Consider the following 57,671-nt stretch of genomic DNA (forward strand, 5'->3'; position numbering starts at 1 on the left):
ATGCAACCCACACATGAAAAAGGCAAGCTGGTAACCGCATTAGCTTAGATCGCGGTATGTTGAAAGCTTATTTATTTCTTACTTTAAATAGATTTTAAGTGATTAACGCACAAAGAGGGTGAAGAGGCGCTGCGCTTTTAGAGAAGTGAACTACACCATAACTTTTTGTGGCTTCTCATTTACTCCTCATTCGCTTCTCTGTGTTCAAATAGGGTTTAGTGAATTATGCACAAAGAGGGCAAAGAGCCGCTGCGCTTTTAGAGGAGTGATCTAAACAACAACTTTTTATGGCTTCTCATTTAGTCCTCATTCGTTTCTCTGTGTTCAAATAGGGTTTATTGAATTATGCACAAAGAAGGCGAAGAGACGCTGCGCTTTTAGAGGAGTGATCTAAACCATAACTTTCATCTGTAACCAAAATACCAAGCTGGGGCTTATAAAAAGCAACAGCATCCCTACACTCAGTAAGTTACCTTTGAAGAGGTTAAAATCATCAAGAATTTTGTGCCACTTATATTTAAATACATATCTGCCCACAACAATATCTAAACTAAGCATTATTGTTAGCCAAACTAAGCCCACATTTAAACAATCTAAGTACGAAATAGGGTTAATCCATGGCAAAGTGATCCACGCAATGGCATAAATAATCGCAGTGCCGGAAAATAAGCTGAGCGTTTTAGCGCGCTTTAGAGCGTAAAATTTATGTAAGATCCTTACTCTAATATTGCCGTTAACGACCTCACCCAAAGCGAGCAAAAGGCCAACGGCGAGTGCCTTTAAAAACATGCAAACGTCCTCGTGATGATCACGTTAATTATTAACGATGACTTTACCTAATTTATAGCAATAACGCATTAAACTACTACTTACTTAGTTTTATTGATTAACTCTCGTTATCAGTTGTTATTATGTGGCTTTTTTTATAAGGTGAGCTTTGCTTATAAAAAATAACAACAGGAACATCGCCATGAAAACCCTTGAACAACAGCTCGGCCAGTATGGTTTGTACCATCGTTCTAAACGAAATGTATTAACCCATTTTTTTGGTATTCCACTTATTGTGTTTGCCGTTTTATGTTTACTTGCACGAATTGAAATTCCTATTGCCAGTGCTAACATTGATGGTGCGCAAATTTTTGTATTAGCCTCTGTGGTTTACTATTTTATGCTGAGCTTTTCGCTTGGTTTGATAATGGGCATTATTTTTACTTTATTACTGGTAGCTGCACAACCAATAGCCGCTATGGCTTTGGTGCCATGGTTAACAATTGGAGTTGGGGTGTTTGTATTTGGCTGGGTATTACAATTTATTGGTCATTATTTTGAAGGTAAAAAGCCCGCTTTTGTTGATGATTTAGTTGGCTTAATTATTGGCCCTTTGTATGTCACTGTTGAGCTGTTATTTTTAATGGGCTTTTACAAAAACTTAGAACAGCAAGTGAATGAAATAGCAGGTCCAACTAAAGCATAATTAATAATATAAGGTAAACCATGGATTATAATAATAAAACAGTGTGGATCACCGGCGCATCATCAGGTATTGGTGAAGAACTTGCCAAGCAATTTGCAGAGCAAGGTGCAAAGGTCATTTTATCAGCGCGAAATGTGGATAAACTCAACCAAGTAAAAGCCGAATTAAAAGGCGAGGGGCATCGTGTTATCCCCCTTGATTTATCAAAGCCCGAAACCGTACTGCAGGATGTGTCAGCACAAATAGACAGCTTAGGCCCCATTGATATTTTAATAAATAACGGCGGCGTATCACAGCGTAGCTTATTTTTAGAAAACGACTTTAAAGTGTATCGCCAACTTATGGAAGTAAACTATTTTGGCTTAATTGCACTCACTAAAGCGGTATTGCCTTCAATGGTAACGCGTAAAAGCGGTTCAATAGTGGCTATTAGTAGTGTGGCAGGTAAAGTAGGCTCTAAGTTTAGAACTGGTTATTCAGGCAGTAAATACGCTGTAGTGGGCTTTATGGACTGCTTACGCGCCGAAGTAGCAGAGCACAATATACATTGCTTAACTATTTGCCCAGGCTCAATTAAAACGGCGATTGCTCATAACTCATTGAACGAGCAAGGGGAGGCGCAAAACAAACCTGAACCTTCAATAGAAAATGGTATGAACGTAAATGTCGCCGCATCAAAAATGCTCACTGCAATCTATAATAAAAAAGACGAAGTTGTGATAGGCCAAGGGTTGAGTGGCTGGGCACCGTTTATAAAACGGTTTTTCCCAGGGCTATTTAATCGCTTAACCGCTAAGGTGGAATATAAATAACTAAGTACAGTACTTAAACGCCAGCATTGAGCGCTTAGTGCTTAGCTTTATGGCTGTTTTTGTACTTTCCAAGGAGGGTTTAAGCGGTTTTCTCCAGCTTTGTAGAGTTTAATTTTATTTCCTGAGGGGTCTTTTAAAATCGCTTCCTTCCATAGGTACCTTTGCTCTGTGGGTTGCTGTTCGAATACGATCCCTTTTTTGATTAACTGCTGGCACAATTGCTCAAGGTTATCGTTTTCAAAATAAATTACAGAATGATTTTCAAAAAATTCACTTTCTAAAGACAATGAAAATGTAGAGTCACCTTCAGGGCAACTAAAACGTGCATAATGAGGTGTATCAACAATTTGGGTAAAGCCAAGTGTGCGATAAAACTTCACCGCTTCAATCATATTGTTTACCGGCAAGGTGACTTGATTCAGTTGCATTAAAACTCCCACTACAGAAATAGATAAATTTATATGGATTTACTTACGCCCTGGCTCATGTCGCTCATAGCGAGGAAGCTGGGCATCTAAATCCTCCCAATTTGCCTTTGAGGTGATGAAATTATGCGATATGGGGCGCTCTGTTATATCGCAGGTCAAAGCGCCTAACCGAAGGCGATACCTTTGAGGTGATTGAGCGTTAGCACTATATATTGGTGCGCCGCAGGTTTTACAAAAGTACTTACGTTTACCTTCACTACTTTGGTAAAAAGTAAGTGTGCCATTTTTGTCAGTTAATGTCAGATCGCTCGCATTAATATATCCATTAGTAGCAAAAGTACTGCCACTGGCCTTACGACAAAGCGAGCAGTGACAATGGATAATATCAGTAACAGCACAATTAATTGAAAAGTTGATTGAGCCACATAAACAACTACCTGTGTACATCTGTATTCCTCGGTATAATCTTAAATTATTATAACTTTTGTATTATATTGCACGCTTGCCAGTACACTGAGACACGTTTTTAGCTTGAGCACATAGTTTATTAAAAATGCGCTCACCGGCACTTTCATAATCATTAGCACTTAAATATTCAGCAATTTCAAACAAGGCATCAAGCCCTTCGGGAGTTTGATTAATAGTAAAAGTAATATGCTTACGCAATTGCTCAATCGCGTTGTCATCTTTTGATATTGCATAATGTGCGGTGAGTCTTTGCAATGTTTCGTTGGGTACATTGACTGTAAAGCCATACTTTTTAGATAATTGAGTGTAGTGCTTTTTTAGGCTGTCCAATCCGGCAATTTTTACCTCATAGCTTGGCTGCCAATTGGTAAATGTAGACTGCAGCGCAAACTGCATTGAAGGGTGCTTTGTTGTTCTATGGGTTTGCTCGGGGAACTTTTTAAATACAAATTTCTCTTTAGCTAGACCACTCAGTTTTTGCGTTAAATTACTAAAAGGCTGTTGCATATGCTCACCTTCATTTGCAATTGTTATTGCTAGCGGTGCTTTACTTTTTAAAGACTCAATGTCTGATTGAGAGATCATATCGACAATATAGCCATCATCAACAGAGGGGCTAAAAGCAAAATAGCTTGAAAAAGCAGCGGGATTATTTAACCAATAATCCAAGACAAAACGTCCTGAGTTCGAATGTCCAGACAAAATGCTATACGGTGCTATTCGATAATTAGCATTGACGTAGGTGACGACTTCTTGCGAAATAAACTCAGCAAATGGTGTTACCTTACCCTTATTAGGGCTCAGCTCTTTTCCGCTACTTTGTACACCTATAACTATAAAATTTGGGATCTGATCTGCTAACAAATCAAGCGTTGCTAAGGTCGAAAGCATATCCCATTGAGCGTGCAATACGTATAACACAGGGTAGGTAGCGCTATTCTCATAATATTGATTTGGAAGCTTAATTAATAAGTTTCTGTCTTCTCCTAGTGAGTCTGACTTTAACGTAATTTGTTTCGCTAAGATTAAATCAGATGCAGATGAAAATAGTGAACATAGTAATAAAAAACTAAATAACAAAACCTTCATTGGTCACTCTCCTTGTTGATAATAATTTATTAATGGGTCTTTACGACCGACTTATTGATTTATTGAAGATCACGATAGAGAATATAACTTCTGTTATGCTGCCAACAAAAGCACCAATGACGAAGTTAGCATTTAATAAGATACAAACTACTCCCGCTAGCATAAGCACAGCACCTAAAAGCCAATAAACTTTTGCGCCATATAAAGTATTAAAAATTAAATAACGCACACCTACTGCCAACAGCATTATTGGATAAAACCATTGTAGATGCAGCTTAGAAACATAGAAGGCGATGAAAAAACCAACAAATAAAATAACGGTATTTTCTAAAGCAAGTTTGCCTAATGGGTTGGTTGAGTCATGTTGTCCAGGGCGCTTAAGTACTTTTGATAGCAACATAGCCAGTGGGTGTATAAACATACCTCCAATAAACAGGGTAAGCATACTTGCTTGAGTTGAATACAGTACTGCAATTAAACCTGCTAAACACCAAATTAATCCAGAAATAACAACACCTGTTGCGCCACCAAAATAGGCGAAATCCATATCTTTTTGCGCTTGCTTAAATTCCATAAACATCCCATGAGCTAAAAATGAATATCCCTCAAGCAGAGGAAAATAACTATTGGTTAATAATTCCACTAATTAACTTTGATGTAAACAACTGATTATGCGAGAAATAAAATGGCTTTTAACTATACATTAATAGGACTGTAATAACGTGATGGGAGAAATGCAAATTAAACCTTAAGAATTGTATTTAATTTTCCAAGTTGGGTAAATGTTTATAGAAGTTATTTAGTCGGGGAAATACAACCCCCGCACTGTTAATGCGGGGGTAGGTTCAAACTTATTTGGTGAAATGTTTACTTAGTTTTTTTGGCTTCGAGTGTTTCTATTTCACTCCAGATTTTTTCAGCCTCGTCAGTTAACATCGCATAGCTTTTAATATCGCCTTTTCTTTGAGCTTGCATGCCTTGCTCTAATTTTGCGTCGTATTCTTTACGTAATTTTTTGATTGGATCTGGCTTTAAAAATGAAAACATCAACACCCTCGTTGTTTATTAGCTAATTACAGTAACAGTACGCAGTTAAGCTGCAAAAAGTTTGCTGTTACTGTAATTAGGTGTGTTAAATGGCTACTTAGGATCTAGGCGAACAATGCCTTGGCCATCTAAGCCTAAATAAATAGTACCGTCAGGGCCTTGAGCTAAGCTGCGAATGCGGCCAACGCCTTCAAGTAGTTTATGTTGCTTAACCACCTTGCTGTCGGCTAATTCAAGCACGCTAACAAAGGCGTACTTCATTGAAGCAAGTAGCATTTTTCCTTTCAGCTCAGGGTATTTATTACCTTTAACCATGAGCATATCAGAGGGGGCAATAGAGGGAGTCCATTGCGAAACTGGCGCTTGCATGCCCGGTTTATCGGTTAAATCAGTAAATGAGGTACCGCTGTAGTTAATACCGTAACTCACCACTGGCCAGCCATAATTGGTGTTAGGCTTAATTATATTAAGCTCATCGCCACCGCGTGGACCGTGTTCGTGCGACCATAGGGTGGTTGTTTGTTGATCAAACCACATACCTTGTGGATTACGATGGCCATATGACCAAACGGCGGGTTTTGCATTTTTTTGCGCAACAAACGGGTTATCGGTAGGAATTTTACCGTCCTCGTGTAAGCGATAAATTTTACCACTATCACGGCTTAAGTCTTGTGGGTTAACATCGCGCGAGCCACGATCGCCAATCGAAAAATACACATAGTTTTGGTTATCAAATACAATCCGGCTGCCGTAGTGCTGGCCTTTTTTAGAATTATGTTCCCCTTTGTATAATTGTTGTGGCTCAAGCAGTTGGCTGTGATCGTTACTTAGCTTTGCACGCATAAGTGCGGTGTTGCTGCCTTCACCATCACCTTCACTACTTGAGTAGGTAAGGTATAACCACTGGTTGTTTGCAAAGTCAGGGTGCAATGCTAAATCGAGCAGGCCACCTTGGCCGTTGTCATCAATTTTGGGTAATCCTGTAACCTTTATTAGTGCTTCACTATCTTTACGCAGTAAATACAAGGTGCCACTGCGCTCAGTAATTAATAAGTCGCCATTAGGTAGTGGTTGAATTGCCCAAGGAACAGCGATCCCTTTAGCAATTGTCATGGGTTTTATATTCAGGTTTAAAGAGTCTAGTTCTTTAAAATCAACAGCATGAGCATTAAGGCTGCCCAGTGCACCAAGCAATAAACTTGTTGTTACCGTTGTGATTAGTGCGCGTTTTTTTAGTGTTTTAAGTTTGTTCATAATGGCTTCCAAAATTAACAATTCCAACCAGCCTAGCATGCTATTAATCATAATGTTAAATATTTAAGTTGAATGAAAAACAACCGTCACTCAAGGGGGTATTGCTTGCTTGTTAAATACCTGCCAGTAAAAAATTCGAATAATTACTCTATTAGGCTTGAAATTTAAAAATGTCAGCGTACACTTGTGCGCTGAAAGTTGAGCTTACACGTGTAGGCTCAAATAATTAACCTAATTGATGCGTGTTACTTAACGCGCTCATTGGGATATAGATTTAAATAGAGAAACAATCACTATGTTTATTAAGGCGTTAAACCAATTTACAAAATTGTTTTTACATCATCAAAGCTTTGCCGCTTACATAGAGCCAATTATGCAGGTGTTTAAACCAGCATGGCGCGCAGGATTTTTCAGCGCAAAAGTTATAGCGGTAAGCCCTTGTAGCCACGATTTTTTGAGTGTTACCTTAAAACCAAGTAAACAGTGGCGCTCGCATATTGCTGGCCAGCATATTAGTTTAACGGTTGAAGTTAATGGACGATTATTAACCCGAGTGTTTACCCTTGCCAGTAGTCCTGACTATTTTAAAGCGACAGGGTTAGTGCGCTTACTGATAAAAACCAGTTCACTAGGGCAGTTTACCGGCCAGTTACAACAGGCATTAAGTTTGCAGCCGTGGTGTAATATATCGCCAGCTCGTGGCGACTTTGTATTTAAAAGTTGGCACAAGCCTAGCGTTTTTGTAGCGGGTGGCTCTGGCATTACCCCAATGCTTGCCATGCTTGAGCAACAACTTGGCAATACAAATAGCCCGATGCAATTATTGTACTTTGCTAAGGCGGATGCACACCAGTGTACAAATGAACTTACGGCACTGGCAAAGCGCTTTGCGCATTTTAGTTTTTCATTACTCACACGCGATGCACTAACACCATTAACACAGCACATAAACCTTGATGCGCAGCCAGATATTTATTGCTGCGGCCCTAGTGGTTTTATGCAGCAAATTGCAGATTTTGCTAAGCAGCATAAGCTTGGCTACTTTCAAGAATCCTTTGGCCTAGCCTTGCCCAACTTGACTGACGATAGCCAGTTTTCAGTGAAAATAAACAAAGACACGCACGTAGTGACTAGTAATGACGTGTTACTAAGCCAATTTGAAGCAAAAAAACTCCCTGTGCAGCGAGGCTGCGGCATTGGTATTTGTCATCAATGTCAGTGCATTAAAAAGTCTGGAGTGGTGCGTAATTTAAAAACTAATCAATTATCAGATACTGGCGAGCAGTTAATTCAACTGTGTGTGAGCCAAGCCGTTAGCGATTTGGAGTTACAGCTATGACAACCATTAATTATCAACAGTTAGCCGATGATTTAGATGAAATTAAAATGTCTACATTAGCTACAGTTGGGCAAAAGGATGCAAACTATATTCGTTCTATTGTGCGTAAACAGCGGTTTTGCGAAATAGGCGGACGGATTTTATTGATGCTTGGTTTTGTGCAGCCATTATTGTGGGTAGCGGGTGTATTGTTACTTGGTTTGGCTAAAATTCTCGACAACATGGAAATTGGCCACAACGTAATGCATGGTCAATACGATTGGATGAACGACAAACAGCTTAACTCTAAAACTTACGAGTGGGATATAGCCTGCGACGGCCAAAGCTGGAACCGCGTTCATAACTTTGAACACCATACTTACACTAACATTATCGGAAAAGATCGTGACTTTGGTTATGGCTTATTAAGATTGAGCAATGACTTTAAATGGCGGCTAAAAAATACATGGCAGTTTATTACCTATTTAAATCTGAGCGTGCTGTTTCAGTGGGGCGTGTCGTATCACGAGCTCGCAGGCGAGCGAGTCTTTATAGGTAAAAAGAAACCAAACCGTGAAGGTGCTGTGGCGCATAGCACCTTAAAAAAGCGCTTTTTTAGTAAAGGTGCACGCCAACTAATTAAAGACTATGTGTTATTTCCAGTTTTGGCGGGGCCACTATTTTTGTGGGTATTAAGTGGTAATTTGCTGGCAAACTTAATTCGTAACCTATGGACCTCAACCATTATCTTTTGTGGCCATTTTACTGAGCAAACCCATACCTTTTATGAGCAAGACTGCAAAAACGAAAGCCAAGGGCAGTGGTATTATCGCCAAGCGCTGGGTTCGTCAAACATTAAAGGGGCGCGTTGGTTTCATATTTTAACTGGGCATTTAAGCTTTCAAATAGAGCATCATTTATTTCCTGATATGCCGTCGTCGCGTTATCAAGAAATTGCGCCTAAAGTGCAAGCTGCATTACAAAAGCAGGGGATTGCTTATAATACTGGCGGATTTTTTCAGCAATACACCTCAGTGTTAAAGCGTATATTGCGTTATTCATTTAAATAGAGGTTAATAAAATAGCTGCTACTATAATGTATGCATTAAATAATCAGCTAATCTTAAAATGTTAGCTGATTATTGCATTAAAGAGTTAGCAAGCGCTTTTTTGATTAAACAATCATCAGTACATGCAAAAAATTCTTCTAATTAATTTAAAAACAGCTCGTTTTGCTATGGTTAAATAGTAGCTGGTTGTCATACAATGGAGAAAAATAGACCACACAAGAGAGAATAAAAATGGCAGCATTTGGTACTGTGTTTATGCCGCAGATGATTCAAGCTAAGTTTTCTGACAACCAGTGGGGCGAAAGCTCAATTGTTCCTTGCGATAAGCTTGAGTTACATGCAGGTGCACACGTTCTTCATTATTCAAGTACATGTTTTGAAGGGTTAAAAGCCTTTCGCCACGAAGATGGCTCGGTTAATATTTTTAGAATGGACGCTAATATTGCGCGTATGCAGCAAAGTTCTGAATTGTTGAGTTTACCTGCTGTTGATGGCGAGATGCTAAAAACAATGATCATCGATATTGTACGTGAATACGCCGATGAAACGCCGCTTCCTCCAGGTTCTATGTATATTCGCCCAACCCACATTGGTACGGAAGCTGCCATTGGTAAAGCGGCTGCACCGTCAATGAGTTCATTGCTTTACACGCTATTATCGCCAGTGGGTGATTATTTTTCAGGTGGCGCAACTGCGTTACGAGTCTTACTTGAAGAAGATGGTATGCGCTGTGCACCGCACATGGGCATGATCAAAAGTGGTGGTAACTATGCCAGCGCGCTTGGCCCAATTTCAGCAGCACGCACTAAATATAAAGCCGACCAAATTTTATTTTGCCCAGGCGGTGATGTGCAAGAAACCGGCGCGGCAAACTTTATTTTAATTGATGGCAACGAAATCATTACTAAAGCACTTGATAGCACATTTTTACACGGTGTAACTCGTAATAGCATTTTAACTATTGCTAAAGATTTAGGTATGACGGTTAGCGAGCGCAACTTTACTGTCACTGAGCTTTTAGAGCGCGCAGCAAAACCAGGTACTGAGGCAGCACTTTCAGGCACTGCGGCAGTATTAACCCCAGTAGGGACGTTTATCCATAACGATAAAGAATACAAAGTGGGTAACGGTGAACCAGGGCCAACTACGGCACGTTTGCGCCAAGCATTGAACGATATTCAATGGGGTAAAAGCGAAGATAAACACGGTTGGTTAACTAAAATCTAATCGGGTTCTAGGGTCTGTTGACCTTTGCGGATTAAAATTTGTTCAAACTAGGGGCGGTTTAATCGCGGCGCGAGGTTTGTAACCTAGTGGGCTAAGTAAAAACCGAGCAAAGCTTCCGCGTCCTGCTCACGCCCCTTACCTACATCCATGTAGGCAACAAAGAGTAAATCGTCCCTAGGCAGAACCCTTCGGGCAGCGCCTGTTTGGCATTGATGCTGCGTTATCGCCTATTTATGGGGAATAACCACACCACATAGGCTCTGCCTTGCCTAAATACCAAACAGACTGCTGCAAATTTAACCTTGAAAGATCAACAGACCCTAATCTATTAAAAAGCCACACTATTTAGTGTGGCTTTTTGGTTTAAGCTACAGCTTAAAACTTCATTTCAATTTTGCCGTATACATAACGGCCATTAAAACCAAATGGTGAAAAGCCCGAGTACGAGAACAAGCGAGAGAAAGTGGTTACATCGCTCACCAGCTCACGAGTTGGATCTGGGTATACATCAAACACATTATTAGCGCCTAAGCTCAGAGTAAGATTATTATTGAGTGCATAGGCAACATCTAAATCGGTGATCCATTTAGGTTCTAACACTTCGTTACGCTCTGGGTTTTCAGATGGGTCTTGTGTTTCACCGTAGCGAGTACTACGTAGTGTGGTGCGCCATTCGTTAAGTGTCCATGTTGCGCTAAGGTTGTATTTATTGCGCGGCGTGCTTACTTCAAAACGACGTAGCTCGTTACCCGAGAACAAATTATCTTGCTCAACCCCAACACTTTGTAATTGTGCTGGTGGGTCAATAATATCGGTGACTTGGTTTTTACCGTAGTTGTAACCTAAGTTAAATGCTACATCACCGAAGTTGTCGGTGATTAAATTATAAGAAGCCACTACGTCAACGCCACGGGTTTTGCTATCAATCGCGTTTAAGAAAAATCGACCTTGGTTAGCGCCTGTGCCCTCAAGTAAGCTTGCAACGCCTGCGCCCGATAAGTTATTTGATAACACAATACGGTCATCAATTAATATTTGGTAGTAATCAACAGATAAGCTGAAGTTGAAGTCGGTTGACCACGTAAAGCCAACACCGTAGTTAGTAGCTTCTTCTGCATCTAAACCCGGTGAACCTAATGCAACGGCAACATCGCTGCTTGGCGCAAAGGTACCTGTTTGTGTTGGTTCGCCATCTACAAATACAGTCGCTACCGAGGTAAAGTATTGCTGTTGCAGAGAGGGCGCTCTAAAGCCGGTTGATACAGAGCCGCGTAGTGCTAAGTCTTCTGTAAGTGTATAGCGGGTGGCAATTTTACCATTAAGCGTGTCGCCAAAATCAGAGTAGTCTTCGTAACGCGCGGCGATGGCAACATTCCAGTTATCTGTAATAAAGGCTTCTAAGTCAACGTAAAGGCTAACATTGTGGCGGCTGTTGTCACCCGCAGATTCAGGTGTGAACCCCGGGAACACTTGTGAACCTGCAGAGCCGAATGGGCCATTAACCGGATCGGTCACGGCACCACCTGGGCCAAAATTACCACGCGCATAAGAGGCTTCTTCACCCGCTTGAATTTCGTAGCCTTCGCGGCGATACTCAGCGCCCACTGCCACGTTAATTCCGCTGGCTAAAAAGTCAGCATCAATCTCACGGCTAAAATCAAGATTAATAGTCAGCTGATCATAAGTAAGCGTGCCTGCATCAAAACTAGTTTGGCTACTTGGCCCATATGAAGTGTTTAAGCTATTAATAACACCAAAGTTAAAGGCATCTTGGCCGTATACCGCAGAGGCATCGTAGTTCCATTCATTAGCAAAGCCTTTCACACCTAAAGCCAGTGAAAAGTCATCAATGTCTGAGGTGATCACCGGCAAAAAGCCATCAGGGTATATTTGTGTAACGTTACGGCTGTCTTGGGCGCGACGATAAAAACCACCGCCTTCCCCTTCACGCTTGCTGTAAGAGCCAAACGAGTAGAGCTCAGCATCGTTATTTAGCTGATAACCTGCGTTGTAAAACAACGCAAAGTCTTCAACAGTGCCGTTACCAAAGTTGTGGTTGTAACGATCCCATGTGAATTCGCGTGGGTCGAGAGAGCCATCAGGTAAACGAGGATAGTTTTCGCGTTGGTCGTAATCAGAGCGGTTGGTTGAGCTGCGATCGCGATATTCACTAGAAATACTCAAAAAGCCGTTATCGCCTAATTCAAACCCCATATTACCTTGCAGAGTTAAAGTTTGGCCGTCGGTAAGCGAGCGGTCGCCGCCCTCAGTAAAAGCTAAGTCACCATTGGCGTCCTCAGAAACCGATTGTAACTGCGCGACACCGTCCATATCGGTAATATTTGCACCATAAACGGCACCCAAACTACCGCCACTGCTATTGCTTTTAAGGACGATATTAATCACCCCAGCAATAGCGTCTGAGCCATATTGAGCTGCGGCGCCGTCGCGTAATACTTCAATGCGTTCAATCGCGTTTGCAGGTATGGCGTTTAAATCAACCGATGACGAACCACGACCCGTTGAGCCGTTTAAATTAAGTAGCGCGTTACTGTGGCGACGTTTACCATTTACGAGCACTAAGGTGTGATCAGGAGCTAAGCCACGCAGTTGAGCTGGGCGCACATGGTCGCTGCCATCGGTAATTGATGGCTGTGGGAAATTAAAACTTGGTAATAACGTACTTAACAGCGCATTAGTTTCTGTTTGTCCTGAACTTTTTAAGGCGTCGCCACTAATAATATCTATGGGAACAGGGCTATCTTCGACCGTGCGACCTAGTCGGCGAGAGCCAATCACACTAATTTGTTCAATGTTTTCTTGCGCCTGAGTCTCTTGCTCAGCGGCGTTAACCGTCCATGAGCCAACAAGTGCAGCTGCTATTGTTAAAGAGATGGTTTTTTTGCTGTAAATAGTGGTGTAAGTTGCATGACTAATTTCCCTCATTCGATGCTCTACAGGTGGTTTCAATTTAATCTTTTTAAATTAATGAACTAATTGAAATTACTGTTGTCAAGGTAGACCATTTCTACAATCGAGGTCAATTGAATTACATTCAATCTACAATTTATTTACAGCGAGTAAGCAGAGGCGTTTATTATAGCGATAGCGTAAGTAGCCATTTACCATTTGATTTTGCCAATCAGCATATCTTTAAACATGACCCAATCGCCCCATAAACTGTAAAACGGGTGCTTAAATGTGGCAGGGCGGTTTTTTTCAAAAAAGAAATGCCCAACCCATGCAAAGCCATAACCAATCAGCGGTAATAACCATAACAATACGAATTGTGAGCTAATAAACGCATAACCGATCAAGAGCAACACTAAACTACTGCCAATAAAATGCAGCCTGCGACAAGTTTTATTACGATGCTCTTTTAGATAGTAAGGGTAAAAGCGTTTAAAGCTGGTAAAAGATTCAGTTTCTGTCATTACTCAACCTGTTAGTGTTTAAAAGTTGTTCATCTATTTAAGCGCAACTAGGTGCAGGTTAACAGCGATAAATGACGTTTAACGCAAGTTGATAGACAAAAGCGGTAAAAGTTAATAGTTTAGACTGACTATAAATAAAATAACGGTAAAGCAATGCTTAAAAAAACACTGACATGTGCGGTTGTAATCGCACTTGCGGGTTGTTCACAACCTGCAGAAAACATCACTCAAAATGAAGTAAAAACAGCAATGAAAGCAGTAAATTCTTTAGATTACCCTGAAACTAAAAAAGGCGCTGTGGTTGACACTTACTTTGGTGAAACCGTGGCTGATCCGTATCGCTGGTTAGAAGATGATATGAGTGAAGAAACGGCTCAGTGGGTTAAAACACAAAACAAGCTTACCTTTTCGTATTTAGAGCAAGTGCCTTACAGAGACACACTTAAACAGCGCCTTGAAAAACTAATGAACTACGAAAAAATCAGCGCGCCGTTTACTGAAGGTGATTACACTTATTTTTATAAAAATGATGGCCTGCAAAACCAGTACGTTTTATACCGCAGCAAAGACGGCGGTGAAGCTGAAGTGTTCTTAGATCCTAATACTTTTAGTGAAGATGGCACCACTTCAATGTCGGGTTTATCATTTTCAGAAGATGGTTCATTGTTAGCGTACCAAATTTCAGAAGGTGGTAGTGATTGGCGTAAAATCATTGTTATAGATACCGAAACCAAAGAGCAGGTAGAACAAGCACTAGTTGATGTTAAATTTAGTGGCGTTAGCTGGCTAGCAAATGACGGTTTTTACTATTCAAGCTACGATAAGCCAGAGGGCAGTGAGCTTTCTGCAAAAACTGACCAACATAAAGTGTATTACCATAAGTTAGGTCAAGATCAAGGCGAAGATACTTTAGTATTTGGCGATACAGCAGAACAAAAACACCGCTATGTGGGCGCTAAAGCAACCAAAGATGGTCGTTACTTGTTTATTAGTGCCAGCGTATCGACCTCAGGTAATAAGTTATTTATTAAAGATTTAACTAAGCCAGATAGCGAATTTGTTACTGTAGTGGGTAATACAGACTCTGATACCAGCGTGATTGACAACGAAGGCAGCAAGCTATTTTTAGTTACTAACTTAAATGCACCAAATAAAAAAGTAGTGACGGTTGATGCAAGCAATCCACAGCCAGAAAACTGGCAAGATTTTATCCCAGAAACTGAAAACGTACTTAATGTAACGCTTGGCGGAAATACGTTTTTTGCCAACTACATGGTTGATGCTATTTCTAAAGTGAAACAGTACAACAAACAAGGTGAGTTGATCCGCGATATTAGTTTACCAGGTGTTGGTACGGCGGGTGGTTTTGGCGGTAAAAAAGAGCAAACTACGCTTTATTATTCATTTACTAACTATAAAACCCCAGGCACAACTTACAGCTTTGACGTGCAAAGCGGTGAGTCAAAAGTATACCGTAAATCGGGGATTGATTTTAATAGCGATAACTATACCTCTGAGCAAGTATTTTATACCTCTAAAGATGGCACTAAAGTACCGATGATTATCACTTATAAAAGTGATATTAAATTAGATGGCAGCAACCCAACTATTTTATATGGCTATGGTGGCTTTAATATAAGCTTAACACCTCGCTTTAGCTCTACAACAGCGGCTTGGCTTGAGCAAGGCGGCGTATACGCAGTGGCTAATATTCGTGGTGGTGGTGAATACGGTAAAGAGTGGCATAAAGCAGGTACACAATTGCAAAAGCAAAACGTATTTGACGACTTTATTGCTGCAGCTGAATACTTACAAGATAAAAAATACACCTCTAAAAAGCGCTTAGCACTGCGTGGTGGTTCAAACGGTGGGTTATTGGTGGGTGCTGTAATGACCCAGCGACCTGACTTGTTTCAAGTTGCGTTACCTGCGGTAGGCGTATTGGATATGCTTCGTTATCATACATTTACAGCGGGCGCTGGTTGGGCATACGATTACGGAACTAGCGATCAAAGTAAAGAAATGTTTGATTACTTAAAAGGCTACTCGCCAATTCATAACGTAAAAGCAGGGGTTGAATATCCGGCGACTATGATCACTACGGGCGATCATGATGACCGCGTTGTACCGTCGCATTCATTTAAATTTGCAGCTGAACTTCAAGCGAATCAAGCGGGTACTAACCCAACGCTTATCCGTATTGAAACCAATGCAGGCCATGGTGCCGGCACACCAACCAGTAAAATTATTGACCTTTATGCCGACATGTACGGTTTTACGCTTTACAACATGGGCATTAAATCACTGTAGTGTGATTTTATAAACTAACGAAAAGCCGAGTTACGTAAGTGACTCGGCTTTTTTATGTTGACTAACCTGAGTTCAGATTAGCTAACTTATTGTATGGGAGAGAACAACCGTTGATAGGTTTTATAAGCGTATTCGTCGCTCATACCGCTTAAATAGTCACAAATAATACGCATACCTTGATTGTGTTTTTCAGCTTCAAGGTACAGTGCCTGCGTGGTTTCGGGTAATAAGCGCAGCGGATCGCTGGCAAACGCAGTAAATAATTCTATGAGTAGATTTTGCCCTTTAAATTCTATTTGCTGCATTTGTGGGTCGCGTATTAAACGCTGAAATACAAAGTGTTTGAGGATCTGTAACACATTTTCGTATTGCTGATCTAATTTTGCGGTATGCCTTAAAATAGGGCATTCAAATTCATCGTTTTGGGTATCTAAATGAATATGAATAATAAAGGTATTCACCAGTTCGCCTATGGCGTCTTTTCGCTCATGTTCATACTTTGAAAATAACCGCTTGGAGAGTGACTCCAGCAAAGTGTTTAACCAGTCATAGTCAAGTGCTTGTAAATGCGGTAATGCATGAGTAAGCCAGTCGTCTAAACTGAGCACATCGGTAGCTATGGCATCTTCAAGGTCGTGAACGGCATATGCAATGTCATCAGCCAGTTCCATAATGGCACTATCGAGTGATTTATAACGGGTTTTAGCGCGATAAGCATCTGCGTGTTCTTGGCTAGATAATAACGCTTTATCACTTGCGCTAAGAGGCTCAATAATCCAATTAAATATCGCGGCATCGTCATTGTAAATACCTTTGGCTGGTCGCCAGTCATCGGCTTTAATAAATGCACGCTGTTTATTTTCTTGTGGGATATTATGCCAAAGGTTATCAATAAAAGCTGGGTACTTAATAAATCCTAACAAGGTGCGTCTAGTTAAGTTCATGCCGTAGCCGTTACTGTAGGGCTCTAGCTTAGCCACAATGCGCAGTGTTTGTGCGTTACCCTCAAAGCCACCATGAGCACGCATCATATAGTTAAGTGCAATTTCGCCGCCATGCCCAAACGGTGGATGGCCTATATCGTGGGCTAAGCATAAGGTTTCGAGTAATCCGGTTGATGGAAAATGCGCAAAGCTTGGATGCTGAGCTTTTAAGTGGCGTAATATGCCAGTGCCTATTTGCGATACTTCTAAAGAATGGGTAAGGCGAGTGCGGTAAAAGTCGTTTAAGCCAATGCCCATTATTTGGGTTTTAGCTTGAAGGCGTCTAAATGCGGCAGCATGAATGATTCGTGAGCGGTCTATTTGCCAAGCAGAGCGGTTATCGTTAGGGCGGTGCTTATATTGCTCAATTATTCTATTTTGCCACTGTTTATCCATGTCACAACCTATCATTTCATTTACGACTTTAACGCTTAGTATATTATAAATAGCCTACAATAGGCGTATGAATTTTATTCAGTTGTTCGGTATTCGCGTTTATAAAGTGGCTTAGGTATAATGTAGTTTCGTATGTATGTGACTACACCATACATAACTTAGAGTTTAATTGAGATAATACATGTTAAAAACTATTTTTCAGTTGTTGTTAGCCGCCGTTGTTATTTGGGCACTTACTCATCCGTTTATTGATACAGATGGATTGGTTTCAGATGAACAAACCAGCACTAGCGACATTAAAAAACAGAAGAAGAAAGAAAAACCATTGCACAGCGTTAAGTTGCCAAAGTTCTCAGAATTCACTGATGTGAAAGAGAAAAAGCATGCGTTTTTTAACTTCATTAAGCCCCATGTAGAAGCCGAAAACAAAAAGATTTTACAGCAACGTGCAAACCTTGAAATTGCACGCATGATGCTAGAGCACGACGAGCCGCTTAGTAAAAAACAAGCGAGTGATATTAAAAAAATACTTAAATCGTACGGCTTATCTGAAACCTTAGATACCATTACCCTCAGCCAAGCACTGCGCCGCGTAGATATTATTCCTAAAGAAATGGCCTTAATGCAAGCGGCCAATGAGTCGGCATGGGGTACTTCACGTTTTGCCCGTATTGGCTTAAACTTTTTTGGCCAATGGTGCTATAAAAAAGGCTGTGGCATGGTGCCAAGAAGACGCAACAGCGATGCAGAACACGAAGTGGCGGCATTTAAATCGGTTCGCGCAGCAGTAAGCTCTTATTTTAGAAATATTAATACTCACAATGCTTACAAAGAGTTACGTACTATTCGTGAAGACTTACGTGCACAGCAAAAGCCAATTTTAGCGACTAAATTAACGTATGGTTTAATGTCTTACTCTGAACGCGGTGAAGCGTACATTGAAGAACTAAATACCATGATTAATCAAAACCGAGCGTACTTTGATGAATAAAATGGTATTAAAATTAGTTACAGCCAGCTTTTTAGCAGTAGCGGCTAGTAGTGCGGTTGCTAAAGAATTTGTGATGTCGTATGACGGTTTTTACGACCGTTTAAAAGTGGTTAACAAAGGGGACTTTCAGTACGCCCGCGTAAACTTTTATATTAGCGATATTGGTACTAACGAGGTATGTAGTATTAAAAGCGGTACTATTTTAACTGAAAAGAATGAGTACCCGCTTAATTATACCGACAAAGCACAATTGCTATTACCGTTCGATAAACAGCTAGATACCGATAAAGCCGTGATTGTGGTTCAGCCACAAAATCCGGTTCACGATTGTCAGTTAAAGTTACAAATAGAAGCTAACGAGCTTGAGGGTCTAGCGTTATCAAAACAATCATTATTGGTTATTAATAATGAGCTTGAAGAGCTATTAACAGATCTATCAGGCTTTTTTGTTAGCAAACTAATGTGGTTTTTATTGCCTGAACAAAAAGGCGTGGTTGTTACCTTTAAAACTCCAAAGCAATTTGATGATGAGCGTATAACGTGCGAAAAGTCAGTGTGCTATTTTGAAGTAACCGATAGCTGGGAAGATAACACAACCGTATTAGCTGATATTAACGAGGTTGTTAAAGTAACGCCTTGGATCAGTAAGTAACCATAAAAATAGTAAACGTATAAAAGCGGCATCCATTATGATGCCGTTTTTTTTATGACTAAATGATGGCAGAGGGGGCTTTTGCTAATAGGCTTTTTTCGTCATGGGTGACCACTTTATTTCGGCCTGTTTCTTTAGCAAGATAAAGCCGTTTATCGGCTTGTAACAACAGGGCTTGCATATCTAGCTCGCGGACTAACATGCTACTTACCCCAGCACTTACAGACAGTGCAATGCTGTGGCCATTAAAATAAAACGGGTATTCATTAATACTACTGCAAAGCTTTTGAGCTAACTGCCTAGCTTGCGCTAAGTTTTGTTGATTAAGAAAAATAGCAAACTCTTCGCCGCCAATACGAGCAGTAACACCAAGCTCAAAAAACAATTCGTTAATATGTTGTGCAATCCACTTTATCGCTTCATCGCCGGTTTCATGGCCGTATTGGTCGTTCACTTGTTTAAATAGGTCAATATCGAGCATGATCAACGACACTCTGCTGTTAAGAGGCGCGGTTTTAGTAATTTTTTTACATAGACGAAAAAATCCACGCCTATTTAAAAGCTGTGTTAACGGGTCGTGATTCGCTAGATTAATTAGTCTAGATTCAGCATTAGCAAACTTAATAAACGGCAAAATTAGCGCACTGGCGGTGGTTAAAAATAAATGCGTTACTAATAACAGCTGTAAACCTGACGCTAGGCTGGCTTGACTGATTTGGCTTGAGTAGAGCAAAACAAGAAGTACAACTTGCAACAGCATTACCACACTGTGAAGTGCAAAACAGGCTATGAGTAAGCGTTGTTGTACTACAGCCACACTTGGGGTTTTAATCATTAAATACGCAGCGTAACTAAATAACACAGCAGTAATAATACTGGTAATAATTTGCCCTGCATCAATAAGGTACACTGCAAGTAAAAGCGTACAGCACATGGCGCTGGCATAGTATAAAGGTGTTACTTTTATCGCGGGCGCTTGGCTTTGTGGTATTAACCCTAAAATAACCAGTAATGGGCTTAAAATAATAAAAACGTAAGCAAAAAAGTGGGTTAAAAGGGGAAAATCAATAAAGTCTCTTAAACCTATTAATGCTATAGCGGTAATAAATGAGCAACAGGCAGTAGCAAAATAAAAATAGCAAGGTTGCTTTTTGTATCTATAAACAGAAAAAAGAACACCGCAATAAATAAGTTAAGAATAAAACAGAGGCTAATTAATGTAGGTAAATGAAGCATGTTCAAGGGGCTCTTTTAGCTAAGTGAAGGCGTTTATATAACAATAAGTATTAGGTAGTAACACTAAAATAGCAAGGGGGTAAAAAGTATTGACTTTTACCCCCTATTACAAACTTAACCCGTTAAGGCCAGTCGCTAGACTAAACTTTTTAATGCAGCGTCTATTTTAGTAAAGTGAAAACGGTAGTTATGGTCTAAGGCTTTTTTAGGCACCACATACTGACCGGTAGTAAGTAAGTCAGCCATTTCACCCATTAATATATTAAGCACCCCAGCTGGCATAGGCATAAACGCAGGGCGTGACAATGCTTTTCCTAATGATTTACTAAACTGCTTGTTACTTACCGGCTCAGGAGCTGTGGCGTTGATAGCACCAGATATTTCTTTATTACGAATTAAAAATAAAATCAGTTGCACCATGTCATCAATGTGGATCCACGACATACCTTGTTCACCATGGCCAATTGGCCCACCTACGCAAAGTTTAAAGGCGGGTAACATTTTACCCAGCGCGCCGCCTTTTTTAGCCAGTACAATACCGGTACGCAATAAGCACACACGGGTGTCGTCAGATTGAGCCTGTAAAGCTACTTGCTCCCAATCTTTACAAAGCTGGTGGCTAAATTCATCGTGAGGATCGGTATTGTTTTCATCAACTAGGCTGTCGCCTTGGCGACCATAATAACCAATTGCACTGCCAGATATAAAAGTATGCGGCGGAGTATGGCACTGATTAATAGCATCACTAATTGCTTGCGTGACAATAATTCGGCTATCGCGAATAACCGCTTTTTGTTTATCACTCCAACGTTTATTAACAATAGGCTCACCGGCTAAATTAATAACCACGTCAACGGTATTAAAATCAACATCCTCAAGGCTATCAATAGCGTTAACCTGATGCCCTAACAACACTTTTGCTTTGGTTGGGTTTCTGCTTAGCACTGTAACGTCGTGGTGATGCAACAAGAAGGGGCAAAGGTGCCTACCAATTAAGCCTGTGGCGCCAGTAAAAAATATATGCATTGCAACTCCAAAATTATAAATAAAGCAGGATGTTTAAAATTTATACTCTCCAGCTCAACGATTTGCAAATTTATACGTACCAATAATTTTTATGATCACCTAGGGTCTGTTGGTCTTTGCGGATAAATATTTGTTCAAACTAGGGGTAATTTAATCGCGGCGCGAGGTTTGTAACCTAGTGGGCTCGATAACTGCTCCTGCGTTATTCTACTGGCTTACATCCATGTAAGAATAAGTAAAAACCGAGCAAAGCTTCCGCGTCCTGCTCACGCTCCTTACCTACATCCATGTAGGCAACAAAGAGTTAATTGCCCCTAGGCAAAACCCTTTGGGCAGCGCCTGTTTGGCATTAATGCTACGTTATCGCCTATTTATGGGGAACAACCACACCACATAGGCTCTGCCTTGCCTTAGTACCAAAAAGACGGCTGCAAATCTAATCTTGAAAGGCCAACAGACCCTTAAATATTTCATTCTATTAGCTTTTGCCTTACACTAAAGCCAAATAACAGCAATAGGATAATGGTATTGGCAAGTTTAACTGGGGTAAATAAAAGCTTAATAATTTTTGCCGCTTTGGTAATTGTGCTAGCGGGTGTTAAAGCCGCAAGCGCTATTGTTATTCCGTTTATTTTGGCAGCATTTATAGCCATAATTTGTAGCCCACTCATTAATTTTTTTGCTCGTTACCGTATTCCAAAAGGCATAGCGGTAGTGCTTGTAGTGCTTATTATTATGGGCTTAGGGGTTAGCTTAGGCGGTTTAGTAGGTCAGTCGGTTAACGACTTTTCAAAACAGTTACCTGAATATAAAGCACAATTAAAAGAAGAATTTGTATGGTTGGTTGATGTGGCCTCGCAATACAATATTTTAATTAATAAAGAACAAATTTTGTCTATGTTTGATCCTGGCAAAATGGTTGATGTTGCCACCAATATGCTAACGGGTTTAGGTAGCGTAATGGCCAATATGTTTTTAATTATTTTAACAGTTGTTTTTATGCTGTTTGAAGGGCCGATACTTGGCAAAAAAATTCATTTAGCACTGGACGATCCCGACAGCAAAATTAAGCAAATTGACCGTTTTTTAGACTCTATTAACTCTTATTTAGCCATTAAAACCTTAGTGAGTTTAGCTACCGGTGTAATTGCTGGCTTTTACCTGTGGATACTCGATGTTGATTATTTTGTACTATGGGGCGTATTGGCATTTATGCTCAATTACATTCCTAACATTGGTTCAATCATTGCGGCTGTGCCAGCACTGTTACTGGCGCTTATTACGCAAGGCCCATTAGTGGCAGGGCTCGTCGGCGCGGGTTATTTAACTATTAATACCGTTATGGGGAATATTGTAGAGCCAAAATACATGGGTAAAGGCCTCGGGCTTTCTACCTTGGTGGTGTTCTTATCATTAATATTTTGGGGCTGGTTATTAGGCTCTGTGGGTATGCTGTTATCGGTGCCGTTAACCATGATTGTAAAAATAGCACTAGAAGCCAGTGACGAAGGGCGTTGGTTAGCTACCATGCTTGGCACAGGTGAAGAAACCGTCATCAAATCAGAAGACTAATAATTTACAAGGCGTGCCTACATAGCACGCCTTTTAAAAAACCTAAGCATCTATTAAATTAGCTAATGCGCTATCTACAGCGTTTATAGCCCCCTCTAAATAGCCTGCCTCATGCTGTGCAAACTCACTTCCCACAAAATGCACTTGTAACTGTTTAAGCTGCTCGCTAAGCCCTGAAAAATTGAATTCAGGATGCTGCGAGACACCTATTTGGTCATCTTTGTTGGCAACAAATTCATCCTCAGCCCAATCCTTTATAATGCAGCTTTTCGCTGTATAGGCTTGCTCACCGTAAAAATAGCTGAGCTGATCAAGGCAAGCTTGGGTTAATTGTTCTCTCGTCACTTTACTGCGCTGCAAGTAAGGCACGCCAACAAAGCCAAACAAAGCAGGGTGAGAATGCTCACTTGCTGAGGCATCATGAATTTCTACTAACGGGCCAACACGGCTAAAACATTGCCCCGATAAGTTTTTATCTCGCCAAAAAGCGTGCTCAAAAGTGACAACAAACTTTGCTTGGCCTGCCATCCACGTAGGCACCGACGCTAAACGCTGGGCTAAAACATTATCAGCCCATAAATGCGGGGTTAAATGTTGACTGATCATTCTAGGGGGTAACGCCAACAGTAACTGATCGCAAGTAAAGTGCTGCGTACTCCCTTGGTAATTAGCGCTTATATGCCAGCCGTTGGAGAGCTTTTTCACTTCGCTAACAGCGTGTTCTAATTTAACGGTGTTTGGGTCAAGCTGCTGATAAAGCGCATTGATAAGCTCATCCATACCGTTTTGAATTCTAAATAGCTGCATTTCACCCGCCCCTGCAATTTGCTGAGCAGGGGCAGTATGCGATGCTTGATACAACACATCGCCTTGAATGTATTGCTCAAACACAGGGATGTTTAAAGCGGCAACTAACTGTTGAATATTAGGCTGATGCGGAAATATCCAGGTAGGGCCTAAATCGTGGCCAATGGTGTTGTTGGTCGGTAAATAATGAGACGCAATTCTGCCACCTAAACTGGCTTTGGCCTCTAGTAATAAAAACGGAATATCACGTTTTTTAAGGTTGTAAGCAGCATATAAGCCCGCTAAGCCACCACCAATAATAACCACAGGTTTATGCATTTTAAAATCACTTTAGCTAAGTCAATCTACTGGTAGGTAGTTTGTGGTTTTTGTGCAGTTTTGTCAAAACGTTTTAATCAACAAAATCGAGAACGCTTAAAAAGTCATATATTAACTACAGAGCAAATCAACTTAGGTATATAAAACATCCAGATAACAAGCTGTTTAACAATGACAACCAACAGTGTTTCTGTGTCGCTTATTTTAAATACCTTATGTTTGCTTATGATTATTGAGCATTGCTGCTATCTTTGTTTATTACTAGTTCAAGTCGAAAATAATATAAACAAGAATAAGGGCAAAAAACTGTTATGACTCAAAATAATAAAATTAACTATATTGAAATTCCCGCACAAAATATTGCAGCGACCAAGGATTTTTTTAGTGACGTGTTTGGCTGGTCATTTATCGATTATGGTCCAGAATATTGTAGTTTTATTGGGCAAGGTGTTGATGGTGGTTTCTTTAAATCTGACTTGGTTGTTGCTACTAAAAATGGAAGCCCGTTAATTGTGTTATACAGTAATGAACTTAAAGCGACTCAAGATAAAATTGAGAAAGCGGGGGGGAAAATAATTAAGCCTACATTTTCATTTCCAGGTGGTAGACGATTTCACTTTAGTGATCCAAATGAAAATGAATTCGCGGTATGGTCAGAGTAACCAAAAAACAAAGTATAAAAAATTGACAAAAATGCAGCCTTTAAGGCTGCACTTCCCAAAACACCAATAAACTAACCTTTAAAATACCAAGCCAGTATACACATCGCTTACTTTTGAACTTGTTAAAGCCCCATTTTAAGCTGCTGAATAAATTGCTCTGTCATAGCTATTTCACACTCTTTGTAGGTGACTACCGCTTCTGGCGCATTGGGTTGTTTTAACATGTAACGCCACTGGCAGCTTTTTTGAATGTACTTGTCTTTGGCGTTAAGACTTTGTTTAAACAGTGACAAAATGACGGTATTACCGGTTTCACTTTCTAATTCAACCAGTTCAAAGGTGCGCTTTTGGATCCAGCTATCTTGTTGCTGTTGCACTTTATTTAATTTGGCGTCTAAACATTGTGTGTAATCTTTAATTTGCTCGGGTAGGGCATTGTTTTGCAATGTACACTCTTGCGCAGCAGCTATACTTTGCTGCGCCCATAAAAATAAAAGGCTTAAGCTAAAACAAAGGATGTAGTTACTTTTTTTCATGGTAATTAAACTCGAGAATAAATTTTGCACCGCCTAAACGTTGCGACTGAGATATAGTTAACAGTCCGTGATACGACTTAACCAAGTCAGATACTATAGCCATGCCAACACCGTGGCCGCTTTCGTAGGTATCTAGGCGCGTACCGCGTTGTAATAACGATTCGCGCTTATCTGGCTTAATGCCTGGGCCGTCATCACAAATGCTTATATTGAGCGTTTTAGCTTGTGAAACGTTAATACTGACTTGGGAGCGACAGGCTTTACAGGCATTATCTATTAAGTTGCCTAATAACTCCATTAAATCGGTTTTATCACCTAAAAAGTAATCTTTATCGCTCACTTGGCAGTTAAATATAATGTCTTTATCGCGGTATACTTTACTCATTGCGCTTAAGATAGAATCGATAACCGGCTTGATAGGGGTTTGTTTTTTCCATGTATCGGAAGCACCCGTGGCGGCACGTTTTAATTGGTGCTCGATCATCACATTAATTCTGTCGAGTTGTTCTTGTGCATCTGCATCGTTAGCGAGTGGGCTTGATTTTAATACCGCTAATGGCGTTTTAAGTGCATGGGCTAAATCGCTAAGAGAGGCGCGGTATCGTTCTTTTTGACGTTGCTGCGACTCTAACAGTAAATTTAGGTCGGCTTTAATCGTTTGCAGTTCAACGGGGTATAAGCCTTTAATTTCTTGAATATCGCCTGATTCAATGGCTTTTATTTCTTTATCTAAACGCTGCAGTGGTCGTGCACTCCAAATAAAACCAATGGCCATTAACCCTGCAATGGCAATCCCCATAATAAACATCCAATCGACTAAGGTTTGCTTAAAGCCATCCATTAAACGCAGTAGGGCATCGTTACGTTTTAATAAAATAAAGCGTGCTTGCTCTGATTGGTCAATATTATTAAGTATTACCGTTAAACTTAATTGCCAATAGGCAGTGTTGTTATACACCACACGTCTAAAGTCGGCGGCGCCTGCTTTGGGCTCTATATATTGGGGAACAAAGTTAACGTTAACCGCCGACTCAGAATGCCAAATAGGCACGTCGTCACGGTATATCATGGCGTAGGTGTCTGAGTTTAAATTGTTGAGTTCGGGGGTTAATATAGAGCTGGGCATAATAATACCGCGCTCGGTAAAATCAACTTCGGAAATAAGTGAATACAGGTGTGCTTCGAGGTTTTTTTCGGTGGCATCAACAAGTGACGCATAATATGCCTTACCTATAGAGTAAAACAAAATGGGTAGGGCGACTAACAAAACAAAGACAAGGATAAAACCTTGCCTTATTTTTAACGAAATTTGCGGTGCTACCACTGGCTTTTAAGCCTGTAACCACGTCCGCGTAATGTTTCCACTGGGTTAAGCACGCCATCTGGGTCGAGTTTTTTACGCAAACGTAGTACAAACACTTCAATAACGTTCGAATCAAGGTCGAAGTCTTGATCGTAAATATGCTCTGTAAGCTCAGACTTTGAAATTACTTTTTGTGGATTAACCATTAAGTATTCAAGTACTTTATATTCGTATGCGGTTAAGCTCAGCTCTTTGTCGTTTACCCATACTTGTTGTGAACGGGTATGAATTTTAATAGGGCCTGCTGTCATTTCAGGGTTTGCTTTACCTGCACTGCGACGAATAAGCGCATTACAGCGAGCAATTAGCTCTTCCACATGAAACGGCTTAGTTAGGTAGTCATCGGCACCGGCATCTAGGCCTTCTACTTTGTCTTGCCAGCGATCGCGCGCGGTTAAGATCAAAATAGGGATAGTTATCCCTTGGGCACGTGCTTTATTTATTAGCTCAATACCGTCTATTTTAGGTAGGCCTAAATCAACTACAGCCATGTCTAAAGGGTATTCAGTGATGTGAAAAAGGCCAGCCTCACCATCGTGACATAAATCAACGCTGTAACGCTCTTTTTCTAATGCATTGCGCAGGTTGTCTGCCAAATGTAAATCATCTTCTATTACTAAAATTCGCATTGGTTAATCCTTTTTCACTTCGCCAGTTTTCTTGTTTATTTTCAAATCGACGACGTGGCCGTCAGCTTTTAAGATTCGTACAGTAAAAAAAAGTGTTTCTTCAGAAATTTTTAACGTTGTACCGTCTGTAGTTTGCTTTGCAAGTATTACTGCTTTCTTTTTGCTTACCTCAACTTTATCGGCTTTGCTTTTGGTATTGTTTGCATGGGCAAAATTAGCCAAACACATTACCGCGATTAAGTTGAGTATTAATAATACACGCATTGCGAAACTCCTAGAACAGACCTGCTTAGCTCAGAAACTAAGCCACTAAAACTTTAATACCACGACGTGTATTTAAGTTTTTATAAGGCAAAGTCTAATTAAAAATGAGTGAACAAACCCTGAATTACTGGTTGCAGTTAAACAGGGGTCACAGTTTAATTAAGCAGGGAACACTTTTTTAAATGGTTTAACGATAGAATTTTCATATACGCCACCGGCAACATAGGGATCATCTGCGGCCCATTCTCTGGCGTCTTCTAAAGAATTAAATTGAGCAATCACTAAAGAACCCGTAAAACCTGCGTCTTGAGGGTCTTCACTATCAATGGCCGGAAGAGGGCCTGCGGTTAATAGTCGGCCTTCGTCTTCTAGGATTTGTAAGCGCGCTAAATGAGCTGAGCGTGCCGCTTTACGGTGCTCTAAACTATTTTGGACGTCTGTTGAATAAATCATATACAACATAAAAATACTCTCAAAACTTGTTAAATTTAATTAACTGCATACTAGCATAGCGTTGATAAATGGTGAATTAAAAGTGTTTATGGCGATGTTTACAGCAAGAATGTTTTTTTACACGGTAATTGCTTGAAAAGCGTTGCGTAACACTGGTAGAGTCCCTTGGATAAGATAAATAATAACAAGGTTATTACATGAGTGAAAATAGAGAGCACTTTAGCTCCCGCTTAGGATTTATATTGGCAGCGGCAGGTTCTGCTGTGGGTATTGGTAACTTAGTAGGCTTTCCAGTTTCTGCGACTAAGAATGGCGGTGGTGCATTTTTGCTCGTCTATGCTTTGTTCGTCGCATTCATTTGTTTACCTGTAATGATGGCCGAAATGGCCATGGGTCGTCATGCACAAAAAGACCCGCTTGGTGCATACAAGGTATTAGCTAATAACGACAAAAAATGGAAGTTTGCTGGCTTTTTAGCAGTATTAACGCCATTTATGATTGCTGTTTTTTATATGGTGATCACGGTGTGGATTTTTGGTTACTTAAGCCAAACCGCACTGGGTAATTTAGATATGCTGGCAAACCCTGGGCATTTTGGTGAGTTTATAAATAGCTACACCGTGTTTGGTTATATGGCACTGGTTGTGGTTATTGTTAACCTTATTTTGGTCGGTGGTGTAAAAGACGGCATAGAAAAAGCGGCTAAATTTTTAATGCCTGCTTTGTTTGTCATGCTAATTATACTGGTGGGTTATGTACTCACCCTTGATAACGCAATGGCGGGTGTTAAGTACTACATTATTCCTGATTTTAGTAAAATGAATGCCAGCGTGCTTAACGGTGCACTGAGCCAAGCGTTTTTCTCATTGTCGTTAGGTATGGGTATTTTAATTACCTATGCCTCTTATATTTCGAAAAAAGATGACATCGTAGGCAGTGCTAAAATGGTCGCTATTACCGACTCACTGGTTGCGTTTGTAGCAGGCTTAATGGTGTTACCTGCTATTTTTAGCTTTGACCCAAATACCGATCCGGCTAAGTTATCTGACTCGTCAGTTTCAATGATTTTTGTCTATCTTCCAAAAATCTTATTAGCGCTACAAAATGATATTGGTTACTTTGGCGCATCAGCCGTGGCATTTATTTTCTTCTTATTGGTATTTTTTGCTGCGATCACATCATTGGTATCTATTGTTGAAGTTCCAACAGCAACACTAAGCGACCGTAAAGGCATTAGCCGTAAAAAAGCGTTGGGCATACTTACTTTATCAACTGGTATATTAACTATTTTGTGTATTATGTCGTTTGGTATGATTGACAGCCTAACTACTTTTACTAGCTACGGTAGTGGTAATAAGAGCTTTTTTGATGTTGTTTATGACGTATTCTACGACACAATATTGCCTTTAAATGGTTTAATGGTGTGTTTGTTTGTAATGTATAAATGGAAAAAAGTTCGCTTAAGTGAAGAGCTAAGACAGGGCTCTCCTAATTATGCTAATAGCTTTATGGAAAAGTACGTTAACTTTTCACTGCAAACCTTTATTCCAGCGATATTATTAATCATTTTTGTAAATACCGTTGCGACTAAGTTTTTTGATATCAGTATTTTTGGTTTTTAATTTAAACTAAATCTAAATAAGCCGCGCCTGTCGCGGCTTTTTTGTGTTAGTTAATTTAGTGCACCAGAATCTAAATAGTCACCCATTCCTAGGGTAAACATCCATATGCCCCATAAGCTGTGCTCAAGAACACAAGCAAAGGTTGAGCGGCTTTGTGCGTAGGTATAAGCAAATAGTAATCCGCCTATAAACGCTAAACTTACTGCAACCCAATTAGCGTAAACAATATGTGCCAGTGCAAATACACTCGCACTGACAATAATGCGTAACCATTTACTGGGCATAATGCGTTTATAACGATGAAAAAAGTAGGTTCTAAATATTAATTCTTGCGGGATCACCGACAACAAAGGGTAGAGCAGCAATAGCATCAGCCAGTCGGCGAGGTTTTCTCGAGGTAAAGTAAACCAGTGTCCTTGGTAAAGTAAGTTGTAAAATACCCCCGAAAATAACGCGCCAATAAAGAAAAAGCTAAACATACGGCGCTTCACAGCAGAAAACTGCCCCAAGCTAGTTAATCTAAAACGTTTAAAGTGAGTGTCGTTTAGTAGCAACATACAACACACACTCATGAGGATGATCAGTGCCGGAATAAGCCAGTTAGATAAATATTGGCGAATATTAAAGCCAATTAAAGGCAGAATAATAAAAATAAAGGCAAATTCAAACCAGCGATATTGATTAGCGTTCACGTTTGCTCACGGTGATTTTTATCTCACCCTAGCAAACGATTAAGTCATCTTTATGACCATAAAACAGCCAAGCTGATTATATTTAAACCCACTGACTCTTACTAAGGCTCTTAGCCCTCGGTTAAGGTTGACTTACCCCCTTGCAACCCTTAGCCTGCCTGCTTTTATTTTTACATCATTGTATTGCCACGCTAATGGGTTTAAGCCTAGGCGTGTATTTAGGAGCAAAAAATGAATAAAGCAGAACTGGTTGCAGCCATTGCGGATGCGAGTGAATTAACAAAAAAAGACGCACAAGCTGCGTTAACCAGCTTACAAAAAGTGATTACAAAGTCATTGTCTGAAGGCGATCAGGTACAAATATCAGGCTTTGGCACTTTTGCACTAAGCTATTACCCAGCGCGTACTGGTCGTAATCCACAAACTGGTGAAGCGATTGAAATACAAGGGGCTAATAAAGCCGTATTTAAACCAGCAAAAGCGTTAAAAGAGCGCCTTTAATTTAAAACTTTAGTGCCTGTAAGTTCGCATCTTCCCCAAAAGCCACTATTTAGCTTACAGGCTCTTTGCTTTATTACCTTTGCCTGTAGTATCTGCAATCAGTGTAAATAATTTACATTGCTGGCTTATTCATATTTATAAAATCTTATTATATTCAGCGTGTTATATTTGGTATGTGATATGCAAATACAGTTATGTATTGAATGAAATAAGGAGTATTTAATGAGTAACTTACATAACAGTAATCGTTTACAAGGTAAAAAAATTGCCATTTTAGCCACCGATGGATTTGAGCAAAGCGAGTTACTCTCGCCACAGGCTGCTTTACTTGAAGCGGGCGCCGATATTGAAGTTGTTTCTATTAAAGAAGGGCAGATCACCGCATGGAATAAAGACAATTGGGGTGAAAAAGTAACCGTTGATAAATTAGCTGCCAATGCAAATGCCGCTGATTACGATGCGCTTTTACTGCCAGGTGGTTTGTTTAACCCCGATAGCTTACGCCAAGACTCGGACGCTAAGGCATTTGTAGACGGCTTTTTTGGGGCAAAGAAAAACAAACCCGTTGCCGCTATATGTCATGCGCCGTGGTTACTGGCTGAAATTAATAAGCTCAGAGACAAAAAGGTTACTTCGTATCCTAGTATTAAAAGCGATTTAATTAATGCGGGTGCTAACTGGGTTGACCAAGAGGTTTGTGTTGATCAAGGCTTAGTGACTAGCCGCAGCCCTGCAGATTTAGACGCGTTTAATGCTAAATTTATTGAAGAGATCCTTGAGGGTAAGCATCAAGCGCATTAAGTTAGCACTTCAAAACAAAAAGGGCATATTAAATGCCCTTTTTTAGTGATTAAAAATCGTTGATTAAAGCGCTGTTGCGGCTTTCATCTCACTTACAAATGTTTTTAATTGTGTGGTCATTGCATCTAAATCATTTAAGTTTGCTTCAATGATTTTTACGACTGCAGAGCCTGAAATTGCCCCCGCAGCACCGGCTTTAAGCGCGGCTTTTACATCATCAGGTGTTGAAATACCAAAACCTAATAATGCAGGCGCACTGTGGTACTCTTGCAGGCGTGTAACCACATGGGTTGCAGGCATTTGTGCTTTAGTATCGGTGCCTGTTACCCCTGCACGAGACAGTAAGTAGGTATAGCCGCGACCGTACGATGCACACTCACGTAGCGTATCGTCACTGGCGTTCGGCGTGGCGATAAAAATTGGGTCTATACCATTGGCCATGGCGGCTTTTCTAAACATTTTCGACTCGTGCAATGGCACATCAGCCACCAAAATAGAGTCAACGCCTACTGCTTTTGCATCAGTGTAAAATTTTTCTAAGCCACGTTTAAATATTAAGTTTGAATACAACAATAAGCCAATTGGAATATCGGCATTGTACTGGCGTATTTCTTTAATAATATCAAAACAATCTTGTGTATTAATTTGTACATCTAAAGCACGAATATTGGCCTTTTGAATAACAGGGCCATCGGCAATCGGGTCGGAAAACGGAATACCTAATTCAAGCCCGTCAGCGCCGCCATCAATTAAGCTTTTAATAATTTCGATGCTTTGCGCTTTACCCGGATCGCCAATGGTCACAAACGGTACAAACGCACCTTGGTTTTGCTCTTTTAGTGCGGCAAACATTTGTCCGTAACGGTCAGTTTTTACTTGGCTCATAGTTGACCTTCCTCTGATAATACCTTGTGTACATGGGCTAAATCTTTATCGCCACGACCACTTAAATTAATAACAATAATACTGTCCTGCGTTTGCTCTTCTGCATATTCGAGGGCGTAGGCTAGCGCATGACTTGATTCAAGCGCAGGAATAATCCCTTCGTGTTTAGCCAATGCTTGAAAGGCATCAAGTGCTTTGGTGTCGGTAATACCTACATATTGAGCACGGCCCGTTTCGTGTAAAAAGGCATGTTGTGGCCCTACAGCAGGGTAATCTAGTCCCGCTGATACAGAGTAAGACTCTTCAATTTGACCATCTGTATTTTGCATAATATAAGTGTAAGTACCGTGCAAAATACCTTTTGTTCCCTTACAGATGGTTGCGCCATGCTCGTGCGTGTCTAACCCTTTACCTGCAGGTTCAACGCCAATAAGCTTAACGCTTGGCTCATCAATAAAATCGGTAAACATACCAATGGCGTTTGACCCACCGCCTACACACGCAATAACCGCATCAGGCAAACGGCCTTCGGCTTTAAGTACTTGTTGTTTTGCTTCTTCACCAATTATTTTTGATATTCACGTACAATAGTCGGGAATGGGTGAGGACCCGCGGCTGTACCTAAAAGGTAATGAGCGTCTTGATAATTTGCTGACCAGTCACGTAATGCTTCATTAACCGCATCTTTTAATGTGCCCGAGCCTGCCGTTACTGGAATAACTTCAGCGCCCATGAGTTTCATTCTAAATACGTTTGGCTGCTGGCGTTCAACATCTTTTACACCCATGTAAATACGGCATTTTAAGCCAAGCAATGCACAGGCAAGTGCAGTGGCTACACCATGTTGGCCGGCGCCGGTTTCTGCTATGACTTCTTTTTTACCCATGCGTTTGGTAAGCAGTGCTTGGCCTAATACTTGGTTTGTTTTGTGCGCACCACCGTGGAGTAAATCTTCACGCTTTAAGTACAGTTTAACTTTAGGGTTTTTAACTAAGTTACGCGTTAGCGTAAGCGGCGTAGGGCGACCCGCATACTCGTTAAGTAATTTACTTAGCTCTGCCTGAAACTCAGGATCTTTTTGTGCTTTATTAAATTCGTTTTCTAACTGCTTAAGCGCAGGGACAAGCAGTTCCGGTACAAACATACCGCCAAACTCGCCAAAATAAGCTGGATTTTGCATTTTAACCTCAATAATTTCTGATACTTGTAAAAGCATGATGTAGTTTGTTTGCACACTTTTTCCCTGGAGACTCTTCAACACCTGAATTTAAATCAAGTCCAAGAGCACCTTGAAAAAGTGCATCGCTAATATTGTCTGGGTTTAAGCCGCCAGCAAGCATAAATGGGGTCGTAGCATCGCGAAGCACTGACCAATCGAATGTTTTGCCTGTGCCGCCAGCCTGTGAATCACTGTGGGTGTCGTATAAATGGCGATCTGCGCCTGCAATAGGTTGTGGTAAAACATCTTTTATCGACTGTGCTTTCCAAATTTCACAATTACGTGGTAATTCATTACGTAACGACGCAATGTATTGTTCATCTTCTTGGCCATGTAATTGAACGGCTGATAATTTAAGTTGTTTAACGTGTTCAGCCACGTCAGATATAGCGGCATTAACAAATACACCGACAAATTTTAAAGGCGCACTTTGGCTGATTTCTTTGGCGCAATCCAAATCGACAAAGCGGGGGGATTTAGGGTAAAAAATCAGCCCGCCATACACAGCGCCATTGTTATAGGCTGCCATAGCGTCTTGATTACGGGTTAAGCCGCACACTTTGTTCTCGCCTAATATTACGCGGCGGCATGCTTGTAATAAATCAGCTTCAGCCATTAATGAGCTGCCAATTAAAAAGCCATTGCATAAAGGGGCTAAGCGTTTTACATCTTGATGGGTGTAAATACCTGACTCAGAAATAACCACTTTATTACTAGGAATAAGCTTACGTAGTCGTTCTGTAGTGGCTAAGTCGGTGCTTAAGTCGCGCAAATCGCGATTATTGATGCCAATTATTTGCGCATCAAGTGCCAGCGCACGGTGCACTTCTGCTTCGTTACTTACTTCAGTTAGCACCGACATATTTAACGAGTCGGCAACGGCATGCAGTGCTTTGTATTGCTGATCGTCAAGCACTGATAGCATCAGTAAAATAGCGTCGCCGCCATATATACGTGCCATATAAACTTGGTACTCATCAATAAAAAAGTCTTTACAAATAAGCGGCTGTTCTACTTGGCTGCGCACAAATTCAAGGTAATCAAAACTGCCTTGAAAGTACTTTTCGTCAGTTAGTACACTCATACAAGTGGCATATTGCTTATACGCTTGGGTGATTTCTGTTAAATCAAATGGCTGACGAATCAACCCCTTAGAGGGCGATGCTTTTTTGCATTCTAAAATAAACTGTGTGCCAGGTGCCGCTAACGCTTGATAAAATCTACGTGTGGTGGGTTTAGCTTGATGCTTAAAGCTCTCAAGTGGGCGCGCTGCTTTGCGCTCAATGAGTTCTATTTTTTTATCAGCAATAATTTTATCTAATACATTAGCCATGACTTACCTCAACAATTGCATTTAGTGTGTCCATGGCCTTGCCTGAACGTAATAAAGAGTGTGTGATTTGCGCACCTTGTTTTAACGATTGTGCTTGGCCTGTTAAGTACAGCAATGCGGCTACATTAACAACAATAGCGGCGTTGTGTGCCTCAGTGCCTTTACCTTGTAAAATAGCAAGGCTGGCGTTTGCGTTGTATTGTGGGCCTTCACCGGCTAATTGTTCAAGTGAATAGTTTGCAAGGTCAAAATCACTTGGGTTGAGTGTGTACTGGGTGATTTTGCCATTATTAAGCTCTACAACCTGTGTTGAGCCATGTAAGGCGATTTCGTCAGTACCGGAGCCGTGTACTATCATAGCGCGTTTAGTGCCTAGAGTATTAAGCGTTTGTGCCATAGGCATGCATAAAGACTCATCGTACACGCCCAGTAATTGCACCTCAGGAGCGGCTGGATTAGCCAGTGGCCCAAGAATATTAAAAATAGTTCGGGTTTTTAAACTGGTACGCACGTTCATCGCATGACGCACGCCGCTGTGATAGTGCGGTGCAAATAAAAAGGTAAAATTTGTATGTTCAAGGCATTTAGCCGCTTGTGTGGGAGTCATATCGATATTGATCCCCAGTGCTTTGAGTAAATCAGCAGACCCTGAATTACTCGACACGCTGCGATTGCCATGTTTTACCATATTAATACCAGCTGCTGCCGCTACAATCGCGGCGGTGGTACTAATATTTATAGTGTTTGAACCATCGCCACCAGTACCGCAACTATCAGCAAGTTGCGTTTTATTAGTGATAAAGGGAACGGCATTTTCACGCATTGAAGCGGCTGCACCGGCAATCTCATCGCTTACTTCACCTTTCATTTTAAGGCCAATTAGTAACGCAGAGAGTTCAATATCGCTCATATTGCCTTGCATAATTTGGTCAAATAGCGCTTTTGCTTGCGCGTAACTCAGTGACTGCTTTGCAATAATATGCTCAATAGCGTGTTGAACATTAAGCGGGCTGTGTAATTGATTAGTCATAATGTTCCTTTTATTTCGCACGTGTTAAATAAGCAACGCTTTGTTGCAGTAGCATTGCGCCATTGGGCGTTAAAATAGACTCTGGGTGGAATTGATAGCCCAGTGCATTGTCTTGATGATGATAAATAGCCATTGGTATATCTTGATACTTGGCAATAACAGCTAAGCTATCAGGTACTTTTGTTGCCATTAATGAGTGATAACGTGCCACCGGTATAGTGCTACCCATGCCGTAAAATACAGGGTGATCATTTAAATTTATAATTGATGACTTACCATGTACGGTTTCACCAGCGTGACCGATTACTCCGCCATAGCTTTGTGTTAGCGCTTGTTGGCCTAAACAAATACCTAGCATTGGAAACTGGCCCTTACACAGGTTAATTAACTCCATAAGGCAGCCTGCATCGCTAGGCGCACCAGGGCCTGGTGATAATACCAGCAGTACTTGTCCACGCTCTGCCTGCATTTTGTCGAATATGACCTCTGCGCTAATGTTGTTTCGGTAAACCACTAACTCAGAACCTAGCATTGTTAGCTCATCAACAAGGTTGTAGCTAAATGAGTCAAAGTTATCTAAAAAGTAAATTTTAATAGGGTGTGCTTCACTCATTTTATACTGCCTTATACGTCGATTTAATCGCGGTGATCACCGCTTGGGCTTTAGCGCGCGTTTCGTTTGCCTCTGACATTGGATCTGAATCGAATACAACCCCAGCACCGGCTTGCACATACGCAATATTATTTTTAACAAAGGCGGCACGAATAACAATACAGCTGTCCATGGCACCGTCACCGGTTAAATAACCAACCGCGCCACCATAGCTACCGCGACGTTTGCCTTCTGTTTTACGCACTAATTCTGCCGCACGTACTTTGGGTGCACCCACTAAGGTACCCATGTTCATACAGGCTTGATAAGCATGCAGGGCATCTAGTTCTGGTTTTAATGTTCCAACTACGCGTGATACTAAATGCATTACTTGTGAATAACGGTCTACTTTTAATAGCTCTTTTGCATGGCGAGTACCAGGCACGCTAATACGAGCCACGTCGTTACGCGCTAAATCAACCAGCATTAAATGCTCAGCTCGTTCTTTTTGATCGTTTCTGAGTTCAAGTTCAATACGGCTATCTAAATCAGGATTAATTTGCCCATTTGCAAACTTGCCCCGTGGACGAGTACCTGCAATCGGATAAACCTCAACTTGTTGAGATTGAACCTCATATTTAAGCGCAGACTCTGGGGATGCGCCAAATAATGAGAACTCTTCATCACGCATGTAAAACATGTACGGGCTAGGGTTTTGCTTTTTAAGCTGGCTATAAGCATGTAATGAGTCAGGGCACGGCAATGAGAAAGTGCGAGAGGGCACCACTTGAAAGATATCGCCATCAACTATGTGTTGTTTAAGCTTAATCACTTGCTGGCAGTATTGCTCATCACTAATATCAACATTTACAGGGCAATCACCCGTTTGACTTGGGGCACTAAAGTCTGCGGCGTGGTCACACAATGTATTTAGGCGCTCTAATTGTTTGCCCACTTCAAAACAGTTTGCGTGAACATCTGGGCCATTAAACACATTGCCAATTAACTCGGTTGTTTGTTTTTGGTGATCAATAACAACCAGTGTTTCTGCTAAATAAAATACGTAGTCTGGACAGGTGTTTTCACCGTCGGGTACATCGGTTAGTTGTTCAAAGTTAGCCACCATGTCGTAGGCAAATACGCCGCCTAAAAACACTGAGAACGGATTGTCAGTGGTGCTTTTAATACTATTTAAACAAGTGCGTAGTGCACTAAAAGCGTTATCTGCTATCAGTTTGCTAGCTTGGTCAATGGTGTCATCGGCTGGGTGATACTCAAGTGTGAGTGTGGTATCGGTTAACTGTGAAGCGCAGTTTTGTACATTAGCTTGCAAATAGTTAAGTAGTTGTTGGCCGTTGTTTGATTGTGCACTGATGCTCACTTGGTTGCCTTGGCAAACAATACGTAATGCACAATCAACCAGTATTAAGCTTTTTACGCTATCTTTTGAATCTATCTCTGCAGATTCAAGCAATAGTGAGTTAGGTTTATCAAGTGCCGCATACAAGGCAAGTGGGCTACTTATGTAGTCTCTTACTTGCGTTATGCTGGTCACTTCACCTGGTGTTGTTGTTATATGACTAAAAATCAAACCTCATCCCCTAAAAAAATAAAACCCCGCAATGCTAAGCAGTGCGGGGTTTGAATAACGATGTCTAAATTATAGATAGACCATTACCGTCCCGCTATGCCAGGCGCCACCACCAATGATGTGTAAGAGTGTTTACGTTATTCATGTTTTTAATTCCTGTTAATCTTGTATTGCAAAATTTAGTGATAAAAAAACCCGCATGGTAGCGGGTTAGAATTTTTTGTTTAGACACGACAATTCATCACCCTTTGTTTTAAGAGTGCCACCACCAGATGATGTTTTGAATTGTATTTTTCATTGTTATTTATTCTTTAATGTCTAAAAGTGGCTACAGTAAAACGTATCAACTGCTTTTGTGTCAAGTGTTTATTTAAAACAATTTCGTTAAAAAACTTGTTATACTGTGTGAAACACCCTTAAACCATTAATTAAAGTAGTTTTCATTTGATAAAATACGACTTACATAGCCATACAACGCACTCAGACGGACACTTAACGGTTGAGGAATTATTAGCGCGAGCAGTCGATAAAAAAATTGATGTATTTGCCATTACCGACCACGACACTGTGGCGGCAATTGAGCCTGCGCAGGCTTTTATCAAACGCGAAAACTTGCCGCTTAAACTGATTAATGGGGTTGAAATATCAACTAAATGGGAGAGTTTTGAAATTCATATTGTTGGGCTAAATATTGATACCAATGATAGCACTTTGCATACATTACTCACCGAGCAACAGCAAAAGCGCGAAACCCGTGCAATTGAAATAGGCCACCGATTAACTAAAAATGGCTTTGAAGGTATTTATCAACAAGCCCGCGAGCTGGCTGAAAATGCGCAAATTACTCGCGCTCACTTTGCCCGAGCCTTAATTGCGCGAGGTGTGGCTAAAAACTTTCCTGGGGTATTTAAAAAGTACTTAGGGCGAGGAAAAACCGGTTACGTACCGAGTAACTGGTGTGATATGCAAACGGCAATTAAAGCGATTCATGCCGCCGGTGGAGTGGCTGTTTTAGCGCACCCAAGTAGCTATAAAATGTCGAATAAATGGTTGCGTAAACTACTCGTGGAATTTAAATCAGTGGGCGGTGACGCAATGGAAGTTGCCCAACCGCAACAGGCCCCGAGTGAGCGTCAGTTTTTAGGCTTATTGAGTCAAGAATACGATTTGCTTTGCTCTCAAGGCTCTGATTTTCATTTTCCGACTAGTTATTTAGAACTTGGAAAAAATTTATACTTACCTAAAGATTGCCAAGGGGTTTGGCAAACATGGGAAAAGCACGAAGGAGTTGCATTATGAGTCAATTATTTCATATACATCCGGATAACCCACAGCCTAGACTAATCTCTCAAGCTGTTGATATTATTAAGCAAGGCGGCGTAGTTGTGTACCCAACAGATTCGGGATATGCGATTGGCTGTAATTTAGGTAACAAACAAGCTAAAGAGCGCATAGAGCGTATTCGCGGCATTGAAAAACACCATAATTTTACTTTAGTATGCCGCGATTTATCTGAGCTTTCTACTTATGCTCGGGTAGATAACCAAATGTTTAGGCTGATCAAAAATAATACCCCGGGGCCTTATACGTTTATTTTTAAAGGCACAAAAGAAGTACCTAAACGCTTATTAAACGATAAGAAAAAACCATAGGTATTCGTGTTATTGAACACCCAATTGCCTGTGCGTTGCTTGCTGAATTGGGTGAGCCATTAATGTCATGCTCACTTATTTTGCCGGGTGATGAATACACGCAAGCGGATCCAGATGACATTTTGGAGCGCCTAGATAAGCATGTCGATTTAATTATTCACGGCGGATACCTCACAGAGCAAGCAACCACGGTAATTGATTTATCAGAAGACGATATTCAAATTTTACGTGTCGGCTGCGGTGATACGGCTCCATTTGAATAACAATGAAACAGCCTGAGACGGTTTCGTTAATACCTACAGAGAGGCTAGTGCAGCAAAAGCTGCCACTGGCATTTTTGCATGGTAAAGCCGTTGTTGATAAGCCTGAAGATTTATATATTCCCCCTGATGCGCTTGAAGTTATTTTAGAAACTTTTGAAGGCCCGTTAGATCTGTTGCTTTATTTAATTAAAAAGCACAAGTTAGATGTTCTCGAATTATCTATATTTAGCATTACTGAGCAGTATGTAAAATATGTAGAAATGATGAGTGAGTTTCAGTTAGAACTTGCTGGCGAATATCTTGTAATGGCAGCATTGCTGGCGCAGATTAAGTCGCGGTTGTTACTGCCTGTGCATGAAGAATTAGAAGAAGAGGAAGATCCCCGCGCCGAACTTATAAAACGTCTACAAGAGTACGAACAATTTAAAAAAGCGGCCGAAAATATAGATACTTTACCCCGCGTTGGTCGCGATATATTTATCGCCAATGCAACTTTCCCAGAGTTAGAAGAAAAAAACCAACCCTTACCCGAACTGGCAATCAAAGATCTATTGTTAGCGCTAAGCGACGTAATGGCACGTGCTAAAACATTTGAGCATCATTTAATTAGTGCAGAAACCCTGTCAACTCGTGAACGTATGAGTTTAATTTTACACACTTTATCCCAAGCAAAAGCGCCCGTTGCGTTTACTCAATTGTTTACCTTTGAAGAGGGGCGTAGTGGGGTTGTTGTTAGTTTTATCGCGATGTTAGAACTAATCAAAGAGGGCTTAATTGCGTGCTTGCAAGTTGAGTCTGATAGCCAAGTATATGTGTCTCTTAACGAGTCAGCAGAAAGTTAACCTTCCTTAGATTTATTGCAATTATACTAAATTTACTGTCTTTACTGTGCGTATACGCACGGTGAGTGTTTGCATATGCTATTTTAATCGCCAGTTATCCATTATATCGTAATGCTATTACTAGATTAGGGATTGGCAATAGGCAATGTTTAAAAACTCAAAAACCGGTTATGGCTTAGTGGCTATACTTTTACACTGGCTAATGGCGCTGACCATCTTTGGTTTGTTTGGTTTAGGTTTATATATGGTATGGTTGAGCTAACTTACTACGATAGCTGGTACAAAGGCTCATTAGATTTACATAAAAGCATAGGGCTAAGTTTAGCCGCTGTATTTGTTTTTAGACTGTTATGGCGTCGATTTAATGTAAAACCTAGCCCTATTGGTACCAACACACAATTAAACCAGCTCGCGCAAACGGCACATATTTTAATGTATTTGTTTTTAGTGATCATTATGGTGTCTGGATACTTAATTTCTACTGCTGATGGACGACCAATCGAAGTGTTTGGCTTGTTTTATGTGAAAGCCATCGACTTTACCTTTGATTCCCAGGCGGATATAGCAGGGCAGATTCATTATTACAGCGCATGCTTACTGATAGGGTTTGTGGTGCTGCATATTTTGGGTGCGTTAAAACACCACTTTATTGATAAAGATAAAACATTAATTAGAATGATCAAATTACAAAAGGAAGCTTAAAATGAAAAAGTTATTATTAACTTCAGCGTTATCAGCAGCGATGTTTATGACGGCTACCCATGCCAATGCTGCAGATTATGTTATTGATACCAAAGGAGCACATGCCTTTGTTAATTTTAAAATTAAACATTTAGGTTACAGTTGGTTGCATGGGCGCTTTAACACCTTTGATGGACAGTTTAACTACGACGCTAAGAACCCAAACGCATCTCAAATTAGTGTAAATATCGACACAGCAAGCCTAGATTCAAACCATGCCGAACGAGATAAACACTTACGCGGTGGTGACTTTTTAAACGTAAGCAAATACCCACAGGCTAGCTTTAAAAGCACTGCCATTAAGTTTGATCAAGACGGTGAAGAAGCGACAGTAACCGGTGAGTTTACCCTTCATGGCGTTACAAAGACAATTAGCTTTGAAATAGATAAAATTGGTGAAGGTCAAGATCCATGGGGTGGTTACCGTGTTGGTTTTGAAGGTGAAACCAGCTTAAAGTTGGCCGACTATGGTATTGATTACGACTTAGGCCCTGCGTCAACGCATGTTGATATTGGGTTATTTATTGAAGGTATTCGTCAATAATACCGTTTTATAGTTAAAGCTAAGCGCGATCTCGCTTAGCTTTTTACTGTAAATGTAGAGTCAGTTTTGGCTTTAAATCATTCGGCAGCCACCGAGTTAATACCTGCTTATATTCTTTAGTTTGTTTAAGCATTTTTAGTTGCTGATTGAGTGTGGCAATATCTTCTGCGCCTTGCTCGTTTTTAGTGCAGCCAATATAACCGTAACTAATTTTTGGTGCTTCTGTTAGCATACGCTGCGTTAAATTATCAGTAAACCCCATCGTTTTTGCTAAGTAATAATGCTCACTGGGATAACCTAGCAAAATATCAATTCGCTCTAAATTAAGCATATAAGTTAATGTACTCAGGGTATCGCGAGTGGGTCTAATAATGATGTTTGTATTAGGTGTGGTATTAATTATTTTATCAATCTCGCTGCCGTATGAGCGATTCATCGATACACCTAAGGTGAGTTGTTTTTTCACTAATAAATGAGTTAATGACACCGACTCACTGCTTTCGATATCTAGCGCAGCACTCAGCTTTTGATGCATGGCAATAGAGGGAGAAAGACCTGCTGTAGAGCTTTGATGCGTGAAATAAACACGCTCTTCTCGGTATTTGTTTTTATAAAGTGATAATGCACAAGCATTAGATTGCTGGTTTGCAAGTTCCTGAATGACTTTACCAGAGGGGATAATGACTCGTTCAAAGTTAATATGCGGGAGTTGTTGCTCTAACAGCGAAATAATACTTTCATCACGTCCCTGAGATTTATCCGGACCGCTTAAAATGTAATAGGGCGCAAAGTCATGCGTTAACCATTTTATTGTTCTGGCATCACACGTTGTGCTCAAAAATACACAGACGAATAGTATTAACCACGAAAACTGCATTTACACTACAACGAATAATTAAACATGAATTTAAGTGTAGTCAATAATATCCCAAAAAGTAAAATGCCAGCTTTATGCTGGCATTTTAAATTTATTTATAAGTGTTTAACTTATGAATAACTAGCTGGCTTTCAGCCATTTTACAAATTGACGTGCATCGCTTGCTTTTTGAAACAACGCATTTTTCAAACCCTGTGTATCACTAAAGATTACACGATGTTTGTTAACCGAAATTGATTGCACTGGATGTGCTATTTGGATCATAGATCCGTTATATTTGTATGACATAATAAAACTCACTTTATTTTTGTTATTTATTCTGGGCTTTTTCTTAAAGCACATTACAGATGATAAATAATCACATTGTGTTTAGCTTCATTACAGTGTTGACGATCTTTATGACACTTTTACGATGATATTAAAATAAATCATCAAGGTATTAATAGGGGTTCTCGCCGTACAATAACTTAGCTTTTGAATATACGTTTTGCGGGGCTTACTGGATCAGGGTAAAGAGGTTAACCGCTAGGGCTTTTTATAGCCAAGCAGCAATATTACGTCACAACATTTTTCTTTGCAAGCAATTTATTAAAATACTTTGAATAGTATAAAACTTTCATGTAGGCAGTCTGTCTTTTCCTATAATCCTAACCTGAGGCTATCTTTAAATATTAATTTGCTATGTTTGCGCAGTATCCACGCAAATGCTGGAAAAATACATTTGTAGCCATTAAAAATTAAAATATTTTTACAGCACAGTTTAATTGGTTGATTAGTATGTACTTAAACATATTGTTTACATTTGTTAAGCGTAAAGGTCACGTGAAATGAAAAATAAAGGCAAGCTTCTTAATAAAAACCTATGGTTGGTATGCTTACCAGGCTTTTTACTGCCACTGCAGGCAAAAGTAGTTGTAGAGGGTGGAAATGATGACCAACCGAATATGGAAATCATCGAGGTTTATGCGCAAAAAAGAGCGCAAAAAATTGAAGAAGTCGGCATTTCTGTAAGCACAATAAAAGGGGGGGATCTCAAAGCGCAACACGTTAAAGATTCGACTGAGTTATCTGTATTTGCCCCTAATTTAAAAATTAGTCAAAACGCGGCGGAAGGTACACCGCCAGCAGTTAATATTCGTGGCGTAGGGCTAGTTGATTACAACACCGCGAATACATCGCCGGTGGCTATGTATGTTGATGAAATAGCAGTGGGCTCTGCCAGTAACCAAATTGTTAACTTATTTGATATTGAGCAGATTGACATTTTGCGCGGCCCTCAAGGAACTTTATTTGGTCGTAATTCCACTGGTGGGGCTATTTTAATCCGCTCTAAACGCCCTGAGTTTGAACAAAGTGGTTATTTAAGTACAGGTGTTGCTAATAATAATGCAACCAGTGTTGATGCTATGTTTAATTCGGCTATTGGAGAAGACACAGCCGTTCGTGTTGCGCTAAACCATCAAAATTATGATTATTCTACAAACAATATTTTTGCTGATTCACCAACAGCGGGCATGCGGCAAACAAATGGTCGAGTATCTTTTTTAGCTGACTTTGACACTGTGCAGTTGTTGATAAAAGGGCATATTTCCGATTGGGATGGCATAGTTCAGCCTGTTGGCAGTATTGGAGTTATTGCTAATCCGCTGACTGGAGAGCGGTGCTCGCCAGCACAAGCAGGTTCAACCAACTGTTTTGATAACTTTGGATTTAATGATGGCAGTGATGATTTTTATACTGTAAGCGTTAATAATAATTCGCCACATAAAACCGATGGTAAGGGGATTAGTGCCCATGTAAATTGGCAGTTGGACTCACACAATGAGCTTATTTCACTAACTAGCTATAACAAGTTAAAGCGTGATCATGCCTTTAACTGTGATGGCTCTCCAGCACGGTTATGTGAAGGTAATTTAGGTTTAAATACTGATTTAGTAACGCAGGAATTTCGGTTGCAATCTCAGCTCGCAGAGCATTTTCTTACAACGGGAATTTACTATGCTGATGAGTCTATTATTTAAGATAATGTAAATGATATTTTACGAGATTATCGAGGCATTTTACCGACAGATTTAACCGCTACTTTTTTCTATGACAATAATATAAAAACAAAGAGTGTTGCAGCGTTTTCGCAACTTGACTATCAATTAAATCAAGATTGGCTAATTACCGCTGGGCTTCGTTATTCTTATGAGTCTTTAGATTACGACTCAACGTCTCAGCTTAATATTATTTTAGATCCGAACGATTTAACCGGAGTTAAGGTGCCATTTTATCGTGTTCAGGGAGAGCAGTCAGACAATGGCATTTCTGGTCAGTTGGGTGTGAACGTTAAGCTGGATGATGCAACCTATGCTTATTATCGATTTGCTAATGGCGCGAAAAGCGGAGGCTATAACGGTGGGTTTTTATCATCAGTTGAACAAGCACAGCTTGCTGATTATCAAAAAGAACGATTGAACTCACATGAAATTGGCTCAAAGTCTTGGTGGCCACAGTTGGGCATGCGATTTAATTGGGCTGTTTTTTATTATGATTATAATGATCAACAAGTGTTTATGAATCAGCCTTCAGTATCTGAACAGAGCCCGCCTATTCAATTATTAGAAAATGTGGCTGACTCGACTATATATGGCCTAGAGGCAGATTTTGAGTATTGGATGACCGATGATTTGAATGTTAAGTTTGCTATGGGTTATATACCCCATGCAGAGTTTGAAGAATATGTTGATCCTTTAGGTAACGCATTAACTGATAATCGCTTACCATTTACCTCAAAATGGAATCTCAGTGCAGGCATTGAATACACGCACGTGCTGGCTAATCACCCACTAACAACGCAATTATTAGTTGATTATCAATCCGACTATTATTTTGATCAGAATCAAAACCCTTATGCGATGCAAGATGGCTATAGTATTTTTAACGCAAACATACATTATCAACATGATAACTGGGCGATTGCTATTTGGGGGAAAAACCTTTTTGGTACGCAATATAGTCACTTAAAATTTGATTTAAGCTCTTTCCTAGGCATGCTTGAAGACTTTAAAGGTGAAGGCAGGCGTTTTGGTTTGGATGTTAGTTATCAGTTTTAATTTCAGTTTTTAAATTAAGGTGCCAAGTATGCCAATGAAGGCAGTTCTAAAGCTATTTTTATATTGTGTATTTTTGTGCTTTAGCAACTTAGCGCAGGCAGATACACTTGCTCCTTTTACGTATACTTTAAAACAACAAGATACTGATTTACTCCGTCAAGGTCATGTATTTCAGGGAACGGATGGGGCTTTCCCCCGAAACCATACTGAAATTGAAACGTGGCTTGAAAATAAACAGCCACAATCAAGAACGTCTTTTTTGGTGGTAGTTTTTGGTTTGTTATAGCACTTGAAAATAAAACTGACTTAAATGAACTGGTGCTCTATCCGTATAACACGCTACTTTCAAAAATCGAAACCCGTATCTATGATATGTCGACCTTTGATGAGCCAATAAAGGAGTATGTAACTGGGGGGCTTTATCCCAATGAGTTTGCATTTCACTATGGTAATAAAGTGAAGCTTACGCCTGATGGCTCCTATGTGTTAATTGCAAAATTTCAAAGTGAATACTTTTATACTCCCCCAAAATTAGTGCTTTCATCTTATGACGATTTTTTTGTAAGAAAAACCTCAGACAACATGATTATGTTGCTGTGCTTTGGGGTTGGTATTGCGTTAGGTTTATATAACTTTCTTATTTACTTGGGTGATAGAGATAAAACCCATTTGTACTACGCCATGTTCACAGCATGCTGGGTGTTGGCTTGGAGTCAGTTTTTTCATATACCGGATCAAATTTTTGGTTTTTACAATGCCCATTTTCATTGGTTAGGTTTTACTTTAATTCCCATCACAAATATTTTATTTTTTAACAGCTTACTTAAATTAAAAGACACGTCTCCTAAGTTATCTCGATTATCAATCTACCTAGGCATTGTTGCCACAGCAGGCGCACCTTTTGCAATGGTTTGGCCTGGTTTTGGCTTTACTTGGGCCACTTTAGTAACAGGGGCAACTTTATCTTTAGGTATGGTTGTTGGTATACGAAGCTGGATCAGTGGCTTTAAGCCGGCTCGCTATTTTGTTCTCGCCTATTTGGCTATGGCCATTCCTAATATGGTTGGCAATTTAACTAATCTAGGAATTATTGAGCCAATAAAAATGGATCTCTATTTACTTGGGCTTATTGGCACAGCGCTCGATGCGGTATTACTTGCTTTTGCTGTCGCAAATAAATTCAGTATTTTGCATCATCAGAATGTTGAATTGACTAAAAATTTGGAACACAAGGTTAAGCTGCGCACCCAAGAGTTACAACAATTGGCGGAGGAGCTTCGTGATGCAAGTGAAGCTAAAAGTCGATTTTTAGCTAACATGAGCCATGAGATCCGCACCCCAATGACATCCATTATTGGTTATGCTGATGGGATAATTTTAGGTGATATACAGCCTCATGAAAGAAATCATGGGATCAGGGTGATTTTGCAAAACAGTCGTCATGTACTTGGGCTAATTAACGATATTTTGGATATGTCGAAAATTGAGGCTAACCGTTTAGAGATAGAATTAGTTGAAACGGATTTGTTTGCCACTATTGCTGAAATTGAATCATTACTAGGAAAGCAAATCCGCGATAAAGGCTTAAAATTCAAAGTTGATTATCAATTTCCATTACCAGATTGGATAGTCTCAGATCCAACTCGACTTAGGCAAATATTATTAAATTTAGCAACCAATGCACTTAAATTTACTACCCAGGGCTACATAATGCTGACGGTGAGTTGCAATCAAAAGCAACTAATAATTAAAGTTGAAGACACCGGTATTGGTATGACCGAAAGCGAGCAAAAAGACCTATTTACTCCCTTTCACCAAGCTGACTCGTCAATTTCTCGTAAATACGGTGGTACTGGACTTGGCTTAAATATATCAAAAAGCTTAGCAAATAAACTAAATGGCGATATTACTGTATTTTCTGTGGTAGGTAGGGGTAGCGAGTTTTGCTTTACTATGGAGTTAAATACAACCGAACATACGCAATGGGTTAACGCATTTGACGATATACGTAAACCACAAACCAAAGAGCTATTTTTAAATAATAGTCAGCGAAATTTAGTGGGTAGAGTACTTGTGGCTGAAGACCATCCAGAAAATCGTCAGCTTATTAAGCGAATTTTAGAGCGGATGGGGTTAACCGTTGTAGCTGTTGAAAATGGTCGAGATGCAGCGCAAGCAGCGATGGATGAAAGCTTCGACTTAATTTTATTAGATATTCAAATGCCAATTATGGATGGTGAGCAAGCAATTAAGATTATACAAGCAACAGGGGTAACAACACCCATTGTGGCGCTCACTGCTAACACGATGAAGCATGAAATTGATCGCTATTTAAAACAAGGTTTTACTGATCATATTGCCAAACCTATAGATAGAAGCTGTTTTAGTAGTAAAATTGCAAGTTACCTTGATATTGATATATGCGAAAACATTAAGCTACCCGATGAGGAGTTTGCACTACTCAAGCAAGAATATATTAAAGGGTTAAATAAACAAAAAGACACGTTAGTGTCTCAATTTAAGCAGGGTGATATAACGGGTTTTGCACGCAGCGTGCATATGATCAAAGGAACGGCTGGAATGTTTGAGTGTCAAGCGTTGTATAAACAGGCTGTTGATTTTGAAACAAACTTAAAGTCTTCACCTGACGCTTTCGACATACAACAAGTTGAGGCTCTACTCAATGCGATTGACGTTATTTTAACCGTTAAAAAAGCACCTTAAATTTTACATTTTATCGTTGAATAACCGCTATACGCTTTGTTATGAAGACAAGTAGGGTTATGCATGCTTAAATATATTCTCTTGTAGGAGGACGTATGCAGTATCAACATATTAAGGTGCCAGACAATGGCGAAAATATTCACATTGATGATCAAGGACAGTGGCATATACCCGAACAACCTATTATTGCCTATATTGACGGTGATGGTGTTGGCTTAGATGTGATGCCAGTAATGCGTCAAGTAGTGGATGCTGCCATAGAACATTGTTATGGCAAGAAACTTAAGATACATTGGATGCAGGTTTATAATGGTGAACAAGCTGCCAAGCTTTATGATGGCGACTGGTTCCCTCAAGAAACCATTAATGCAGTGCGTGAATGCAAAATTGCGATTAAAGGCCCACTAACCACTCCCCTAGGCGGTGGATTTCGATCTCTTAATGTTGCACTTCGCCATGAAATGGATTTATTTGTTAATATGCGCACTATAAAAGGCTTTAGTGCCTTACCCTCGCCATTAAAAGACCCCTTTACCACTAACATTACCGTACTGCGCGATAGCAGTGAAGACGTATATTCAGGAATTGAATGGCAGGCGGGGAGTGTTGAAAGTGAAAAAATGCTCGATTTTTTGTGTGAAGAAATGGGGGTAACCCGGCTTCGTTTTACTCAAGAGTGTGGTATTGGGATTAAAAATATATCTAAAGAAGGGTCAGAGCGGTTAATACGCTATGCCATTAATTATGCTCTTAAAAACGAAAGGGAGTCGCTTACGTTAGTGCACAAAGGTAATGTTCTTAAGTTTACCGATGGAGCGTTTAAACGCTGGGGCTTTGCGCTTGCCAAACAAGAATACAATGCTAATGAACATGAAAATGGGCGTTGGCTTGAAATACAACGAACCAATCTCCCCCCTTTGATTATTAAAGAAGTGATTGCCGATAATATGTTGCAGCAATGCTTAATGGATCCCGCGCAATTTGATGTGGTGGCTACCACAAATCAAAATGGTGACTTTTTAGCCGATATGCTCAGTGCACAAGTGGGGGGGGTAGGGATTATGCCTGCCGCCAATTTAAATACAGAGGTGGCTTTTTTTGAGCCGACCCATGGCACGTTCGAGCGAATAGCTGGTCAAGATAAGGCAAACCCAAGTAGTAGCTTATTAAGCGCGGTGCTAATGCTAAAATTTATGGGATGGGTTGAAGCGGCATGTTTAATCGAAAACGCCTTAGAAATGACATTTGCCAGTGGGCAGGTAACTTTTGATTTGGCCCAATCAAGCCATAACTCGACAACCTTAAGCTGCAAACAGTTTGCTAATAAGGTTATCGAGCATTTTTAAACGACTGCATTTTAAGCTGCTGAAGCGTTAGCAGTTGCTTGACGATGAACGCATGGGCGCTCTGTTAGCTCTGCTGCTCTGTGGTAAAGCTCATGTGCGCTTGGCTCATCACATACAGTGCCACTGAGGGTATCCATTAACGCAACTACAATAATGGCAGGTACTTGACAACAGTATTCATCTAATACGGCCGCAGTTGTTTGTGCATCAACATGGCAATGAGGATGGCTTTTACGTTGATAGGCACTTAATAAAGTGTTTACGTCGAGAATATCGTTTTCTTTATGTTTATTTTTACGACATTTACAGCCGAATTCATCAACTAATGTGGCAAGTGACTGGTAAACGTGACCCGTCTCAAGCGGTGTATTTGGGCACAATTGTTGTTCAATGAATTGATGTAAATTTGCATCAATGAATAACCCGTCTTGTTGTGTGAAGCTTGCTGATGTTTGCATAATTATTACTCTTAGTTTGTTGGCTTAACTTCACTGTAGCGCTAAGTGTAATATTAATGAAATTGTTGTTTTCAATAACTGATATTGATTTAATCAATATTTAATGTTTTACCTATCAACCACTGTATTTGCGAACGCTAATAACTCACGTCTAAGCCATTGATGCGCCGGTGTATGGTGTAATAACGGGCTCCAAATCATTTTTACTTCTATGGGCACGACTTGAAATGGTACCGGGCTAATCACTAAATTAGTGTGCCTGGTTAATAGTTTTGCTTGACGACGCGGCAGCGTTGCTATGAGTTGCTCAGATTGACACAGTAAGCTGGCAATCATGTAATGACGAGTAAATACACGTATTTTACGGGTTTGCTCTAATTGCCACAAAGCTTCATCTACCCAGCCTAATTTCTGTTTACCTGATTTATTGGTCACCGCGGGCTCTGGCCCCCAGCCTGCTCGGTTAACCCAAATATGTTCGCTTTGTAGATATTGATTTAAGTTAGCATCCGTTAAAAAAGCATTATTTGGGTGGGTTAAACAACAATAGTTATCTCGCCATACAGTAGCCTGATGAAAAGAGCGCGGCAGGCCATTAAAGCGATTTATTGCCAAATCAATGGTGCCTTTTTCCATATCTTGTAAGTTTACATCGCTGGGGCTAAGTACATCGAAGTCAATGCCCGGTTTTTTAGCTAGTTGCTCGCAAATAAAGGGGGCTATGAGGGTCGACTCTAAATAATCGTTTGCCATAATACGAAATGTAACATGTGCAGTCGCTGGGTCAAATTGCTCGCTTGGTTGGGTGATCTCTTCGGCCATTTTAAGCAGTGCTTCAATTTCAGGTTTAAGCGACAGCGCTTTGGCGGTGGGAGTCATAGAGCCAGCTGCACGCACTAGCAAAGGGTCATCAAATAAATCTCTTAAACGTTTTAACGCATTACTCATCGCAGGTTGGGTAAGCGCGAGTTTATTAGCTGCTTTAGATACGCTTTTTTCATCTATTAATACATTTAAATAGACGAGTAGATTGAGGTCGACATTTCTTATATTCATATGATCAATTTTATTTATTTGCTGTATTAATTACCTAAATTAAAGTGTGCTTGCTAAGGTGTAAACCTCTAATAAAAAATAATCAGCATAATTGCTAAAAATAGAAGCGCCTATATCATGCCAAGCACGCCATTAACCTATGAACATCATTCGATACAAGCCATGGTCGCCACTAAATTAGCCCGAGCGGTATTTGCAGGCTTTGAAGCTATGTTTGCACAATTTTTAAATATCACCTTAGGGGCACAAAGTCGCTTTGAACAACGCCAGTATCATGAAGTGCAAGCAGCAATGCGAGAGCGCTTACAAGTGTATGAACGCCAAGTAAAGCAAGTAAGTGAAGCGGTTAGAGTGATTGCTTATGATGAATTGAATTGCCCTCAAACATGGCAACGGGCTAAAAATATTTATGGTGAAATGGTAAAAGAACATGAAAATCAGCCTATTGCGCATACATTTTTTAATTCTACCTTTGGCGCTATTTGGGATGATAAAAAAATTCGCACAGTTCACTTATTTGTATTAAAAGCAAAATACCGAGGGCAGCCACGCTCCTATGAAGGGCTTGTGAGTCGTATTTCTTTAACCGCAGGATTTGATCAGGCGATTAAAACCTTATTAAATGAGCAAGTGTTTAGAGTACCGTTTAAAGATTTAACTTGTGATTTAGCTAAGCTACAAACAACGTTAACACAAGGTGCTCAACAGCAATGTCGACAAGTATACGAATTAATAAACCTAAATGACGGTTATATTGAATACGCTAACTCGCATTTTTATCGCAATAAGGCATGTTATGTCATAGGGCGATGTATTGCCAAAAATGGCGATAATATGCCCTTTGCAATTGCTATTTTAAATACCCCCGATGGGCTTACAATTGATGCAGTAATGATGGGGGCTGATCAACTTAGTTTATTATTTGGCTTTGCACGCACGTATTTTATGGTAGATACCGACCAACCTGCCCGTTACGTTGATTACCTCAGTGTATTAATGCCTCACAAACAACGATTTGAATTATTCAATGCGATTGGTTTTATCAAACATGCCAAAACCGAGTTTTATCGTTATAAAGTGGATACCACTAAAAGTAGTCCCGAGGAATACACGTATCATTTAGCGCCAGGGACTCCAGGTATGGTGATGTTGGTTTTTACCATTGACGGCCTAGATTATGTATACAAGGTAATAAAAGATAAGTTTAGTGCCCCAAAAACAGCAACTAAACAACAAGTAAAAGATAAATATAACTTTGTAAAACAAGCTGACAGAGTAGGGCGATTAGTTGACACTCATGAGTTTAGATACCTTGCATTTGACTTAAGCCGTTTTAGTGATGAACTGCTAATAGAAATGAAAAAACACATTGGCGATAGCTTAGTCATTTCCGGCAAAGCCTTAATACTAAAGCATGTTTACGTTGAGCGAAAAATGACACCGCTCAACCTGTATATCAATCAATGTAATAGTAAATCACTTCAGCAAGTGATGCTTGATTATGGTAAAGCGATAAAAGAGCTTGCCAGTGCAAATATTTTTGCTGGTGACATGCTGATGAAAAACTTCGGCGTAACACGTTGGGGGCGAATAGTATTTTATGATTATGATGAAATTTGCCCTCTCACCGATTGCAATTTTAGAGACGTGCCAAATACACAAAACGCGTTAGAAGAATTAAGCTCACACAGCTATTTTGATATTGACCAAAATGATATATTTCCGAGTCAATTTAAGGTGTTTTTTAGTGCTAGTAGCAGCGCCTTTAGCCATTTTAATCATTATCATAGTGATTTATTTACGGCAAAGTACTGGCAAATGACCCAGCAAAATATTAAGCAAGGCCAGCTTCCGGATGTATATCCTTATAAGCAAAGTTGGCGTTTTAATACTATGTCAGTAAATCAACGCTGAGTTGATTTCTTAAGGCACAGTTAACACGATAAGGATTATTATGAAATTTGTTATATTCATTGGCTTAACTTTATTGCCATGCTCAGTGTTTGCGAACCCTTTATTAGGCACGGGGAGTTTGTTCAAGGAAAATATGCGGTAGAAAATGGGTTTGTCACTGCTAAAGCCCCAGAGATAACTTCAGTCAAATTAGTAACCGCATCACATTTTAGCTATATCACAGAGAAAAATGGCCAATTTAGTTATGCTGGTGGTGGCCAGTATAAATTAACCGATGGGCAATTTATTGAGACCTTTAAGTATGGCAATATTGCATCATTGATGGGTAAAACCATGGCTTTTGATTATAAAGTTGCAGGAAACTTATGGCATCATTCTCTTACCGAAAATGGTCAGCTAGTTGAAGCCGAAGTGTGGCGAAAAATCAAATAAAACCCAATACAAGGATACGAGGAGATTTATGCAGTACATTTCACATCAAGATCAGCAGTTAGCGTTTTCGCAAACTGATAAGCCGAAGATTAATAGCAATGAAGTGCTGGTAAAAGTGGCGGCGATTGGGGTTAACCGCGCTGATTGTATGCAGCGTCAAGGTAAGTATCCAGCTCCCGAAGGGGATAGCCCTATTTTAGGACTGGAGTGTGCAGGCACAGTATGTGAGCTTGGCAGTGAGGTAGACCCAAAATGGCAGGGTAAGCGTATTTTTACTTTATGTGCTGGTGGCGCTTACAGTGAATATGTGGCGGTGGATGCGCAGCAATTAATGGCATTACCTGATCATATTTCTATGGCCCAAGGTGCTGCCATAAGTGAGGTGTATTTGACTGCCTTTGGTGCGCTATTTGAATTAGGTAAATTACAATCAGGGCAAACGGCGCTTATTCATGCCGGTGCCAGTGGTGTTGGTGGCGCAGCTATTCAAATGGCAAAAAGTGCCGGTGCGCAGGTAGTTATTACCGCGGGTTCGGACGATAAATGTGAACATGCTAAAAGATTGGGGGCTGACCACGTAATTAATTATAAAACCACCGACTTTGTTGACTATATGAAATCACATAAGCTAACTGCAAACGCAATTGTTGATCCTGTTTCTGGTAGCTATTTAAATAAAAATGCCAAGGTGGCCGCAATGGATTGTCAGATTGTTATGCTGGCATTTTTAGACGGGCGCTTTGCAGAGGTGGACTTTGCGCGCTTATTACAAAAACGGATTTCGTTTCATGCATCGACGCTACGTAATCGCAGTACTGAGTTTAAACGTGCTCTGAGAGATGCTTTTGTAGCGCGTTTTTATGATGATATTGCCAACCACAACTATGACTTTAATATTTATAAAACCATGTCATGGCAGCAAGCCAGTGAGGCTCATGCTATTTTAGAGCGCAACGAGAATTCCGGTAAAGTGGTGTTGCTGGTTGAGTGACATACACGAGCACAGCAGGATTAATATTGTTAATTAGGCTGTGCGCCCATATAATTTAGTGAAACTATAAAATATTAAGGCAAATAATGAATCCAATTATTGCAATATTAAAAGAGCACAACGTCAGTGATGAAAAAGTAGCCGCGTTGTTTGAAGCATTTACCCAAAACCCGATGATGGCGATGGCATTAGTGCAAGAGCTAGGTATACCACCAGAAAAACTTCAGCAACTAATGGCTGTAGTGATGACTCAACCGCATTTGATTAAAGAAGCCACTGATGAATTAGGGCTTGATTTTGCAAAAGTACAAGAAGCGAAAGACAAGTTAAATCAGCAGTAAACCATCTTTAGAGGCATGTTTTATACATGTCTCTATCATTAAACATGTTTTGTTACACACTCCTTTGAACGGCTCTGCGTTTATACAGTCAGATAAAAACTTAACTTATAGCAGAGAAAAAACATGAAGCGACTTTATAAATTTTGGAAAAACAATCGTTCTTAGAGCCTGTTAACCTTTCAAGGTTGAATTTGCAGTAGTCTGTTTGGTATTTAAGCAAGGCAGAGCCTATGTGGTGTGGTTATTCCCCATAAATAGGCGATAACGTAGCATCAATGCCAAACAGCCATTGCCCAAAGGGTTCTTCCAAGGAGCGATTAACTCTTTGTTACTTGGTTTTTACTTAGCCCACTAGGGTACAAACCTCGCGCCGCGATTAAATCGTCCCTTGTTTGAACAAATTCCAATCCGCAAAGATCAACAGGCCCTATTGTATTCATTATTTTAATGAGTGTGTTTCGTAGTGCCGTCGCCGATTGGTACGAAATACCAACAGGCTCAATGAAACCGACTATTGAAGAAGGCGACCGAATCCTTACCGATAAAATGGCGTATGATTTACGTATACCATTCACGCATGTATCCCTGTTAAGAATGGCAGACCCACAAACTGGCGATATTATTGTATTTGATTCTAAGGTGGCGGATAACCGTTTGATTAAGCGAGTAATAGGTGTACCTGGAGATACTATTGTGCTTGAAAATAATGAACTAATAATCAACGGCGAAAAGCTTAATTACACAAATTTGCTAAGTAATACGATTTCTTCAGATAAAATCGAAAACTTAAATGGTTATAAGCATTCAATCCGCGTAGCCAATACACCATCACGTTTATCGAGCTTTGACGAAATAACAATTCCTGAACACTACTATTTAGCCATGGGTGATAACCGTGACAATAGTGCCGATTCAAGGGTGATAGGGCTCATCCCACGTGATGAACTACTAGGTAAAGCCGAGCGTGTGATTGTATCGCTTGATCACGATAACTATTATTTACCTAGAACAGAGAGGTTTTTAAAACCTTTAGAGTAATAGAACTGCTGTTAGCAAGGTTAACCATAAAGGTGTTAGCCTTAATTCGTTTTTGTGGTGTTTTTTAATCTATATCAATTGAATACGCTTCGAGTAGCGTGTTAAGTTTACTTTGCTCTGATGCGTCAAATTCAATACCTACACTTAGGCGGTTACCTTTCATTTGGTTATTTCTGATATAAGACGTAATTATCACCGACTTATTATCTACAGGCGACAGGATATGCACAAATACTTGACGTTTTTTAAGTGCAACAAATCCAGAACTCACATGTATTGCAAAGCGGCACCCGCTGGGTGAAATATCAATGATTAACCCGTGCAATAAGCTTTTACTATCGGCATCGGTATCAGCTTTGCTTAAACTAATTTTAGCTGGGATATGAGTCGGTAGTCTACTTGTTTCCCGCAACTGGCGGCTTTCAATTTTTTTAGGGTAGGCTAAATAAATTAATCGTTCAGGGCGAAATGAAATCGCTAATATGCTGGTTGAAAAAGCCACACATTCACCGCGTTCATCTTCGATGATATAACGGACAATAGCCCCTTTTCCTTCAACTAAGATATCGCTGTAATCGTTTTTACCTGCTTGAGCAGGGTATTTTAATATTAGATATTTACCGGTGTCGTAACCGATTAAAGTGAGCTTAAAGCGAACCTGAATAGGGTTGTTAAATTGTATATCAATTAATTTCCCAGGAAGTAAATCGAGGAAAAACTTCTTTTGCTCTTCCGTTGCTTTCTCTTCAACAGTGGTATTATTGTTATTCGTTTCCACAAACTCTTTCTCAATATTAACAGACGCTTAATTATCTTTTAATATAGTGTAAAAATCACTAGTATTAAAGAGGGCATTTAGAAAAAGGTATTAATACTTTATGCTAGGTACAAAGAGCGGAGTAGATATTTTACTCCGCTGAGAAATGAAAGATATTACTCTTTTGGCAACAAAACGGTATCAATTACATGAATAACACCATTAGTGGCCTTTACATCGGCCTTAACTACTGTTGCGTCATTAATCATAACAGCGCCATTATTAGTTGCTACATTTACAGATTGGCCTTGCACAGTGGCGGCACTAGTTAGTGTTACCACATCTGCAGCCATCACTTTACCCGATACAACATGGTAAGTAAGAATAGCTACTAACTTGTCTTTATTTTCTGCCTTTAATAGATTTTCAACGGTTCCTGCGGGTAGTTTTGCAAAAGCCTCATCGGTAGGTGCAAAAACAGTAAAAGGCCCTTCACCTTTTAAAGTATCAAC

54 protein-coding genes and 4 pseudogenes (2 of these 58 cut by a window edge) are annotated in these 57,671 nt (G+C 40.2%); 28 read left to right on the forward strand and 30 right to left on the reverse strand.

Annotated elements, in window-relative coordinates; all coding sequences use genetic code 11:
* Positions 1–48, forward strand: the end of a protein-coding gene (locus tag P20439_RS00860; RefSeq protein ID WP_008109239.1) for a hypothetical protein. 369 nt of this gene lie to the left of the window's left edge; 48 of the gene's 417 nt are visible here — the last part of the coding sequence; its start codon lies off the left edge, out of view; its stop codon occupies positions 46–48.
* A gap of 342 nt (positions 49–390) precedes the next feature.
* On the opposite strand, the gene P20439_RS00865 is transcribed toward P20439_RS00860, so the two are convergent.
* The gene (locus tag P20439_RS00865) at positions 391–789 is read right to left on the reverse strand and encodes a hypothetical protein (RefSeq protein WP_008109238.1); all 399 of its coding nucleotides are present in this window, start codon (positions 787–789) and stop codon (positions 391–393) included.
* Positions 790–970: 181 nt separating this feature from the next.
* Here P20439_RS00865 and P20439_RS00870 point away from each other — a divergent pair, with 181 nt between their 5' ends.
* Together P20439_RS00870 and P20439_RS00875 are read left to right on the forward strand one after the other, a co-directional pair.
* Entirely contained in the window at positions 971–1,474 is a 504-nt protein-coding gene (locus P20439_RS00870) for a DUF962 domain-containing protein (RefSeq protein WP_008109236.1), read from the forward strand.
* A gap of 20 nt (positions 1,475–1,494) precedes the next feature.
* On the forward strand, positions 1,495–2,286 hold the full coding sequence (locus P20439_RS00875) for an SDR family oxidoreductase (protein WP_008109234.1): 792 nt from the start codon (positions 1,495–1,497) through the stop codon (positions 2,284–2,286).
* Between the two features lie 47 nt (positions 2,287–2,333).
* On the opposite strand, the gene P20439_RS00880 is transcribed toward P20439_RS00875, so the two are convergent.
* The 6 genes from P20439_RS00880 to P20439_RS00905 form a co-directional block, all read right to left on the reverse strand.
* Entirely contained in the window at positions 2,334–2,714 is a 381-nt protein-coding gene (locus tag P20439_RS00880) for a VOC family protein (protein WP_008109232.1), read from the reverse strand.
* Between the two features lie 39 nt (positions 2,715–2,753).
* A complete protein-coding gene (locus P20439_RS00885; protein WP_008109230.1) occupies positions 2,754–3,161 on the reverse strand; it encodes a GFA family protein in 408 nt (135 codons plus the stop codon).
* A 42-nt stretch (positions 3,162–3,203) separates the two neighbouring features.
* A complete protein-coding gene (locus tag P20439_RS00890) occupies positions 3,204–4,271 on the reverse strand; it encodes an alpha/beta hydrolase (protein ID WP_008109227.1) in 1,068 nt (355 codons plus the stop codon).
* A 40-nt stretch (positions 4,272–4,311) separates the two neighbouring features.
* Positions 4,312–4,914 (reverse strand): hypothetical protein, encoded by a 603-nt coding sequence (locus P20439_RS00895; RefSeq protein ID WP_242375982.1) that lies wholly within the window; start codon positions 4,912–4,914, stop codon positions 4,312–4,314.
* A gap of 224 nt (positions 4,915–5,138) precedes the next feature.
* Positions 5,139–5,318, reverse strand: coding sequence for a DUF6435 family protein (locus tag P20439_RS00900; RefSeq protein WP_008109224.1), 180 nt, complete (start codon positions 5,316–5,318; stop codon positions 5,139–5,141).
* Between the two features lie 93 nt (positions 5,319–5,411).
* Positions 5,412–6,572 carry a PQQ-dependent sugar dehydrogenase gene (locus P20439_RS00905; RefSeq protein WP_036932621.1) on the reverse strand — a complete coding sequence of 387 codons (1,161 nt, stop codon included), beginning with the start codon at positions 6,570–6,572 and terminating at the stop codon, positions 5,412–5,414.
* A gap of 295 nt (positions 6,573–6,867) precedes the next feature.
* Here P20439_RS00905 and P20439_RS00910 point away from each other — a divergent pair, with 295 nt between their 5' ends.
* The 3 genes from P20439_RS00910 (at position 6,868) to P20439_RS00920 (ending at position 10,187) form a co-directional block, all read left to right on the forward strand.
* Positions 6,868–7,911 (forward strand): flavin reductase family protein, encoded by a 1,044-nt coding sequence (locus tag P20439_RS00910; protein WP_008109220.1) that lies wholly within the window; start codon positions 6,868–6,870, stop codon positions 7,909–7,911.
* Positions 7,908–8,960, forward strand: a complete 1,053-nt coding sequence (locus tag P20439_RS00915; protein WP_008109218.1) for an acyl-CoA desaturase — start codon at positions 7,908–7,910, stop codon at positions 8,958–8,960. The genes P20439_RS00910 and P20439_RS00915 overlap by 4 nt, the downstream gene beginning before the upstream one ends.
* A 225-nt stretch (positions 8,961–9,185) precedes the next feature.
* Positions 9,186–10,187: a branched-chain amino acid aminotransferase gene (locus P20439_RS00920; RefSeq protein WP_304644689.1), complete on the forward strand. Its 1,002-nt coding sequence runs from the start codon at positions 9,186–9,188 to the stop codon at positions 10,185–10,187.
* 375 nt (positions 10,188–10,562) lie between these two features.
* Here P20439_RS00920 and P20439_RS00925 read toward each other — a convergent pair whose 3' ends face one another.
* Together P20439_RS00925 and P20439_RS00930 are read right to left on the reverse strand one after the other, a co-directional pair.
* A complete protein-coding gene (locus P20439_RS00925; protein WP_008463982.1) occupies positions 10,563–13,133 on the reverse strand; it encodes a TonB-dependent siderophore receptor in 2,571 nt (856 codons plus the stop codon).
* 176 nt (positions 13,134–13,309) lie between these two features.
* Entirely contained in the window at positions 13,310–13,621 is a 312-nt protein-coding gene (locus P20439_RS00930; RefSeq protein ID WP_008109212.1) for a DUF962 domain-containing protein, read from the reverse strand.
* 153 nt (positions 13,622–13,774) lie between these two features.
* Between P20439_RS00930 and P20439_RS00935 the strand changes: the two genes are divergently transcribed.
* Positions 13,775–15,931 (forward strand): prolyl oligopeptidase family protein, encoded by a 2,157-nt coding sequence (locus P20439_RS00935; RefSeq protein ID WP_008109209.1) that lies wholly within the window; start codon positions 13,775–13,777, stop codon positions 15,929–15,931.
* Between the two features lie 86 nt (positions 15,932–16,017).
* Here the strand turns inward: P20439_RS00935 and P20439_RS00940 are convergent, their stop codons facing one another.
* Positions 16,018–17,310, reverse strand: coding sequence for an anti-phage deoxyguanosine triphosphatase (locus P20439_RS00940; RefSeq protein ID WP_008109207.1), 1,293 nt, complete (start codon positions 17,308–17,310; stop codon positions 16,018–16,020).
* Between the two features lie 181 nt (positions 17,311–17,491).
* On the opposite strand from P20439_RS00940, the gene P20439_RS00945 reads away from it, so the two are divergent.
* Complete coding sequence (locus tag P20439_RS00945) at positions 17,492–18,301, forward strand: glucosaminidase domain-containing protein (RefSeq protein ID WP_008109205.1); 810 nt, start codon at positions 17,492–17,494, stop codon at positions 18,299–18,301.
* The gene (locus P20439_RS00950; protein WP_274377837.1) at positions 18,294–18,953 is read left to right on the forward strand and encodes a DUF2987 domain-containing protein; all 660 of its coding nucleotides are present in this window, start codon (positions 18,294–18,296) and stop codon (positions 18,951–18,953) included. The genes P20439_RS00945 and P20439_RS00950 overlap by 8 nt, the downstream gene beginning before the upstream one ends.
* Before the next feature lie 58 nt (positions 18,954–19,011).
* Here P20439_RS00950 and P20439_RS00955 read toward each other — a convergent pair whose 3' ends face one another.
* Together P20439_RS00955 and P20439_RS00960 are read right to left on the reverse strand one after the other, a co-directional pair.
* Positions 19,012–19,887 (reverse strand): GGDEF domain-containing protein, encoded by an 876-nt coding sequence (locus P20439_RS00955; protein ID WP_008463986.1) that lies wholly within the window; start codon positions 19,885–19,887, stop codon positions 19,012–19,014.
* A 437-nt stretch (positions 19,888–20,324) separates the two neighbouring features.
* The gene (locus tag P20439_RS00960) at positions 20,325–21,215 is read right to left on the reverse strand and encodes a TIGR01777 family oxidoreductase (RefSeq protein WP_008463990.1); all 891 of its coding nucleotides are present in this window, start codon (positions 21,213–21,215) and stop codon (positions 20,325–20,327) included.
* A 528-nt stretch (positions 21,216–21,743) separates the two neighbouring features.
* On the opposite strand from P20439_RS00960, the gene P20439_RS00965 reads away from it, so the two are divergent.
* The gene (locus P20439_RS00965) at positions 21,744–22,787 is read left to right on the forward strand and encodes an AI-2E family transporter (protein ID WP_008109197.1); all 1,044 of its coding nucleotides are present in this window, start codon (positions 21,744–21,746) and stop codon (positions 22,785–22,787) included.
* 42 nt (positions 22,788–22,829) lie between these two features.
* Here P20439_RS00965 and P20439_RS00970 read toward each other — a convergent pair whose 3' ends face one another.
* A complete protein-coding gene (locus P20439_RS00970; protein WP_008463994.1) occupies positions 22,830–23,912 on the reverse strand; it encodes an FAD-dependent oxidoreductase in 1,083 nt (360 codons plus the stop codon).
* A 311-nt stretch (positions 23,913–24,223) separates the two neighbouring features.
* Here P20439_RS00970 and P20439_RS00975 point away from each other — a divergent pair, with 311 nt between their 5' ends.
* Entirely contained in the window at positions 24,224–24,574 is a 351-nt protein-coding gene (locus P20439_RS00975) for a VOC family protein (protein WP_008109193.1), read from the forward strand.
* A gap of 122 nt (positions 24,575–24,696) precedes the next feature.
* On the opposite strand, the gene P20439_RS00980 is transcribed toward P20439_RS00975, so the two are convergent.
* The 5 genes from P20439_RS00980 to P20439_RS01000 form a co-directional block, all read right to left on the reverse strand.
* Positions 24,697–25,110: a hypothetical protein gene (locus P20439_RS00980; protein WP_008109191.1), complete on the reverse strand. Its 414-nt coding sequence runs from the start codon at positions 25,108–25,110 to the stop codon at positions 24,697–24,699.
* Entirely contained in the window at positions 25,097–26,434 is a 1,338-nt protein-coding gene (locus tag P20439_RS00985) for an ATP-binding protein (RefSeq protein ID WP_036932625.1), read from the reverse strand. Before P20439_RS00985 ends, P20439_RS00980 begins: the two co-directional genes overlap by 14 nt.
* Positions 26,428–27,102, reverse strand: a complete 675-nt coding sequence (locus P20439_RS00990) for a response regulator transcription factor (protein WP_008109187.1) — start codon at positions 27,100–27,102, stop codon at positions 26,428–26,430. The genes P20439_RS00985 and P20439_RS00990 overlap by 7 nt, the downstream gene beginning before the upstream one ends.
* Before the next feature lie 3 nt (positions 27,103–27,105).
* Positions 27,106–27,366, reverse strand: coding sequence for a PepSY domain-containing protein (locus P20439_RS00995; protein ID WP_008109182.1), 261 nt, complete (start codon positions 27,364–27,366; stop codon positions 27,106–27,108).
* Between the two features lie 159 nt (positions 27,367–27,525).
* Entirely contained in the window at positions 27,526–27,828 is a 303-nt protein-coding gene (locus tag P20439_RS01000) for a YciI family protein (RefSeq protein ID WP_008464000.1), read from the reverse strand.
* Positions 27,829–28,016: 188 nt separating this feature from the next.
* Here P20439_RS01000 and P20439_RS01005 point away from each other — a divergent pair, with 188 nt between their 5' ends.
* Entirely contained in the window at positions 28,017–29,441 is a 1,425-nt protein-coding gene (locus P20439_RS01005; protein WP_008109178.1) for a sodium-dependent transporter, read from the forward strand.
* A 50-nt stretch (positions 29,442–29,491) separates the two neighbouring features.
* Here P20439_RS01005 and P20439_RS01010 read toward each other — a convergent pair whose 3' ends face one another.
* On the reverse strand, positions 29,492–30,133 hold the full coding sequence (locus P20439_RS01010; protein ID WP_008109177.1) for a CPBP family intramembrane glutamic endopeptidase: 642 nt from the start codon (positions 30,131–30,133) through the stop codon (positions 29,492–29,494).
* Positions 30,134–30,364: 231 nt separating this feature from the next.
* Here P20439_RS01010 and P20439_RS01015 point away from each other — a divergent pair, with 231 nt between their 5' ends.
* Together P20439_RS01015 and P20439_RS01020 are read left to right on the forward strand one after the other, a co-directional pair.
* Entirely contained in the window at positions 30,365–30,634 is a 270-nt protein-coding gene (locus P20439_RS01015; protein WP_008113664.1) for an HU family DNA-binding protein, read from the forward strand.
* A gap of 222 nt (positions 30,635–30,856) precedes the next feature.
* The gene (locus P20439_RS01020; RefSeq protein ID WP_008113663.1) at positions 30,857–31,435 is read left to right on the forward strand and encodes a type 1 glutamine amidotransferase domain-containing protein; all 579 of its coding nucleotides are present in this window, start codon (positions 30,857–30,859) and stop codon (positions 31,433–31,435) included.
* A 63-nt stretch (positions 31,436–31,498) separates the two neighbouring features.
* Here P20439_RS01020 and trpA read toward each other — a convergent pair whose 3' ends face one another.
* The 6 genes and pseudogenes from trpA to P20439_RS01050 all read right to left on the reverse strand — a co-directional run bounded on the left by trpA (position 31,499) and on the right by P20439_RS01050 (position 38,085).
* Complete coding sequence (gene trpA, locus P20439_RS01025) at positions 31,499–32,320, reverse strand: tryptophan synthase subunit alpha (protein WP_008113662.1); 822 nt, start codon at positions 32,318–32,320, stop codon at positions 31,499–31,501.
* Positions 32,317–33,500: pseudogene (gene trpB, locus P20439_RS01030) on the reverse strand (tryptophan synthase subunit beta). Before trpB ends, trpA begins: the two are co-directional and overlap by 4 nt.
* 7 nt (positions 33,501–33,507) lie before the next feature.
* The gene (trpCF, locus tag P20439_RS01035) at positions 33,508–34,872 is read right to left on the reverse strand and encodes a bifunctional indole-3-glycerol-phosphate synthase TrpC/phosphoribosylanthranilate isomerase TrpF (protein WP_008113652.1); all 1,365 of its coding nucleotides are present in this window, start codon (positions 34,870–34,872) and stop codon (positions 33,508–33,510) included.
* The gene (gene trpD / locus P20439_RS01040; RefSeq protein WP_008113651.1) at positions 34,865–35,902 is read right to left on the reverse strand and encodes an anthranilate phosphoribosyltransferase; all 1,038 of its coding nucleotides are present in this window, start codon (positions 35,900–35,902) and stop codon (positions 34,865–34,867) included. Before trpD ends, trpCF begins: the two co-directional genes overlap by 8 nt.
* A gap of 10 nt (positions 35,903–35,912) precedes the next feature.
* The gene (locus P20439_RS01045; RefSeq protein ID WP_008113648.1) at positions 35,913–36,515 is read right to left on the reverse strand and encodes an aminodeoxychorismate/anthranilate synthase component II; all 603 of its coding nucleotides are present in this window, start codon (positions 36,513–36,515) and stop codon (positions 35,913–35,915) included.
* Position 36,516: 1 nt separating this feature from the next.
* The gene (locus tag P20439_RS01050) at positions 36,517–38,085 is read right to left on the reverse strand and encodes an anthranilate synthase component 1 (protein ID WP_008113647.1); all 1,569 of its coding nucleotides are present in this window, start codon (positions 38,083–38,085) and stop codon (positions 36,517–36,519) included.
* Positions 38,086–38,529: 444 nt separating this feature from the next.
* Between P20439_RS01050 and P20439_RS01055 the strand changes: the two genes are divergently transcribed.
* From P20439_RS01055 to P20439_RS01075, 5 genes and pseudogenes are all read left to right on the forward strand, one after another.
* Positions 38,530–39,384 (forward strand): PHP domain-containing protein, encoded by an 855-nt coding sequence (locus P20439_RS01055; protein WP_008113644.1) that lies wholly within the window; start codon positions 38,530–38,532, stop codon positions 39,382–39,384.
* A pseudogene (locus tag P20439_RS01060) lies at positions 39,381–40,000 on the forward strand (L-threonylcarbamoyladenylate synthase). Before P20439_RS01055 ends, P20439_RS01060 begins: the two are co-directional and overlap by 4 nt.
* A 2-nt stretch (positions 40,001–40,002) precedes the next feature.
* A complete protein-coding gene (locus P20439_RS01065) occupies positions 40,003–40,842 on the forward strand; it encodes a ScpA family protein (protein ID WP_008113640.1) in 840 nt (279 codons plus the stop codon).
* Between the two features lie 145 nt (positions 40,843–40,987).
* Positions 40,988–41,544 (forward strand): annotated as a pseudogene (locus P20439_RS01070) (cytochrome b).
* Between the two features lies 1 nt (position 41,545).
* Positions 41,546–42,127, forward strand: coding sequence for a YceI family protein (locus tag P20439_RS01075; RefSeq protein ID WP_008113637.1), 582 nt, complete (start codon positions 41,546–41,548; stop codon positions 42,125–42,127).
* 43 nt (positions 42,128–42,170) lie between these two features.
* Here the strand turns inward: P20439_RS01075 and P20439_RS01080 are convergent, their stop codons facing one another.
* Positions 42,171–43,004 (reverse strand): TIGR02285 family protein, encoded by an 834-nt coding sequence (locus P20439_RS01080; RefSeq protein WP_008464018.1) that lies wholly within the window; start codon positions 43,002–43,004, stop codon positions 42,171–42,173.
* Between the two features lie 827 nt (positions 43,005–43,831).
* Here P20439_RS01080 and P20439_RS18855 point away from each other — a divergent pair.
* From P20439_RS18855 to icd, 4 genes and pseudogenes are all read left to right on the forward strand, one after another.
* Positions 43,832–45,025: a TonB-dependent receptor plug domain-containing protein gene (locus P20439_RS18855; RefSeq protein ID WP_008113631.1), complete on the forward strand. Its 1,194-nt coding sequence runs from the start codon at positions 43,832–43,834 to the stop codon at positions 45,023–45,025.
* 36 nt (positions 45,026–45,061) lie between these two features.
* Positions 45,062–46,102 carry a TonB-dependent receptor gene (locus P20439_RS18860; protein ID WP_274377857.1) on the forward strand — a complete coding sequence of 347 codons (1,041 nt, stop codon included), beginning with the start codon at positions 45,062–45,064 and terminating at the stop codon, positions 46,100–46,102.
* A 28-nt stretch (positions 46,103–46,130) separates the two neighbouring features.
* Positions 46,131–48,826, forward strand: a pseudogene (locus tag P20439_RS01100) (7TM diverse intracellular signaling domain-containing protein).
* Positions 48,827–48,921: 95 nt separating this feature from the next.
* The gene (gene icd / locus P20439_RS01105; RefSeq protein WP_008113626.1) at positions 48,922–50,172 is read left to right on the forward strand and encodes an NADP-dependent isocitrate dehydrogenase; all 1,251 of its coding nucleotides are present in this window, start codon (positions 48,922–48,924) and stop codon (positions 50,170–50,172) included.
* Between the two features lie 11 nt (positions 50,173–50,183).
* On the opposite strand, the gene P20439_RS01110 is transcribed toward icd, so the two are convergent.
* Both P20439_RS01110 and P20439_RS01115 read right to left on the reverse strand, forming a co-directional pair.
* Entirely contained in the window at positions 50,184–50,630 is a 447-nt protein-coding gene (locus P20439_RS01110) for a hypothetical protein (RefSeq protein WP_008113624.1), read from the reverse strand.
* Positions 50,631–50,738: 108 nt separating this feature from the next.
* Positions 50,739–51,686 (reverse strand): LysR family transcriptional regulator, encoded by a 948-nt coding sequence (locus P20439_RS01115; protein ID WP_008113622.1) that lies wholly within the window; start codon positions 51,684–51,686, stop codon positions 50,739–50,741.
* Between the two features lie 117 nt (positions 51,687–51,803).
* On the opposite strand from P20439_RS01115, the gene aceK reads away from it, so the two are divergent.
* The 5 genes from aceK (at position 51,804) to lepB (ending at position 56,402) form a co-directional block, all read left to right on the forward strand.
* On the forward strand, positions 51,804–53,600 hold the full coding sequence (gene aceK / locus P20439_RS01120; RefSeq protein ID WP_008113620.1) for a bifunctional isocitrate dehydrogenase kinase/phosphatase: 1,797 nt from the start codon (positions 51,804–51,806) through the stop codon (positions 53,598–53,600).
* Positions 53,601–53,678: 78 nt separating this feature from the next.
* Positions 53,679–54,032, forward strand: coding sequence for a hypothetical protein (locus P20439_RS01125; protein ID WP_008113618.1), 354 nt, complete (start codon positions 53,679–53,681; stop codon positions 54,030–54,032).
* Positions 54,033–54,060: 28 nt separating this feature from the next.
* The gene (locus P20439_RS01130; protein WP_008113617.1) at positions 54,061–55,023 is read left to right on the forward strand and encodes a zinc-binding dehydrogenase; all 963 of its coding nucleotides are present in this window, start codon (positions 54,061–54,063) and stop codon (positions 55,021–55,023) included.
* Positions 55,024–55,109: 86 nt separating this feature from the next.
* Positions 55,110–55,364, forward strand: a complete 255-nt coding sequence (locus tag P20439_RS01135; RefSeq protein ID WP_008113615.1) for a DUF2999 family protein — start codon at positions 55,110–55,112, stop codon at positions 55,362–55,364.
* 429 nt (positions 55,365–55,793) lie between these two features.
* Positions 55,794–56,402, forward strand: coding sequence for a signal peptidase I (gene lepB, locus P20439_RS01140; protein ID WP_083830241.1), 609 nt, complete (start codon positions 55,794–55,796; stop codon positions 56,400–56,402).
* A 64-nt stretch (positions 56,403–56,466) separates the two neighbouring features.
* On the opposite strand, the gene P20439_RS01145 is transcribed toward lepB, so the two are convergent.
* Positions 56,467–57,180: a flagellar brake protein gene (locus P20439_RS01145; protein ID WP_008113612.1), complete on the reverse strand. Its 714-nt coding sequence runs from the start codon at positions 57,178–57,180 to the stop codon at positions 56,467–56,469.
* Positions 57,181–57,335: 155 nt separating this feature from the next.
* Positions 57,336–57,671, reverse strand: the 3' portion of a protein-coding gene (locus P20439_RS01150; protein WP_008113610.1) for a fasciclin domain-containing protein. The gene runs 165 nt beyond the window's last position; 336 of the gene's 501 nt are visible here — the last part of the coding sequence; the start codon falls outside the window, past its right edge — the gene reads right to left on this strand; the stop codon is at positions 57,336–57,338.

Source organism: Pseudoalteromonas sp. BSi20439, from assembly GCF_000241165.1.
GTDB lineage: Bacteria > Pseudomonadota > Gammaproteobacteria > Enterobacterales > Alteromonadaceae > Pseudoalteromonas.

Excerpts from the sequence above, each read along its gene's own strand:
- P20439_RS00865 (WP_008109238.1), bottom strand. The coding sequence starts at position 789 with ATGTTTTTAAAGGCACTCGCCGTTGGCCTTTTGCTCGCTTTGGGTGAG.
- P20439_RS00870 (WP_008109236.1), top strand. The coding sequence starts at position 971 with ATGAAAACCCTTGAACAACAGCTCGGCCAGTATGGTTTGTACCATCGT.
- P20439_RS00875 (WP_008109234.1), top strand. The coding sequence starts at position 1,495 with ATGGATTATAATAATAAAACAGTGTGGATCACCGGCGCATCATCAGGT.
- P20439_RS00880 (WP_008109232.1), bottom strand. The coding sequence starts at position 2,714 with ATGCAACTGAATCAAGTCACCTTGCCGGTAAACAATATGATTGAAGCG.
- P20439_RS00885 (WP_008109230.1), bottom strand. The coding sequence starts at position 3,161 with ATGTACACAGGTAGTTGTTTATGTGGCTCAATCAACTTTTCAATTAAT.
- P20439_RS00890 (WP_008109227.1), bottom strand. The coding sequence starts at position 4,271 with ATGAAGGTTTTGTTATTTAGTTTTTTATTACTATGTTCACTATTTTCA.
- P20439_RS00900 (WP_008109224.1), bottom strand. The coding sequence starts at position 5,318 with ATGTTTTCATTTTTAAAGCCAGATCCAATCAAAAAATTACGTAAAGAA.
- P20439_RS00905 (WP_036932621.1), bottom strand. The coding sequence starts at position 6,572 with ATGAACAAACTTAAAACACTAAAAAAACGCGCACTAATCACAACGGTA.
- P20439_RS00910 (WP_008109220.1), top strand. The coding sequence starts at position 6,868 with ATGTTTATTAAGGCGTTAAACCAATTTACAAAATTGTTTTTACATCAT.
- P20439_RS00915 (WP_008109218.1), top strand. The coding sequence starts at position 7,908 with ATGACAACCATTAATTATCAACAGTTAGCCGATGATTTAGATGAAATT.
- P20439_RS00925 (WP_008463982.1), bottom strand. The coding sequence starts at position 13,133 with ATGAGGGAAATTAGTCATGCAACTTACACCACTATTTACAGCAAAAAA.
- P20439_RS00930 (WP_008109212.1), bottom strand. The coding sequence starts at position 13,621 with ATGACAGAAACTGAATCTTTTACCAGCTTTAAACGCTTTTACCCTTAC.
- P20439_RS00935 (WP_008109209.1), top strand. The coding sequence starts at position 13,775 with ATGCTTAAAAAAACACTGACATGTGCGGTTGTAATCGCACTTGCGGGT.
- P20439_RS00940 (WP_008109207.1), bottom strand. The coding sequence starts at position 17,310 with ATGGATAAACAGTGGCAAAATAGAATAATTGAGCAATATAAGCACCGC.
- P20439_RS00945 (WP_008109205.1), top strand. The coding sequence starts at position 17,492 with ATGTTAAAAACTATTTTTCAGTTGTTGTTAGCCGCCGTTGTTATTTGG.
- P20439_RS00950 (WP_274377837.1), top strand. The coding sequence starts at position 18,294 with ATGAATAAAATGGTATTAAAATTAGTTACAGCCAGCTTTTTAGCAGTA.
- P20439_RS00955 (WP_008463986.1), bottom strand. The coding sequence starts at position 19,887 with ATGTGCTGTACGCTTTTACTTGCAGTGTACCTTATTGATGCAGGGCAA.
- P20439_RS00960 (WP_008463990.1), bottom strand. The coding sequence starts at position 21,215 with ATGCATATATTTTTTACTGGCGCCACAGGCTTAATTGGTAGGCACCTT.
- P20439_RS00970 (WP_008463994.1), bottom strand. The coding sequence starts at position 23,912 with ATGCATAAACCTGTGGTTATTATTGGTGGTGGCTTAGCGGGCTTATAT.
- P20439_RS00975 (WP_008109193.1), top strand. The coding sequence starts at position 24,224 with ATGACTCAAAATAATAAAATTAACTATATTGAAATTCCCGCACAAAAT.
- P20439_RS00980 (WP_008109191.1), bottom strand. The coding sequence starts at position 25,110 with ATGAAAAAAAGTAACTACATCCTTTGTTTTAGCTTAAGCCTTTTATTT.
- P20439_RS00990 (WP_008109187.1), bottom strand. The coding sequence starts at position 27,102 with ATGCGAATTTTAGTAATAGAAGATGATTTACATTTGGCAGACAACCTG.
- P20439_RS00995 (WP_008109182.1), bottom strand. The coding sequence starts at position 27,366 with ATGCGTGTATTATTAATACTCAACTTAATCGCGGTAATGTGTTTGGCT.
- P20439_RS01000 (WP_008464000.1), bottom strand. The coding sequence starts at position 27,828 with ATGTTGTATATGATTTATTCAACAGACGTCCAAAATAGTTTAGAGCAC.
- P20439_RS01005 (WP_008109178.1), top strand. The coding sequence starts at position 28,017 with ATGAGTGAAAATAGAGAGCACTTTAGCTCCCGCTTAGGATTTATATTG.
- P20439_RS01015 (WP_008113664.1), top strand. The coding sequence starts at position 30,365 with ATGAATAAAGCAGAACTGGTTGCAGCCATTGCGGATGCGAGTGAATTA.
- P20439_RS01020 (WP_008113663.1), top strand. The coding sequence starts at position 30,857 with ATGAGTAACTTACATAACAGTAATCGTTTACAAGGTAAAAAAATTGCC.
- trpA (WP_008113662.1), bottom strand. The coding sequence starts at position 32,320 with ATGAGCCAAGTAAAAACTGACCGTTACGGACAAATGTTTGCCGCACTA.
- trpCF (WP_008113652.1), bottom strand. The coding sequence starts at position 34,872 with ATGGCTAATGTATTAGATAAAATTATTGCTGATAAAAAAATAGAACTC.
- trpD (WP_008113651.1), bottom strand. The coding sequence starts at position 35,902 with ATGACTAATCAATTACACAGCCCGCTTAATGTTCAACACGCTATTGAG.
- P20439_RS01045 (WP_008113648.1), bottom strand. The coding sequence starts at position 36,515 with ATGAGTGAAGCACACCCTATTAAAATTTACTTTTTAGATAACTTTGAC.
- P20439_RS01065 (WP_008113640.1), top strand. The coding sequence starts at position 40,003 with ATGAAACAGCCTGAGACGGTTTCGTTAATACCTACAGAGAGGCTAGTG.
- P20439_RS01075 (WP_008113637.1), top strand. The coding sequence starts at position 41,546 with ATGAAAAAGTTATTATTAACTTCAGCGTTATCAGCAGCGATGTTTATG.
- P20439_RS01080 (WP_008464018.1), bottom strand. The coding sequence starts at position 43,004 with ATGCAGTTTTCGTGGTTAATACTATTCGTCTGTGTATTTTTGAGCACA.
- P20439_RS18855 (WP_008113631.1), top strand. The coding sequence starts at position 43,832 with ATGAAAAATAAAGGCAAGCTTCTTAATAAAAACCTATGGTTGGTATGC.
- icd (WP_008113626.1), top strand. The coding sequence starts at position 48,922 with ATGCAGTATCAACATATTAAGGTGCCAGACAATGGCGAAAATATTCAC.
- P20439_RS01110 (WP_008113624.1), bottom strand. The coding sequence starts at position 50,630 with ATGCAAACATCAGCAAGCTTCACACAACAAGACGGGTTATTCATTGAT.
- P20439_RS01115 (WP_008113622.1), bottom strand. The coding sequence starts at position 51,686 with ATGAATATAAGAAATGTCGACCTCAATCTACTCGTCTATTTAAATGTA.
- aceK (WP_008113620.1), top strand. The coding sequence starts at position 51,804 with ATGCCAAGCACGCCATTAACCTATGAACATCATTCGATACAAGCCATG.
- P20439_RS01125 (WP_008113618.1), top strand. The coding sequence starts at position 53,679 with ATGCTCAGTGTTTGCGAACCCTTTATTAGGCACGGGGAGTTTGTTCAA.
- P20439_RS01130 (WP_008113617.1), top strand. The coding sequence starts at position 54,061 with ATGCAGTACATTTCACATCAAGATCAGCAGTTAGCGTTTTCGCAAACT.
- P20439_RS01135 (WP_008113615.1), top strand. The coding sequence starts at position 55,110 with ATGAATCCAATTATTGCAATATTAAAAGAGCACAACGTCAGTGATGAA.